Origin of the sequence: Desulfuribacillus alkaliarsenatis (assembly GCF_001730225.1) — a bacterium.
Classification (GTDB): domain Bacteria; phylum Bacillota; class Bacilli; order Desulfuribacillales; family Desulfuribacillaceae; genus Desulfuribacillus; species Desulfuribacillus alkaliarsenatis.
Genome location: NZ_MIJE01000022.1, coordinates 173,014 through 230,684 on the forward strand (window position 1 = coordinate 173,014; position 57,671 = coordinate 230,684).

Annotated in this window: 37 protein-coding genes and 1 CRISPR repeat array (2 of these 38 only partly in view); of the genes, 35 read left to right on the plus strand and 2 right to left on the minus strand. The window is 37.9% G+C overall.

Going from position 1 to position 57,671, the window contains the following annotated elements; translation table 11 throughout:
• From BHF68_RS08150 to BHF68_RS08225, 17 genes are all read left to right on the plus strand, one after another.
• Nucleotides 1-4,785, plus strand: the 3' portion of a protein-coding gene (locus BHF68_RS08150; protein ID WP_069643153.1) for a hypothetical protein. The gene continues 678 nt to the left of window position 1, outside the view; only the last 4,785 of its 5,463 coding nucleotides appear in the window; its start codon lies off the left edge, out of view; it ends in the stop codon at nt 4,783-4,785.
• A 2-nt stretch (nt 4,786-4,787) separates the two neighbouring features.
• Nucleotides 4,788-5,231, plus strand: a complete 444-nt coding sequence (locus BHF68_RS08155) for a YbjN domain-containing protein (protein WP_069643154.1) — start codon at nt 4,788-4,790, stop codon at nt 5,229-5,231.
• Between the two features lie 108 nt (nt 5,232-5,339).
• Nucleotides 5,340-6,260: a hypothetical protein gene (locus BHF68_RS08160; RefSeq protein WP_069643155.1), complete on the plus strand. Its 921-nt coding sequence runs from the start codon at nt 5,340-5,342 to the stop codon at nt 6,258-6,260.
• Nucleotides 6,261-6,296: 36 nt separating this feature from the next.
• Nucleotides 6,297-8,018 carry a phage tail sheath family protein gene (locus BHF68_RS08165; protein ID WP_069643156.1) on the plus strand — a complete coding sequence of 574 codons (1,722 nt, stop codon included), beginning with the start codon at nt 6,297-6,299 and terminating at the stop codon, nt 8,016-8,018.
• 34 nt (nt 8,019-8,052) lie between these two features.
• Nucleotides 8,053-8,490: a phage tail protein gene (locus BHF68_RS08170; protein WP_069643157.1), complete on the plus strand. Its 438-nt coding sequence runs from the start codon at nt 8,053-8,055 to the stop codon at nt 8,488-8,490.
• A gap of 121 nt (nt 8,491-8,611) precedes the next feature.
• Nucleotides 8,612-8,977, plus strand: coding sequence for a hypothetical protein (locus BHF68_RS08175; RefSeq protein WP_069643158.1), 366 nt, complete (start codon nt 8,612-8,614; stop codon nt 8,975-8,977).
• Nucleotides 8,974-9,159: a DUF6760 family protein gene (locus BHF68_RS15835; protein ID WP_084019300.1), complete on the plus strand. Its 186-nt coding sequence runs from the start codon at nt 8,974-8,976 to the stop codon at nt 9,157-9,159. The genes BHF68_RS08175 and BHF68_RS15835 overlap by 4 nt, the downstream gene beginning before the upstream one ends.
• A 12-nt stretch (nt 9,160-9,171) precedes the next feature.
• A complete protein-coding gene (locus BHF68_RS08180; protein ID WP_069643159.1) occupies nt 9,172-9,654 on the plus strand; it encodes a phage tail protein in 483 nt (160 codons plus the stop codon).
• Nucleotides 9,651-12,926, plus strand: coding sequence for a hypothetical protein (locus BHF68_RS08185; RefSeq protein ID WP_069643160.1), 3,276 nt, complete (start codon nt 9,651-9,653; stop codon nt 12,924-12,926). The genes BHF68_RS08180 and BHF68_RS08185 overlap by 4 nt, the downstream gene beginning before the upstream one ends.
• A 12-nt stretch (nt 12,927-12,938) precedes the next feature.
• On the plus strand, nt 12,939-13,394 hold the full coding sequence (locus tag BHF68_RS08190) for a CIS tube protein (protein WP_069643161.1): 456 nt from the start codon (nt 12,939-12,941) through the stop codon (nt 13,392-13,394).
• Between the two features lie 18 nt (nt 13,395-13,412).
• Nucleotides 13,413-14,528, plus strand: a complete 1,116-nt coding sequence (locus BHF68_RS08195; RefSeq protein ID WP_069643162.1) for a phage late control D family protein — start codon at nt 13,413-13,415, stop codon at nt 14,526-14,528.
• A complete protein-coding gene (locus BHF68_RS08200; protein ID WP_084019301.1) occupies nt 14,525-15,283 on the plus strand; it encodes a phage baseplate assembly protein V in 759 nt (252 codons plus the stop codon). The genes BHF68_RS08195 and BHF68_RS08200 overlap by 4 nt, the downstream gene beginning before the upstream one ends.
• A 13-nt stretch (nt 15,284-15,296) precedes the next feature.
• Nucleotides 15,297-15,686 carry a GPW/gp25 family protein gene (locus tag BHF68_RS08205; RefSeq protein WP_069643163.1) on the plus strand — a complete coding sequence of 130 codons (390 nt, stop codon included), beginning with the start codon at nt 15,297-15,299 and terminating at the stop codon, nt 15,684-15,686.
• Between the two features lie 15 nt (nt 15,687-15,701).
• The gene (locus BHF68_RS08210) at nt 15,702-18,707 is read left to right on the plus strand and encodes a baseplate J/gp47 family protein (RefSeq protein ID WP_069643164.1); all 3,006 of its coding nucleotides are present in this window, start codon (nt 15,702-15,704) and stop codon (nt 18,705-18,707) included.
• Nucleotides 18,708-18,711: 4 nt separating this feature from the next.
• Nucleotides 18,712-20,904 (plus strand): baseplate J/gp47 family protein, encoded by a 2,193-nt coding sequence (locus BHF68_RS08215; protein ID WP_069643165.1) that lies wholly within the window; start codon nt 18,712-18,714, stop codon nt 20,902-20,904.
• A gap of 11 nt (nt 20,905-20,915) precedes the next feature.
• Nucleotides 20,916-21,947, plus strand: coding sequence for a phage tail protein (locus tag BHF68_RS08220; RefSeq protein ID WP_069643166.1), 1,032 nt, complete (start codon nt 20,916-20,918; stop codon nt 21,945-21,947).
• On the plus strand, nt 21,944-23,731 hold the full coding sequence (locus tag BHF68_RS08225; protein ID WP_069643167.1) for a hypothetical protein: 1,788 nt from the start codon (nt 21,944-21,946) through the stop codon (nt 23,729-23,731). Before BHF68_RS08220 ends, BHF68_RS08225 begins: the two co-directional genes overlap by 4 nt.
• Here BHF68_RS08225 and BHF68_RS08230 read toward each other — a convergent pair.
• The gene (locus BHF68_RS08230) at nt 23,728-24,657 is read right to left on the minus strand and encodes a hypothetical protein (protein WP_069643168.1); all 930 of its coding nucleotides are present in this window, start codon (nt 24,655-24,657) and stop codon (nt 23,728-23,730) included. The genes BHF68_RS08225 and BHF68_RS08230 overlap by 4 nt on opposite strands.
• Nucleotides 24,658-24,748: 91 nt before the next feature.
• Here BHF68_RS08230 and BHF68_RS08235 point away from each other — a divergent pair, with 91 nt between their 5' ends.
• Genes BHF68_RS08235 through BHF68_RS08285 form a run of 11 tightly spaced genes read left to right on the plus strand, consistent with a single transcriptional unit; the run spans nt 24,749 to nt 41,841 of the window.
• Entirely contained in the window at nt 24,749-27,520 is a 2,772-nt protein-coding gene (locus BHF68_RS08235) for an adenylate/guanylate cyclase domain-containing protein (RefSeq protein ID WP_069643169.1), read from the plus strand.
• Nucleotides 27,521-27,533: 13 nt separating this feature from the next.
• A complete protein-coding gene (locus BHF68_RS08240; protein ID WP_069643170.1) occupies nt 27,534-28,955 on the plus strand; it encodes an MORN repeat-containing protein in 1,422 nt (473 codons plus the stop codon).
• Nucleotides 28,956-31,046, plus strand: a complete 2,091-nt coding sequence (locus BHF68_RS08245; RefSeq protein WP_069643171.1) for a TolC family protein — start codon at nt 28,956-28,958, stop codon at nt 31,044-31,046.
• A gap of 16 nt (nt 31,047-31,062) precedes the next feature.
• Entirely contained in the window at nt 31,063-33,570 is a 2,508-nt protein-coding gene (locus BHF68_RS08250) for a stalk domain-containing protein (RefSeq protein ID WP_069643172.1), read from the plus strand.
• A 33-nt stretch (nt 33,571-33,603) separates the two neighbouring features.
• Complete coding sequence (locus BHF68_RS08255; RefSeq protein ID WP_069643173.1) at nt 33,604-34,146, plus strand: Pvc16 family protein; 543 nt, start codon at nt 33,604-33,606, stop codon at nt 34,144-34,146.
• Between the two features lie 41 nt (nt 34,147-34,187).
• A complete protein-coding gene (locus tag BHF68_RS08260) occupies nt 34,188-34,985 on the plus strand; it encodes a carboxypeptidase-like regulatory domain-containing protein (protein WP_069643174.1) in 798 nt (265 codons plus the stop codon).
• 2 nt (nt 34,986-34,987) lie between these two features.
• Entirely contained in the window at nt 34,988-35,374 is a 387-nt protein-coding gene (locus tag BHF68_RS08265) for a DUF4280 domain-containing protein (protein ID WP_069643175.1), read from the plus strand.
• Nucleotides 35,375-35,384: 10 nt separating this feature from the next.
• Entirely contained in the window at nt 35,385-37,604 is a 2,220-nt protein-coding gene (locus tag BHF68_RS08270) for an ATP-binding protein (RefSeq protein ID WP_084019303.1), read from the plus strand.
• The gene (locus tag BHF68_RS08275; protein ID WP_069643176.1) at nt 37,567-39,843 is read left to right on the plus strand and encodes an MFS transporter; all 2,277 of its coding nucleotides are present in this window, start codon (nt 37,567-37,569) and stop codon (nt 39,841-39,843) included. Before BHF68_RS08270 ends, BHF68_RS08275 begins: the two co-directional genes overlap by 38 nt.
• Nucleotides 39,815-40,576, plus strand: coding sequence for a GNAT family N-acetyltransferase (locus tag BHF68_RS08280; RefSeq protein ID WP_069643177.1), 762 nt, complete (start codon nt 39,815-39,817; stop codon nt 40,574-40,576). The genes BHF68_RS08275 and BHF68_RS08280 overlap by 29 nt, the downstream gene beginning before the upstream one ends.
• 14 nt (nt 40,577-40,590) lie before the next feature.
• The gene (locus tag BHF68_RS08285; RefSeq protein WP_069643178.1) at nt 40,591-41,841 is read left to right on the plus strand and encodes an ABC transporter substrate binding protein; all 1,251 of its coding nucleotides are present in this window, start codon (nt 40,591-40,593) and stop codon (nt 41,839-41,841) included.
• Between the two features lie 68 nt (nt 41,842-41,909).
• Here the strand turns inward: BHF68_RS08285 and BHF68_RS08290 are convergent, their stop codons facing one another.
• Nucleotides 41,910-44,492, minus strand: coding sequence for a winged helix-turn-helix domain-containing protein (locus tag BHF68_RS08290; RefSeq protein ID WP_069643179.1), 2,583 nt, complete (start codon nt 44,490-44,492; stop codon nt 41,910-41,912).
• Between the two features lie 216 nt (nt 44,493-44,708).
• Here BHF68_RS08290 and BHF68_RS08295 point away from each other — a divergent pair, with 216 nt between their 5' ends.
• The 7 genes from BHF68_RS08295 to BHF68_RS08325 all read left to right on the plus strand — a co-directional run.
• Complete coding sequence (locus tag BHF68_RS08295; protein WP_069643180.1) at nt 44,709-44,939, plus strand: DUF8691 family protein; 231 nt, start codon at nt 44,709-44,711, stop codon at nt 44,937-44,939.
• A gap of 2 nt (nt 44,940-44,941) precedes the next feature.
• Nucleotides 44,942-47,566: a PEP/pyruvate-binding domain-containing protein gene (locus BHF68_RS08300; protein ID WP_069643181.1), complete on the plus strand. Its 2,625-nt coding sequence runs from the start codon at nt 44,942-44,944 to the stop codon at nt 47,564-47,566.
• Nucleotides 47,563-48,702, plus strand: a complete 1,140-nt coding sequence (locus BHF68_RS08305) for an MFS transporter (protein ID WP_069643182.1) — start codon at nt 47,563-47,565, stop codon at nt 48,700-48,702. The genes BHF68_RS08300 and BHF68_RS08305 overlap by 4 nt, the downstream gene beginning before the upstream one ends.
• A 252-nt stretch (nt 48,703-48,954) precedes the next feature.
• A CRISPR array of direct repeats spans nt 48,955-52,987; the repeat unit is 37 nt; unit sequence GTAGTAAGAAACTAATTTCCGTTAAGGGAATTGAAAC.
• 347 nt (nt 52,988-53,334) lie between these two features.
• Complete coding sequence (locus BHF68_RS08310) at nt 53,335-54,273, plus strand: DUF6602 domain-containing protein (RefSeq protein WP_069643183.1); 939 nt, start codon at nt 53,335-53,337, stop codon at nt 54,271-54,273.
• 71 nt (nt 54,274-54,344) lie between these two features.
• Nucleotides 54,345-54,659 carry a hypothetical protein gene (locus tag BHF68_RS08315; protein ID WP_069643184.1) on the plus strand — a complete coding sequence of 105 codons (315 nt, stop codon included), beginning with the start codon at nt 54,345-54,347 and terminating at the stop codon, nt 54,657-54,659.
• A gap of 2 nt (nt 54,660-54,661) precedes the next feature.
• Nucleotides 54,662-56,332, plus strand: a complete 1,671-nt coding sequence (locus tag BHF68_RS08320; protein WP_141706252.1) for a hypothetical protein — start codon at nt 54,662-54,664, stop codon at nt 56,330-56,332.
• 181 nt (nt 56,333-56,513) lie between these two features.
• Nucleotides 56,514-57,671 carry the 5' portion of a Cas10/Cmr2 second palm domain-containing protein gene (locus BHF68_RS08325; RefSeq protein WP_069643186.1) on the plus strand. It continues 483 nt past the right edge of the window, so only the first 1,158 of its 1,641 coding nucleotides appear in the window; the start codon lies at nt 56,514-56,516; its stop codon lies beyond the right edge, outside the window.

Here is a 57,671-nt window from a genome sequence, read left to right on the forward strand (position 1 = left end):
GATATGGATCAGTCTGTGCCAGCAATTGATGAAGATTTAATCACAAATGCCAGACAGGACTTTCTTTCAAAAACCCCTGTTCGCAAGAAAATATCTAACTTTTTTGGTGTAGGTACAACAATCCTCGACGGCTTAGCCAGAACTACAAAGAAAAAACTGAAGAAAGAAAAAAAGGCAACAACAGCAATTGGTGATTTTATATATAAAGATTTCTTACATATTTCTAATTCGACGGTATCTATAAATGACGACAACACAGATAAAAATATGGAGATTAGCTCTAAGAATATAACAATTCTAGGGCAAGCTGGTGCTAACAACAATGTTGATCGAGTAAAGCTGAAAACTGGACTCATTAATATTAAATATGATGCTATGAAGGACAGTTTTAGTGCTGCGCTTAGTGGAGGGACGATAGAAAAGGCTCCTCTCAGCTTTTTAACAATAACAGCACAAGGTCTTGAGTTGGTAAATGAAGGTAATAACATTACTGCAGATAAGTTCACTATTATGATGAATGATACGAAAATTGAGACTACAAATCCACTTGAAGTTAAAGGAGTTAAAACGACGCTAAAAAACCTAGATATATCAAATGCAGGTGTTAGTTGGAATTCAGAAACAATTTCTGCAACGGGGCAACTAATAGATACAACTACTGCGATTACTGGAGACATAATAATAGCAGAAAAAGAAAAAGCTCAATCTGCAGCAGCAAACTTACAAATTAAAACAATAAAGATAAATTTCAGCGATATTAGTACTATTTTTGAGATTCCTAGCTCTGCTGCAATGTTTCAAAAAACAATAACTGGCTGGGGATTAAAAGATAAATCAATAATAACTAATACTAAAGAATTGAAGTTATATAATTTTCTCAATGTAAAGGAAGTTGGCTACTCTTTAAGCACTGATTATTCACAAGAAATAACTGCAAAAATCGATGAGGAAAAAAACAACAGAGCTAATGACAATGTGCAAATTACTAAACTTGAGGGTGCGCTAAATTATAATTATGAAGGCGCTATATGGAATGCTACGATAAACAAAGGTAAATTACAGTTTGGCTGCACAGGCATATTTGATGGTAATGCAGAAAATCTGAAAGTTTCGGATAATAACAGCATAACGGCGGATAAATTCACTGCTACGATACATGAGACGAAAATTGACACGACAAATCCATTAGAAATGAGTGAGATGAAACCGACGCTTAAAAATTTAAATGTATCCAATGAAGGTGTTAGTTGGAATTCAGAAACAATTTCTGCAACTGGGGAACTAACAGATAAATCTAGTATATTTAGGGGCAAATTAATAATAGCTGAAAAACAAAAAAACCAATCTGCAGCAGCAAACTTACAAATTCAAATGATAAATTTAAAAGATATGATAGTTTTCTTTAGAATGTCCGGATCTGTAAGCATGTTCCAAAAAACAGAAACAGGTTGGAGTTTAAATAATGAGTCGTTAACAAGTAATGCTAAAGTGTTGAAGTTGTTTAATTATCTTGAATTAAAGGATGCAGTGTACACTTTAGATGCTGATTGCACACAAAAAATAACAGCAGCTATTGATGACGCTAAATATACAGGGAAAAGTATTGATCATCTGAATGTTACAAAGTTTCAGGGTGGACTAAATTTGCATAAAGAGGGTACCGACTGGAGCACAACGATTGACTCTGGTGAATATAAGTTTGAATGCCCTGAATTTTTCACTGGGACAGCTAAAGATATTAATTTTGACACTAGGAACAGACTAGTAGTTACCGATTCAACTGTAACCCTAGAAGATAAAGATGTTAAAACCCCAGCACCACTAAAGATAGAAAATTTACAAATGGATGGGTCTGGGATTAACTGGAGCGCTAACTCTAAAAAAGTACTCTTGCCTCAATTTAGAGACCTTATTTTATTTGAGATAGCAGACTTGAAAATAAATAAGAATGTTGGAGAAAAAGTAACGGGCACTATTGATTACACCAATGTAATACCTAATATTGGCATACTTGACAGAATAACAATAAGTTCAAAAGGTCAGATTGAACGTCATGACAAGGGTTGGGATACAAGTTCTCTTGCTGGTAGCTCTGAAAAAAAGATATCCTTAAATTTTTTTAGTGGAAAAACAACAATTTCTGGATTGGGTTTTTCCTTAGGGGAAAAAAATGTAATAATTCAAGGAACAGGTAATCTCGAGTCAGGAACGACAACAGAAAAAAACATTGGTTCAGCTACTGTGTTGCTAGAAAAAGATGAAAAAGGAGTAACTAATGAATTTCAAGATGTAAATCTTGTCTTAGGAAATTTAGCTTTAAAGCTAGGCAAGGGATCATACAAAGAAAGTGAAGGCTACGTTTTTGAAAATGTAACTGCGGGTTTATTAAGTAGAAGTTCAGCAAACTATGACCCTCGAATAGGAGAAATAGCTAATGATGATTTAGGACAACGTTTATCAGATTTTAACCTGCATGGATTTGGAATACAGGTTTCGAAGTTTAGTATTAGTAGCAAAGGACCTAAGATTGAAAAATATAAGTTTGTTACTGAAAAATTGGAGTTTAAATACGGCAAAAAACTAAAAGTATTATACGATCTAAAAACGAAAACAGGGTACTGCGATTTCAAGGACCGTGTTAATAAGACATATGTGGATGCGTCCATTCCGCTTATAGGTTTTCCGCCTGGACTTGCTAGTATTGATTTAGGATTTAGCATAATGGGTAATTTGAATTATGGAGGTAGAATTGATGTTTGGAAAAACCCTGGGGAGGATAAAATCTTACAAGCGAAGCTTAGCACACAAGTAACTGTTTCGCCCTCCTTGCAAATTTACTTGGGCTTACATTTGGGGCCTAAAGGAGTTGCTGAGCTTGCACTACAAGGATATGGCAGGGAGCAACTAAATTTAGATGCTAGCTCCGAAATTGAGAAAGGATTTAATATAGGGGAAAAAGAGTTTACATCACTAAATGATAACAATTTCAAGGCGAAGCTCCATATGGGAGCGGGAGTAAGTTTTGTCATAGGGGCCAGAGCACTCGTAAAGTCATTATTAATAAACAAATGCTTATATGATTATGAGTTTAAACGATGGAATTTTGGAGAAATGGGTTTTGACTGTACCTATTCAGGTGGAAGAATCAGTTTTTCGCCATATGTCGGAGAACAAGGCAATACAAAAAAGGTAAAAAAAGACGGGGGCGGCCTCACGGAATTTTTAAAAAACGCCAAAGATTTATATCAAATGTTCCTTGATATAAAAGAAGAGAAGAACCAAAGTAAAATAAAAGAGCATATGCTAGATTCTAATCAATGGATTATTAATAGTAGTGGAGAATTTGACGAGCAAGGAAATAAAGTCAAACAAGACGACAAAGATACGTTCCCTACCCGTAAGAAAATAATTAAAGAAGCGTCCTCCAGAAAGAAGTCACTATCATCGGATAAAAAGGTTTTAAATAGTATGTTAAAAAGTAATACAAAAACGATTTCTGCAGAGATAATCAAGAAAAGACCACTAGTTATGGGGCGTATCATTAAGCATACGTTACGAACTGAGAATGCCTTTCATTTACTGCAAGCCACTAATGAGCAGGCTAGTGCAACGACTACACAAGTTGACAATCATAGTCAGAAAGGATTAAGTATTGTAGGGGAAAATACACTAAGTCTAGATCAAATAGCTGTAAAGTTTGGTACAAACATTAGTGAAAAGGACATTAAGAAACTTGAAAAGAAAAAAGCTGGAATTGCTAAAGAGATGAGAAGTAATCAAGGTAAAAATATTACGGGAGTAAGCGAAGGTAAAAAAGCAAAGATAGAACGGGATTCAGCTAGACTTATTAGGGAGTATGTATCACATGATGATGCAATTATCAACATAGGTAGACGAAAAACGGCATTCGAAGCACTGAAAAGTGCAGATCACTCTCTTAAAACCAGCGGTGCTTTGGATGTCCATCGTCCTGATATACTAGAGAATATCGACAGTGTTTTAACTGCAACCCAGAATCTTGATGTTGCAAATGTCGCAAACGAGGGCGCTATATATTCGTTGGTAGAACAGGACACAACAACTTTAGATAGGCTTGTGGAATACCGAAGAAACATGGAGAATGTGTTTGCTAACGAAGATGCAGCGACACTATTAGAAGGCTTAGCAGGAAATGATCTGGAGGAACTCTACTCTAAAAAGTCAAAAAAGGCAGGAGAAAGTCGAACAAAACAAGCAGACCAGAAAGAATATTACCTAGCTAAAATAAGCTCTAATGCAGCTGACGGACGTGGTGGGTTTAGAGAAGTAAATAAGTATGACTTTGAAAGAACGCAGTATTATATGGAAAAATTGCAACTCAGTAACAGAGTTGTTATCCGTAAGACTAATAAGATTACTGAAAATGAAAAGATGGTAACGGACATAGATCAGCTCATTGCGCAATATGAAGGGTTTATAACTAACACTAAAGCGTTAGATAAAGGTATGCCTGCGAACGTTGAAACAGATAAGAATAAAGAGCTTAAACTCCTACAAGAAAAAGACCAACAAATAGCCGAAGAAACAATTGTAAAAGACAAAACGACTGAGTTGCTCAATCATTTAGAAGACATGGCAAATGACAAAACTGATGAGATGAAAGACTTCCCGGAAGTTGATGAATACACAAAGGAGATAGAATCCCAGCAAGAAATTATTCAGAAAGAGGAAGAGGAAGGGGAACCAAAATCAGATGAGCCGTTGCCAGATGGTATTGATTGGAACGAGCTGCCAAGGGGGTACTAGAATTGACTACTGAAATAAAAGATGCACTATTCGCAGTAATTGAAAAAAACAACTGGAATGGCACTGAACGAGAAGACATAATTAAAATCGACGTAGATGGTCAAAATGGCAATTGGCCAACCTTTGCTAGATGCTTAGAAGATAGCCGTCAGTTTTTATTTTACTCTGTTTTAACTAGCAAGGTTAAAGAAGATCGGCTCGATGCTATTGTGCACTTAATTACCCGTATCAACTACGGATTGAAAATTGGAAACTTCGAACTAGATTATGATACGGGAGAACTACATTTCAAGACAGCTGTGCAACTTTCAGAGCAAGCTGTTGATCAAGGAATAATAGAGGGACAAATTATCATAAACATACTAACAATGGATGAGTATTTACCTATTATCATGAAAACTATTTACTCAGATGACCCGTTGGAAAAATTACTAGAGTCAACTTAAAGATTTCTTTAGCTTTTCTTTAACTAATCTTAAGTCCCAATATATAAATATTAATGTAAAAATAGATTTATAGAGTTTGATTATTTTGATTATGAGGTGGTGATGCCATTGCGCGAACGTGGTGACTTCCAAAAAACGTTGGGGAAAATGCCCCAGAATAATTCGCGCTATGAACTAGATAATGCCAGTTATAAAGATGCAGATGAATTAGGTATCCTGACCATGCAAAGAGTAATTGGTAATAGAGTTACAGAATTATTACTAGCTGAGCAAGAAGAGGATAATCAGGTAAGTGAGTTAGCAACACCTATTAAAGATAAGCAAGGAAATTTGGATGAAAATTCATCACACACACTTTCAGTTACCACAGGACAGATTCAAGTATCCATTGATAAGGATGAAGAACTACTTGAATTAACGACTATGGAGAGGCGAGAAGATAATAAGTCTGAGCCATTACATGGTTATCAAAAGCAAGTTAATAAAAACAAGCCAGAGAAGAAAAGTCTCGGTACAATGAGTGTACATTCCCAAAATTGGCAGAAGGGCGCAGTTACTATTGTAAACCCTATCAACAAAGCTGGAAAGAAAACTACTAATATGGTCAAAAGCTTTATCAAAGATGATGAATCTGGCAATTTACCAAAAGTACTGCCTTTTCTTAATCAACAAAAGACGGAACAAGAAAAAAAATCATGGGAAGCAGTAAAAAAACAAACAAATTACCTTAGGCAAGCTGGCCCAAGTGAGTCGGTAGATTTAATACATAACAAAGCAGACAAGCAAGTACATAACAAGGGCCAAATCATAGAGCAAAAGAAGAACAAAGAAAGTGAATTTAGCAAAAAAATTGATCAAGGTTTGCAAAACATTCAGAACAAAGAGGTAGCCCTTACAAGGGAAGATTTTTTCGATGTAATTATGAGCGTAAGAAGGAAAAGAAGACAGGATGAAAAAGGGGTGGGATCAGAAGAAATCATTACTGTTACGGAACCAGTTAAAGAAGACGAAGAAAAGGAGCTAGAATAATATTACTTTTTCTTAAGAAAGAAAGGAGAGGAAATAATGGCAGAGTATCTTTCACCAGGAGTTTATGTAGAAGAATTTGACAGTGCATCAGTGCCAATGGAAGGTGTTAGCACGAGCACAACGGGTTTTATAGGTTTAGCAGAAAGAGGACCAGTAGGTGGTCTACCAATATTAGTTACAAACTTTAGTGAGTTTACTAGAAAGTTCGGCGGTTTCTTATCTGAGAGTCAATTTGGTGAGAATCGTTTTCTAGGCTATGCGGTGTACCATTACTTTATGAACGGAGGCTCTAGGTGCTACATTTCTAGGGTAGCTCCTGAGAACGCTAAAGTCGCTACTTATAGTCAATCAGATAGTCTCCAGCTGACAGTAACAACGAAAAACCCTGGCGCATGGGGCAATAAGGTTAATATGACGTTTGCACCAGCTAGTAAAGCTAAAACACAAATTCTAGAAGTAATTAGTGTTGAAGGCGGAGGTAATAAATATAAGGTAAAGAACAGTGCTGGGTTTAATGTTGGAGATGTAGTGGCATTTTCAGATGGTAGCGATATTTCTTATAATGTTGTGTCTGTAGTTGAAGAAGGGTTGTTACAGTTCACCGAAGACTTTACCGTTGATGTTGTTGACACCCAATTGCTTCCAAGTAAAGTTATCACTACTTGCGAGTTAAACGTTGAAGTGAAATATTTAGATATTATAGAAGCTTACGACACAGTATCTTTTAATGTTACAGCCCCTAATTTTATTAGTAACGTAATGTCTAAATCAGAGTTAGTTGACGTACAAGTTAGTGTTGAAGAAAATATCCTACCACCATTCCAATTGTTGGCAGGAAAAGATTCAGGGACCCATTCGATTACCTTAAGTGGAGGTAGTGATGGAACAATCGATCAAGTGGATAGCAGTGTGTTTGTAGGCTCTGACAAAGGACCAGGCAAACGCACAGGGCTACAAGCCTTTATAGATAATACTGAAGTAAGTATTATGGCTATTCCAGGTATCACGGATCCAAATGTACAGCTGAGCCTTGTAGCGCATTGTGAGAACTTGGGAAGTCGCTTTGCAATCCTTGATGTGCCTCAAGATAAGAAAACAACTACTGATGTGTTAACACATAAAGATATGATTGATACGCAGTATGCAGCATTGTACCATCCATGGATTGTATCTTATGACTCGTTAGCGAAGAAAAACGCTGCGATGCCACCTTCGGGAGCAATGGCTGGTGTTTATGCACGAAGTGATCAGGCGCGTGGAGTTCACAAAGCCCCAGCGAACGAGACGGTGCGTGGTTGTGTAGGTCTAGATTGTCAGTATAACGCTGCGGAGCAAGGAATCCTTAATCCTAAAGGTGTTAACTTAATTCGCTCATTCCAAGGGCAAGGCATTCGCGTATGGGGAGCACGCACATGCTCGTCTAACAAGCTATGGAAGTACATAAACGTACGCAGATTATTCATATTCTTAGAAGAATCGATTAAGGCTAATACAAACTGGGTAGTATTTGAACCGAATCATCAAATCTTATGGGCACGCGTAAAGCGCACGATAGAGAATTTCCTGACAAATGCATGGAGAAATGGCGCATTAGCAGGTTCATCTCCAGATGAAGCATTCTTTGTAGATATTGGTCCTAATACGATGACTCAGGATGACCTTGATAACGGTAGGTTGATTTGTGTGATTGGTGTAGCTGCCGTGAATCCTGCTGAATTTGTCATCTTCCGCATTACTCAAAAGACGAATGAACAATAATTAACGGAACTAATGAAAGGAGTGCTTATAGATTATGGCAGAACCAACCCTACGTTTAGTACAAACATATCGGTTTGCAGTTACTATTGATGGTATGGATGTAGCTCATGTTTCCGATGTGACTGGAATCGATGTATCAGTAGAAGTGCACGAATATAGAGAAGGTACATTTCCAGAGAACCACGTAAGAAAAATCCCAGGCCTTCGTAAGTTTGGCAATATTACATTAAAAGGTGGAGTAGTTGCAGACAACTACGAGTTCTTTGAATGGATTAAACAGGATCCACCTGAACATAAGAATGTTACCATCGAAGCACGCGATGCCGACATGGCTACGGTACTTGCCGCATGGCGAGTTGAAGGTGCATTTCCTGTGAAATATACAGGACCAGAATTCAGTGGTACTAAATCAGAGATTACTTTTGAATCTTTAGAGCTAGCTATTGAAAAAATAGCTCGCGAACAAGTGTAAGTTTAAACTAGCACTGTAAAAAGTAGCAGGGTTCTGCTACTTTTTACAGCCACTATTAAGCAAGTTTAAGTAGTTAAACAAGCAAGAAAACTAAAGATACTAACAAGTTGGAGGAAAAGATATGTCACTACAAACGGAATATCCATTTGTACTACCAAAAGGTTATGTTGATCGCGATGGTAACGTTCACAAAAAAGGAACTATGCGTTTGGCAACTGCAGCAGACGAAATATTGCCTATGAAAGATGTACGAGTACAGCAAAACCAAAGCTACTTAAGCATTATGATTTTATCTAGGGTTATTACTGAGCTTGGCGAATTGAAAAATATTGATGCTCGTGTAATAGAAAACCTATTTACTCCGGATTTAGCATATTTGCAGGATTTCTATCAAAAAATTAACCAAGTTGAGCCTCCTAATTATAAATTTAACTGTTCAAAATGTGGACATACAAATGAGGTATCACTGGATTTTTTAGCACAATAACATGTTATCCAGCGGATAACATGTATGAAGAGCTATCATTTATTGCGTATTATTTCCATTGGTCATACCAAGAGATTATGAATCTCGATCATCATACTCGGCGCAAATGGTGTGATGAAATTACTAGAATCAATAGAAAGCTAAACAACGAAACAGAACAGAAATCTATTTTTGATATATAGCGGGTGCTTACAATGGATATGAAAGGTCTATTAAAGAACTTATTTAATACAAACCCCAAAACGGGTGATCGTTTTTTCTTTGAGATGACTGGAACTTTTACAGGTAGTTTTTCTAGTATTAAGCGTATCGAACGCAAAATTGCTAGAGAGACCTATGCTGAAGGAGGAAGGAACTACCAACCGGTCATTCTGGCTAAACAGCAGACAGAATTACATCAACTCGTTCTAGAGAAGGGGTTTGTTAAAATTAATCCATTATTAACAACGATGCAAGCAGAATTGCTTACTAGTAGCCATATATTTTTGCCAGGAGTTCTAATGGTATTAGATAAGAATAAAATGCCAACACGTATGTTTGTGTTTGAAAATGGGATAGTAAGTGATTGGAGCATGTCAGATTTAGAGGCAAAAAGCCCAACCATTATGCTAGATAGTATCACAGTACAGCATACGGGATTAGTTGAAGTCCCACTAGCTGGGTTGCTTAGCACATGAAGACTGTCTTAAAAGATTTGACATCGCACCGTAAACATATCCCTTTAGTAAGCAACAAAATCATGGCAAGAGGGCTAGAAATACAAACAGCCCAACTACCATTCACCACATATCCAGAGCTAGTGTATCGAATCGAGCAAGAACTAGAACGTGAGTACATACTGCAACTAATATTTAACCTGATGCTACAAATCCGTGCAATTCAAGAAAACAGTATGTTACAAAATAGCTCCTTAATAAGAGTCAGGGATCAATTAATATATCAACTACAAAGCTACCTGGTAAGCCATAAAGAGTTACTTGAAGAGCATTCCCATACACTGCAAATTAGTAACGAAATTACTACTATCTACGAGAACATCAATCAATTACAACAGCTGTTTGAATCAGGTCAAGCTCAAACCATTATTGAAAAAATAACAGTAGCGAAAGAAGCATATTCGCCTCCAACAATAGAGAAAGCAACCTATAATCAGTATGCTAGCAGCCTATCAGTAGGACAATTTTCAAATTATTCTGCAAGTACTATTCATAACATTAAAGAAAATAGTGTAACCTTTAATAATTTGGCAATTACCTCGTTAACTGCGCAAAGTAGCCGATTTGCAAAAAACATTATCGTTAATCAAGCTGGCAATGCCATAACCTTAAATCATTATCGCGCCCAAGAGCTAGCATTACGCCAAGAGGTTGTTACAGTTGTTGAGCGAGCCTTGGTAGAAGCATTACCTTTGGATACACCAGCATTAATTATCGAAGAAACATCTAAAATAATAAATAACATAGTTTCAAATGAGATAATGCCAACTGTTAGGCCGACAATTATTCAAAATCTGAAGCTAGCAGAAAAACTAGAGAAGCAAGAAAAAGTGGCGAAACTAGAAAAACCAGAGACACTAGGGTCACTAGAGAAAATAGATAGACTAGAAAGAATAGAACAACTTCAAAGAACAGACGAATTACAGCAAACGGAAGAATTACTGAGAACCGACCAGCTACTAAGAACAGAAGTATTAAAGAGAATAGAAGAATTACAGTCAACAAAAGAAATACAAAGAACGGAAGAGCTTGAGAGAATAGAAAAAGAAATAGAAAGACTAGAAAGACTAGAAAGGCTAGAAAGAATAGAAAGAATAGAAGAAATAGTCACTAGGTATTTCAGTCAGCCTTATGTTGAGGAAAAGTTGACTAAAGTTCTAGAGCTAACAACTAAATCTGATAATGAGATAATTCAACCATCCGTTGAGATAGTAAACCTTTTAATAGAAACAAGCCGCACGGCATTGGTAGAAGCATTAAATACAACACCTACAGAGAGACTACCAAAAGAATTCATTGTACCTGAAGAATTCATAGTACCTAAAGCATTCATTGAACCTAATACATTTAATACTGTGGTAGACAATAGAAGATTTTCGAATGTAATCAGTCGCATATCAGACATTCAGTCCTTATCAGTAATAAAAAATATCAGTATGCACCAACCATTAATAAGCAGTATTACATGGGCAACTCAAACAGCAGATCACTATTATACACAAGAGCTAGCCTTACGCCAAGAGGTCGTTACAATAGTTGAACGAGCCTTAGTAGAAGCATTACCATTAGATACATCAGTATTGCTTATCGAGGAAGCATCTAAATTAATAAATAACATAGTTTCAAATGAGATAATGCCAGCATCACAAGCATTATTAGTTAAAGAAATAACACATCCAAGCAATAAGAATAATCAGAATGTATTAGAAAAACTAGAAAGAATAGAATCAATAATCAATCGTTCTGTCAACCAGTCTTATATTGAAAACCATTTGATTAAGGTTATTGAGTTAAGTACAAAGACAACTTCAAATAATCGTCAAAGTAGTTCTCTACCTACTTCTGAGGTAATAAATTTATTAATAGAAACGAGCCGTAATGCGTTAGTAGAAGCATTTAATACGATAATTATAGATAGAGAGTCTAACAAATTTATTACAACTGCAAATAATAGGAAAATTTCAACAAAGAACATAAGTGTACTAATACCATTTACTAGCAGTATTACAACGGCACATGATGCAACAAACTACTCCTATGCCCAAGAGCTAGCGTTGCGCCAAGAGTTTAGCCCTCTCGTTGAGCAAGCTCTAGTAGGAGCATTACCAACAGGAGCACCTGAGCTTATTGTAAAGTCAATGGCTAATTCAATAACTAGGTCGATTACTAAATCAATAACTCAAACACTAACAAAGTCAATAACACATACAACTAATCAGACATTAACCAAGGCTAAAACTGAAGTTATTACAGATAGGCCTTTACTAGGTGTGATGAATTATAACCGAATTATGTCGCAACAGTTTTTAGAATTGGCGAGGCAGTCTGTTAGTAACGTTATCAATAAAATAACTAAAGATATAACTAAAGAGAATATTGGATTACATTTAAACCTATCGACTAAAGAACTTACTTTTGAATCTTCTAAAAAAATTGTTCAAACCATAAACCTGGATATAATGAATACGCTGACGCAAGTGAAGAATGAGCTTGATCAGCAGATTTATACAGAAACACAAAAACTTAGTCAAACAATGACTAAAGCTGTAATGAAAGAACTTTCAACATTTACTAAAGAGAATGAAAACATATTAACGCGAAGCAATATAGTGGCGCAAAAAAGCTTATTATTACAGCACGATACTATATCTTCGAGAAGCGTATTACTTTCAAAGCGCAATTCGACATCAATACAAAATACTACTTTAAAAAGCAACATGATAATACGGTCTGATGCAACATTAAGTAGTATTGAGTCTACTGATAAGGTAACAAATAAGGTAACAAATAAGGTAACTAATAAGATTGCTAATAAAGTAGCTGATAAGGAAGCTAATATTTTACTTGCAGATCAGCAGGCAGTTACGGGAAGCAACCTAACCCATCGCCAGCAACAAGCACTAGCTAGTCAAGAGTCCGCACAAGGAAGGCAGAGTCAGGCTAGTCAAAAGGCTGAGCAGGTGTTTGAACATAAACCGGAACCTAAATCTGAGAAACGTAGTGGTGCAAGTGTAGACCATATTATTAAGCTAGATACAACTACAGAAGGTAGTGAAACGCATCACGTAATGACTGCGGGGCAGGAAGAATATAATTTACAGAAGCAACGTGAAAAACTACTAGAAGGAATTGACTTTGAATCTATCATACCAGTATCTTCGTTGGTAGATAAAGTATACGACCAAATAGAAAGAAGGTTAGCAAGCGAGCGTAGAAGAAGGGGCTTGCTATAGGGGGGGAATATAATGCTACTTGATATTGGTAAACCAGAAAAAGCAAAAATTAAGTTCTCAGGCCAAGAACTTACTGTGCAGTTCAACCCCAACAAACTGTCGATTACAGATGGTGTCAATTATAGCGAAACAGTCACGATGGGCTGGAAAAGCCCCAGAAAAATCCCAAGCAGTCAATATCGAAACCACAATGCCCGTGAGCTAAAAGTGGAACTTCTCTTCGATACTTACACTAGCATGTATATCGAATCGCTGAAAAAAGATGTCAAAAAGGAGTATATCGATAAATTCATCAAGCTGATTGAAGGAACTGATAAGCCACCAGTTATCACGTTTTCCTGGGGATCTATTCAATTTAAAGGTTTAATAACAGCTATGTCATATACGTATACAATGTTTACCAAAGACGGGAAACCAGTAAGAGCTACAATGAGTCTATCAATTAAAGAGTATGGAAACTTATTATAATGGGCAGGTGACAAAGGCATGTCTTACGACTACGACACACTATATCAAGACTATCAAGGATTCTTCATGCCTAGCTTTCAGGTTGTAGTTAACAAGAGCGATAAACTTATGAAAGATGATAACGTGGTAATTACCGCGATTCAAGTTGATTTGACATCAAGTAATGAAGCAAGTGCATGCACCTTTCAGTTACAAGAAGCCCATACTTTTAATAAGAATAATAACAGCTTTGAAATCAGCAAGACTATAAATGATTTAATTACCCTAGGTCAGCCAGTCGAAGTATCCCTAGGCTATGGGGAAACAACTCAGCTTGTCTTCAAAGGCGTAATTACTAACGTTTCCATGTCCTATGATTCGGGGGCAGGGGTGCAAATAAGTGTTGAGTGTATGGATGTCAAACTGTTAATGATGAATAATTATGGCTCTGGAAAAATAAGTAACGAAATTACAAAGCCTAGCGAGGCAATTAAGAAAATTGTAGAAAAATATGCAAAATTTATTGGCAAACCAAGGATTAGTGAGACACCAGAATATAAGGTTGATTTAGAGAAGAATCAGCAAAGTGATTATGATTTTATTTCCAAGCTGGCCGATGAGCTGTTTTACTCGTTCTACATAGTGAAAGGTGAGCTTATCTTTGAACCTTTTGGCAATGATACGGAGCCAATTATAGAGCTCCATGCAGACAAACTACATTCCTTTAGTCGTGATATATCCTTAACAAAACAGCTAGCGGAGGTTACGGTCCGCTCTAACGACGAAACGGATCATAATAAGCCTTTTGAATACACGGTAAAAACAATCACACCTATTGGTCAAGGCAAAAAGTCTGCCGCTGAAATTGCGAGCATGTTGAAGAATACAGCAAAAAAAACAATTATCGATCCTAAGGTGAAATCAGTTGATGAAGCAAAGGTTAGGGCAACTGCTGAATTTGCTAAACACGCAATGAAGCTATGCCAAGGAAGATTTGAAACCATTGGGATACCAGAAATAATCCCAGGAAAAATGATGAAAATCAAAGGTTTTGGTAAGGAATATGACAACGACTACTATATTAAAAAGGTAACACATCAGTTAAACAGTTCTGGATATCTCACAAAAGGTGAATTAGGAGTGAATAAAATTTGAGTATCATCGATGTTCTTTATAGCTCCATTGATAATGAGGAAAAAAGTACTAACATAGCAGGAGTGACAGTTGGTATTGTAACCGATATTAATGATCCAGCTAAGCTCGGAAGGGTTAAGGTTAAACTGATTAATCGAGATCAATCTGACTGGGAAACAGATTATATACGTGTTATGACCCCGATGACAGGTAAGGAGTGGGGCAGCTTCTTCTTCCCTGAAGTGGGAGACGAAGTGCTAGTTGCATTTAGCCATGGAGAGATTATGAAGCCCTATGTCCTTGGTTCACTCTGGAACAAGCATTATAAGCCACCCCATAAAATTGAAGACCAAAAGAATGATATCCGTAAAATTAAAACCCGTTGTGGTCATGAAATCATCTTTAACGATGAGAAAAGCAAAGAAAGTATTGAAATAAAGACACCTAAGCAACTTTCTATCATGTTAGATGATGAAAAAGAAGTAATCACGATTCAAGATAAAAATGGTAAAAACATTATGACTATAGATTCAAAAAATGGTCAAATTCAAGTAAAAGCGGACAAGAAGATTACGCTGCAATCAGGTAAATCTAATGTCATTTTAGATGCCCAAAAAGACAGCTTACATATAGAAAGTGGCTCTTCAATTCATATGAAATCGCAACAAATTAGTATAAGCGCAAAATCTACTCTCGACATTAAGGCGGGGAGTTCATTAACAGTCAAGTCAGATGGCCCTGCCACTATTAAAGGCGCTACTGTAAAAATCAATTAAGGGGCAGATAGCTATGGTTAGAGGATGGAAATTTCCAATTGAAATCGATGCCCAAACAGGGATGTTTAAGACCGTCGCTGGAGACGATGATATCCGTGAAGCAATACGTATCATTCTCACTACTAAAGTTGGTGAACGGATTGGTGCTCGTCAGTTTGGCAGTAACTTATTTGAATTTATGTTTGAAAGTATTAATTACACAGAGCTTAAAGAGCTGGAATATGAGATTGTGCGAGCACTAAATCGTTGGGAGCCTCGTATCTACGATTTAGAAGTAGAGGCTAACACTAACTCTAGAAGCAAAGGTAAAGTCTATGTGGTTATTAAATATCGCACTGATAAGTCTATGACTCCAGAAGAAATGGCATTTCACTTTGAGGTAAACGAAGGAATTAATTTCTAATAGGGATGATATAACATGGAATACCCATTACTAGATATTAGGGACAAAAACTTAATCAAAGAGCAAATACGTCGTCTTGCATCCTTCTACGTACCAGAGTGGAATAACAGTAATGACGAAACTGACGTTGGAGATGCGCTAGCTGATTTATTTGCTACGATTTTTTCTGATACAATTCAGCACCATGTTAATCTCTTGCCTTTGATAAACTATGTGCATTTCTTAAACTGTATCCGTGTGGGCTTATTGCCTGGCACATCAGCAGAAGGGCATGTTACTGTAAGGCTCAATGAAGGCGCTGAGCAGGGTGTATATGTTAAAAGGGGTACTAAGCTATTTGTAGATAAAGGTGAAGAAATAGGCCATGTTTTATATGAAACGGAACATGATTGCTTTGCCATAGACAATCAGGTTACCCATGTTTTTTGCGCCAATGGTTGGCGGAACATTATCACTAATCCTTGGCACTGGCAGCAATCAAGTACAATGAACGTTCGTCTATTTGACGAGTATAAATATAAGAATTTACAAAACCACGCAGTATATTTTTCAAACCAAGATATTTTAAACATACGGCAGGGATCAACAGTAGCTATCGAATTACAACACAGAATTCGTCGCTTACAAGGACCAGATATGGCAGCTAACTTAGCAGATAAAACCTACTTTCACTGGATGATGCTAACAGAAAAAGGCTGGGAAACAATTGAAAATGTAAGTTCGTCTGGTAGTAGGATATTACTGACTATAAATAAAGAATTACCAACTAGCACTTATAACGATATTGAAGGACGTTGGTTGCTCTGTCAACGTATCCCTAACCTAGAGTTTCCAGAAATTATTGTAGAGAATGTAAGAATGTCTGCAAAGGCAGAATACTTACAGCCAGAAATTATGATTTACAATGACCTTGAACTAGATAACCATGGCCTATTGCCATTTGGTGAGAATTTTGCAATTTATGACGATTTTTATATTGGGAGTGAAGAGGTTCTTACAAAACGTGGTTCATACGTAGAGCTGCTCTTTCAAATGGCCTTTAAGCGCTTCCAACCTCCTAATATCATTGACGAAGAAAGTCTCAATTGGAAATTGATAATGCGTGAGGAAAACTTTCAGAAGCAAAAACCACAAGATGTAGTTATCGAAGAAGTAGTCTGGGAGTACTGGAATGGTGATGGCTGGGCACGTCTTATGTTTGATGTAGCAGCTGAAGAAATATTTAGTTTAGGCAATGAGGAAGTGCAAAAAATTAAATTAGCCTTTATTTGCCCAGAGGACACTGCGCCAGGATATATTAATGCTCACCAAAACTACTGGATTCGCGCCCGTATCCGCAAGGTACGAAATGCATATAAGCAAAACGTGCTGTATCTGTGTCCAGTAATTGAAAAGCTGCAGATATCCTATCAATACCGTGCAGAGACGCGAGCAATTGAACACTTACTTGTGGAACGAGATTTATCAGTGACACAGCTTAGCTTTGATGATAATACTGAAAAAGCACTGTTCCAAAAACAAAATCCTGCCAATATGGCCGCATACTTTTGCTTGAAAAACCCGATTCAAGGTGGGCCATTGACAATATATTTCTCAGTTAAGGAGCAGTGGGAGATACCAAAATTACCACTTAGGTGGGAGTATTTAGCGGATGAAGTTGGAGGACAGCAATGGGTAGAGCTAAAGGTGTCTGACGAAACGAAGATGTTGAGCAGAAGTGGGCTTGTGACTATGACAGGCAAGTCAAATGCCGCCAAAGCAGTTTGTTTCGCGCAAGAGGGATATTGGATTCGTGTCCTTTGTTATGCCGACACAATCGCAGCTAACGTTGTAAAAGATGTGCCAGAAATAACAGGATGCTACCTTAACACAATTAAAGTAAGCCAGCAGGAAACATACCCTACAGAATACTTTTCTGTAGAACCACATCAGCCTAATAAAGTTTGTGAGCTAACAGGAGACAACTTAATCTGGCAGAGTGTGTGGGTAGATGAGCATGAACAGCTAACGGATAGTGAGTGGAACAAACTGATAGAAGCAGGAAATTATTTAACTGAACTTGAGCGTGATGATACAGGAATTATCGTTCGCCGTTGGGTGCAATGGAAACCAGTTCAGGATGTATTCTTAGCTGATGCTAACGATCGATGTTATATGGTTGATCCTTATCACGGTAGTGTTATTTTTGGTAATGGCGCTAACGGTCGCATTCCCACATCAGGGCAAGGAGAAACTATTCGCATTCAGTATAAAGCTGGCAAGGGTGAGTATGGGAATCTAGCAGAAAGGGAAATGACTTCCTTCTCTGACGCAGTACCTTTTGTAAATGAAGCATATAACGCTGAGCCAATTATTGGTGGAACGAGCAAAGAGACGATGGAGCTAGCCTTAGATAGGGGACCGTCAATATTAAGTAGTCGGGGCGCAGCTGTAACCCTAGAAGACTATATCAATATTGTAAAGCAAGCTGACAGAAACATAGTACGTGTACGTTGTCTCCGACATCAGAACGCACAAGGTCGTAAGGATTTAGGGGCAATTACATTAGCGATATTGCCAATATTCTATAATAAGCATGCGATGTATTTTAATATGATAAAAAACAACGTACTAAAAGCATTAAAAGATGTAGCGCCTAGTATGATTGTCGAAGGTGACAAGCTCCATATTGTAGAAACTAAATATTTAGAATTAAACCTAGAAATTAAGCTAGTAATAGCTGATTATAACGACTATCAAACAGTATTACAGCGAGTGGAGAAAAGGCTTAAGGACTTTATTGAGCCTATCCACGGCAACTATGACGGTAAGGGCTGGAAGATTGGTGAATATCCAAACCGTGAGAAGCTCTATCATATAATCAAGCAAGAAGAAAAGATTAGAAGAATAGATAGTATGACAATCACAGCTAATTTGGTTTCACAATCCATTAAGCAAGCCGTTAACCTTGAAGATAGACATTTATTCTTACTAAGTGTACCTATTAGTGGAGAGGTTATTATAGATATAGAAGTGGGGTGAGGAAATGTTAGATATACCTGGAAAAGTTATTAAAGACAGGGGTCGGTTGATGTCAGATGCCAAGAAGCAATTGACAAATCAATACCCAATATGGACAGATCATGCTCCCCATGATCCAGGTATAACGCTACTAGAGTTGCTAGCAGAACTACAAGTTAGACAGCAAGAGTCCATAAGATTAGGTAGTGAGCAAAACCGACAAAAATATCTAGCAATGCTCCAGTTCTATCAAAAGCCTGCGCAGAGCGCACAGACAGAAGTAATGTTTGCATCTGACTCGCGAAAGGAATATCTACCAAAAGGTAGTAGATTGATGGCACAAGACCTAACCTTCGAGACTTGTGAGCGTTTAGTAGTAGTAGACAACCAGCTACAGGCAATCCAGCTAGAGATACAAGAAAAGCGAGTTTTAATAGATAGAAGTTCTTCTGTAGATTGGAGTCGTGACTGGTATGCATTTGGTGAAATGCCTAAGCCTGGAGATAGCTTGTACTTAGGCTTTGACAAACCATTTCCGGCTAACACAACAATTCATACAAAATGGAATCTAGCAGATGGGCAAATTAGCAGAAACGCGGTTAATAGCAATGACTTTTTTCAAGCCTTAGTGAAGCTAAGCTGGGAATATTATGGGATTGAGAAAGGTGTGGAAGGTTGGCACCCGCTACAGGTCGTATCGGACACTACCAGGGACCTACTTTATAGTGGCTTTCTACAACTAAAGCTCTTTGGAAAACAAATTTTGTATCCAGGTGATAACAATAGTGAATTCGGTTATTACGCCTTTCGTTGTCGATTAGTTGAAGGTGCATATGACGTTGCTCCTCGAATTAGACAAATTCACACTAATTGTATCATCGTTAAACAACGCAGAAGCTTATGCCAGAGTTGGACTTTTAAAAATCATGACATTATAAATCGAGAAGTATTAATTGATTCCTGGCTAGCGTATTACGGAATTCTGCAGGTGTTTATACGTAAATACGATGGCTGGGTAGAATTAAAGGAAACTAGTCAGTATAGAGTCCATCATGATACGCGCAAAAAACGTTGTCGCATTCAAATACTAAGTGAATTAACAAGAGTACTAACTGAAGTAGACGGTGCGACGGACGATGCGATTGTAAAGGTAATAGCCTGGGAAAATGCAGTTTGGCAAAAGAAAGCATTGGCAAGCAGTACAGGGTGGATTCATCAACAGATAGAATTAGAGTTAAAGCATGTATTGGAACAGGAATTCAAGCTGATGGTAGCAGAACATTCAAATGGAGAAATTATCTGGCGCGATTGGTATCCGATTGAAACCCTAGAGCATGGACACGATAATCAATTATGCTTTCAACTTGATCCAACCCTTGGATTAATTAGATTTGGAGATAATCGCAAGGGAAGGGCTCCAGATCCTGGTGTTAACAGCATTATGATAACCGATTGTGCCATAACAAGGGCAAACCAAGGAAACATATTGAGTGCCAAAATTGATAGTATTGTTGTGCCAGACGAGCAGCTTAAGGATCTTACTGTACAACAGTTAGAGCCTGCAACAGGTGGGCAAACTAAGGAAACAATTCAGCAATTAGAGAGAAGATTAATTCAAGATTTAAACACAGAATACCGGGCAATATCCACCAATGATTATCAGCGCATCGTAGAAAATACGCCAGGTCTAGTTATCAAGAATGTCAAAGTATTACCTTTATATAAACCTGGATTATCTGACTACCCTAACAAAAAGGCCGACAATTGTGTCACGATAGTAGTCGAACCATATAACAAAAGTGGTCAAGGTCAATTAACAGAAGTTTATAAGAAAAACATCATAGCAAACTTAGACCGTTATCGTTTAATTACCACGCAGACTTTCATTATTGAACCTACATATGTAGGACTAGAATTTTATGGAGAAATAATAATAAAAGCAAATTATATGAACGCAGAACAAGATATTAAGTTGGCAATCAATCAGTATATTAAAAAGATAGAGCAAAGGCAGATTGGCCGTGTGGTATTGAATTATGGGGAGCTATATGGAATTGTCGATTTGCTAGAGTGTGTATCCCATATTCGCTATTTAGGAATTGAGCCCGTTGGCTATCGTATCACAAAATCTAAGAATGGGGATATTACAATCCCAGCCTATAGTAGATTTTACATTTCTAAAGCAGAGCTGATTTTGATACACAGTGAACAGGGCTAAGGAGTGTTAAGATGTTGCAACGTAAATCCTTCGTATTAAAGATAAACCGACATTTTTCCAAAACAACATATAATGGTTCAAAAACCGGAGTTCTAAAAGAAGCATTCCAAAGTTACGCCCTTGATAGCATGGCGGACGATACGGTTTGGCATCGGTGCAAGTTAAACGCTAATATTCCAAAGGATACTAATGTTTATATTGCTTATTACGCCAGCAATTCAAAAGAATTCACGGAAAGTTGGCAGGAGATTATTAATAATGGCACAGACTTTTTGTTACATAAAGCTAAGGGTAGGTATTTATGGCTGAAGATTGAATATATTGGCTATGGACAGGAAGTCCCACAAATTCAAGATGTACAGATAGACTTTCCAATCGAGCCACTCACCTGGCATCTTCCAGAAATCTATCAGCAAGAGCCTGCAGCGACGGATCTTTTAAACCGCTATCTAGGGATATTTCAATCTTTAATGAGTGATTTAGATCAAGATTTAGAAGAGTATAGCCGCTACCTAGATATCGACAAGGCAGACAATGAGTTTTTGCCCTGGCTATGTCGTTGGCTTGCTATTAGTGATCACTATCTGTGGCCACAGGAAAAACTACGAATGTTTATGAAGAATGCCTATGCTTTATATCAAGTAAAAGGAACAAAGCAAGCTATAGAGAAAGTGACAGAAATCTATACTGACGAACGTCCGTGGATTATTGAGCAATATGAGCTCACAAATGAAAACTCACGGGAGAAGGATAGATTATATAGTAAGTTATATGGAGACAACTGCTACACATTTACGGTTATGGTTAAAGAACATGCTGTACCTACACAGCAACACTATTTAGAACTTAAACGTATTATAGAAAGTTTTACCCCAGCCCATGGAATTTTACAACTAGTTGTATTAAAGTCATATCTTTTCTTAGATAGTTATACATATTTGGGTGTTAACTCAATACTAACAGGAAGCAATAGCTTAATCCTTGATGGGAAATCTAGTATTCCTTTTGCAAACATGACCGATGAATGGAGGAGCACGGAATGAAGAACAAAAATTACTACCCCTTTGACCGAAATCATTACTTTTATGGCAAGCTACTAACAGTAAGAGACTTTGAAGTAGAGCAAAGGTATAACAACAATAAGAGAAGACTATTAAACAAGCTGTTACAAGGTACGGGTGTTGTTGCAGGGCTTGATGTTGTCCAAGTAGACGACCAAAGCATTTCCATAGAATCTGGAATGGCTTTAGATGATTATGGTAGAGAGATTGTCGTTCAAGAGCCTGTGTTAAAAAGACTTAGACTTATCGATGGGTTCGAACAGGTGAAAGACTCCTCTAACATCTATTTATGCATGGAGTACGATGAAACACTTACAGAACCAGTGCATTCAATTGTTTCTACTCCTACCGATGATTCAGGGGGGAATCAATATAATCGCATTACTGAGTCATACCGATTTTATCTAACTGATCAGCCGTTAGCTCCTGATGCTTTACTAAAATACAAATTGGAGAAAGAACGTAAAGTAATTTTTCAGAACCAAATGCTAACAATTGAGCAGATAGTTCCAAGATACGTAGAACAAGGAAAAAAATTAGATATAACTATTAATATATCGAAAAAAGGCACAATTGAACCAGTTGAGGTTCAGTATATGATGGAAGCAGGTCATCTAAAAGACGAGCTTGGCAATCCTAATCTAGAGGTATTGTTCCAAGAAAAGGAAAACAAAAAAGAGTGGGGAATTGAGAAGAAATACGTTTTATCGGCTGAACAGGTTAAGAAAACATTAGATAGAATACGTATTCCAAGTGCTAGCTTCTCAGTCAAAATTGGCGATGAAACGTTTACAATTGATGAAGATGTATTATTCAATGTGCAGGTTATCGATCGTCCGATTGGTGTACAGTTATGTGAAGATTTCTACAGTCAAGACTTCAGCGACATGGTCTCTGGTAATAGTCAAACAGCACTCTATCTAGCGAAGTTGCACATTATTACATCTGGCGATATGTATATTATAGAGACACTTGAAAAAATGCCCTTTGGGCAATATGTTATCAATAATAACCTGTTACAAATGATGCTAGAAGCGTCAGCAACTACAAGCAACCAAGTAGACAACAATGAGTATGAGTTTCGTAAGGATACATTGTGGCAGGAGCTGCGAAACAAGGAAGATGACCCTAAGTCTTGGTTTGCAACTGGTGTTGAAGACATAGATTTAGGTTTCGACAAAACTAAAAACAAACGATTCTTTTCCCATGAAATTGCCCATGGGCTAGGTAATGGACCAGTTGCCATAGTCTTAGCCGTTGAAGAAACTAAACAATATGTTGAGAATTCTGGAGAAAGGGTACTAATTTTTGGGGAGAATAGTATTTTTAAATCTAGTCAGTTCGACTCTGACACTCCTGAGTACCGTATGGGCGCCCTTGCCTACCCTGACAAGGGAACATTCCGGATCGGTTTACACTTACTAGAGCAAGGGAAACAAGCAACAATGAAAGTACGTTGGTGGGCTTACAAGGATGCTGGGGAGGAGCAAAAAGATGAAGGACTGTGGGCACTGAAGAACATTAAAATATCTATCACACCTAACACGGTTACTGTAGCTCCTAGGGAAAAAGTACATCTAATCGCCAATATAGAAGGAACCAAGAACAAAGAATGTAGATGGCAAGTAAAAGAAAATAACGGAGGAACTATCGACTATAATGGGGTTTATGAAGCGCCAAACGCAGAGGGTATATATGAAATCATAGCCCAAAGCGTTAAATACCCACAGAAGAAAGCCTCCGCATATGTTGTTGTAAAAGCTTAATTTCCGACGTCAACGTGAATCAAAGCTGGTTCAGTCGCTTGTTCTTCAAGTGCTTCTGTCTCCTGCTCAGGACTGCCGTTAGAAACTGGTAGTTCACCTACCTGCTGTACAGGCACGGGCGCTTGTACAGGGGTAGTGTTGTCAGGGACTATGAAACGCGTATAAAGGATAAAAGAGAAGAATAATAGCAAAGCAACTAAAGAAATATTTTTAAGTAATTGCACCTGGGATTTTCGTTCTTGGAACCAGTTTTTTAGTTTTTCTGTAAAGGTAGAAGTATCTATACGCTCTACATCTTTAACGATTTCAGGAATAGATTGATAGACAGCCCGTTCACACTTCTTTAGTACCATTTGTAGCTGCTTATTGCTACGGCTGTCAGTTTCCTTGGGAAACAGCAGTAATACTAAGTTGGCAATCTTTAAATAGAGAGTATTGATAGTGCTCGACGATTGTAACTGTTCTGGATGGAAAGCAAATGAAAAATAGATAGTTTCATCTGGATGGACATGGATGTTGTCAGTATCAACAAGATGTATCAGCACAGGCAACGGTGCTTGAGAGTATGTAGAGAGCTTAAATAAAATGTTTTTTAATAGATTGACACGGTTGCCAAAGGAGAGCCTATGACGAGCAACGTAATCTTTGAGAAGATAGGGCTGAGAGTAAGTGAAAACAGTATAGAGACAAGCGCCTGATGTGAAAACATCGACAAACTCAGCTACTGTCGCATCCTTTTGTAAAGATAACATATCTTCAATACAATTGCGGATTAATTCAGGATTGCGGAACTCATTGATTAAGTATTGTTTCTGGGTCGCTTGATTAGATACACTTGCTTCATTTGCCAAATATACCTGCAAGTCTTTGTATGAACGTAGTGTCTGATAAATAGAATATACGCGCTGATTCGATTGTAACAACACGATAAGTCCTCCTAACGGGAAGCTAGTATTTATTAATAATTATAACTGATGCTGCCTAATATGTCAGCAATTGCGAACGGGGTGAATCATCTTGAAAAAGAAAAGCATAATAGCAGCTGTAATAATGAGTGTATTATTGAGTTTTTCTCTATCTTGGTTTATTAAAGATCAAATTGATATTCAGCTATCAGGTAAACAGGGTCTTGTAATAACTGATTTACAAGCAATAAATCATGTTATTGACTTCTATGTAGATAGTCGTGGTAATTATTACTACCTGGATTACAATCAAAAAAACACATATTTGTATAAGGTATCGAACACAGGTGAGCAGCTATTCAAAAAGAAACTCCCAACGCAATTTGATGGTAAGCAGCAGTTTTACACGAAAATTGTAGTAGATGAAAAAGACCAAATTTATCTAACGGTAGTAGTAGCAGGTAAAAAAGACCGTATTATTGAACGGGAGTGGATAAGGAAATTTGATGCAGATGGTAGTAACCCTAGGGAGATTTTTGAAATAGTTCATACAGAAGAAAAGAAAATGGATAACCCGTTCTCTGCTAGTAGTGGGCGACTAATCCAATTACAATATTTTAATAACAAGCTATATGTATTTGACCAAGAAAATTTTAATGAAATTGCACTATATAGCTTGGACTTAGGAACAAATAATTTAAGGGTAGAAAAGGAAAAGATTCTTCGCTTAGACAGTAATTTACTACGTGAAATTATCATTACAGCTAGGGAAGAAATATATCTATTAAATAGACATGCAGACATATATCGGATTAGTAGTGCTGATTATAGTGTTGAGAAGGTGAATACATCCTATAATGGCAACGAGCGCGTAATTCCACACACTATATCTAGCGATGAAGAAGGATTTGTCTATTTCACAGATGTCTATAACGAATATATTGTAAAAATCAATCCCCACACCCTAACAGCTGGGCCAGTATTTCAACTGTCGGAAAAAATTGATGGAACTGGTAGTGTGGAATTAGGAGATTTAAGAAATATTAAGAAATTTTCTAGTGGTCAATTATCAGGCCATACCCATTTCGGATTGGATGGTAATGCACTGGCGACCTATTACCCTAATCAGACAGGTACAATGATAGATAGGGTGCAGATAAGTGCTATAAATGCTTTCTTTACTTATGGTGTTTGGTTTTTAGGAATCATTATTGCTAGTTTTTTAATTGTAATTTCGGTCAACATATTCAGAGGTAAGCTTGGATTAGTAGCTAAACAAATTATGATTTTTGTACCTATTTTTCTTATTGTCATGTTTGCGCTAATTCTATATTTAACAAATGAAGCTAAGCAAGCCACAATTGATGCTGAATATGAAAAGCTAACAACAGTAGTAGAGAAAACAGCTAAACTTATGGATGGTGACCTATTTACAAGTATCAACATGCCAGCAGAAGATTTTGGCGAAGATTTTATGGAAATTGTACGACAGGTTAACGTCGGCGACGGTGTTATCTACTACATTACCTATTTGATAGAGAACGGGCAAATTTATGTGGCGGTATCAAATAGCTTCCAAAGCTATACGCCAATTGAATATATCTTTGATGCTAAAACGGCGCAATCTTACTATGATACTTTAGCGCACGATAAAACAACGCCAGAAACTACTATGGATAGTTTAGGTGAGTGGATGTTTGCAATGACAACAATTAAAGATAGTAAGGGCAATATTGTTGGAATATTAGAGCATGGAATGGATGCAGGGCAAATTGATGAAGATATCAATGCTGCTGCAAGACAATTAACCTTATTGATGGTAGGGATTGCCTTGACAATCGCTTTAGCATACCTAATTATGCTGAAGTACTCATTAAGGGCCTTATCGATTTTGAAAACAAGTGTAGCAGAAGTTGCTTCTGGTCAATGGGATACTAAGGTAGATATCAGGACAAAGGATGAATTTAGAGACATTGGGCAAGCCTTTAACCGTATGTCCGACCATATCCAAGACCATATCAAAGAAATCACCCAGCTAAACAAAGCTTATGTGAAATTTGTTCCAGAAGAAATATTCAAACTCTTAGGGAAGAAGAGCATCTTAGATGTCAAGCTTGGGGAACAAGTAACGGCAGATATGACTATGATGTTTGTTAATCTCCGTAATATCGAAGAACAGACTAAGCTTATGGATAAGCAGGAGAACTACCAATTCGTAAATCAAGTACTAGAAATTATTGTTAAAACAGTGAGCGAGAATAATGGAGTAGTAGAACGCTTTGAAGGAGCGGGAGCAATTTCTTTGTTTAAGAATAAAGCTGAAGATGCTTTACTTGCAGGATTACGGATAATGGAAGAAATCAATTTATACAATGAACAGCATAAACAACATATCCAAGTAGGAATCTCAATCAATACAGGGCCTGTGCTCTTAGGTATAGTAGGCCATGAGGAGCGAATGGCGACTACAGTTATATCCGATGAACTAACCAATACCTATGCTTTAGAAACAATAAGTGCAAAAACTGGAGCAAACCTATTAGTAGCGGCATCAACATTTACATTACTAGACAAAAGTGAAACGTATAGTTATCGCTATATAGGCAAAGTCCAGGATAAGAACAGTTCAAAAAGCATCGAATTGTATGAGTTCCTAGATAGCTATGCTCCAGATGTTAGAAATAGCAAACGAATGACTAGGGATATGCTAGAACTGGGAGTACGTCTATACCAGGCAGGAGACTTTATCGAGGCTCGGAAGCAGTTTATCCGTGTAATTCGTGCCGACCGTAACGATCAGCTAGCGAAGACTTATCTATTCCTATGTGAGAAATATAATCAGCAATCCGCAGATAACCATGAAGGCATATTGGAATACTTCTAGAAGGTGATGAAACATGCTAAACCTATTTGAGAAAAGTATCGGCGGCTATATCAGAAAACATGTAAATTTAGTGAGAGCCAAATTTAAAAACGTAACCAATGTTGATAAAATGGGAAAAAAGCTTTTCCGGGATGTCATGGGAAAAGTAAGATCAATGTTTTCCCTACGTCCACAGGCGAAAGCAGACTATGTAAAAGCTGGGCGGACATACATTGCGAAGAAAGTTATATTAATGGCCCTCGTCGGAGTATTAGCTTTTCTCTTTGTATTCCATAGATTTCTTTATCCATGGGCGGAGGGACGGTTTTGGGTGCCAGAATTGACTATTAATACAGAGCGGTTTTATGTCTACTCTGGCAAGGCTAAAGTACTAGACACATATGCAAATCTATTATACGTAGGAGACTTAGATGATGGTAGAATCAATGGTAAGGGGAGTCTCTATCATCCAGATGGACATCTAGTGTATCGAGGTGACTTTGTTAATGAGCTATATGAAGGCAAAGGAGAGCGTTTTGCTGCAGATGGCTCAGTAATTTACCGTGGAGACTTTAAAGCAAATGCCTACCATGGCGAAGGGCAGTTGTTCGAAAATGGTAATTTACTGTACGAAGGTCAGTTTCAAGATGGTTTGTTCCATGGCGAAGGACAGTTGTATCATGATAACGGCAATGTGCGGCTTACAGGAAATTTCCGTGCTGGGCACTTAGAGGGGGAAGGCAAGGAATACACAGCAGATGGTTCACTGCTCTACCACGGTTTTTTCCTAGATGGACTATATAATGGCACGGGAACTATCTATAATCCAGAGCTTAAAACAGTCAGCTACGAAGGGCAATTTCGTAAGGGACGTCATGAGGGCTTTGGTCGACTATACGACCAAGAATCTGGTCGTATAGTATATGAAGGTGAGTTTAGTGAAGGTCGTTACCATGGTGAAGGCAAGCTCTATAACTGGAAAGGGCAGGACGTCTATGTCGGTCATTTCTATCAGGGTGAGATTGATTACTTCCGCTATATTGATGCTCCAATAGACATCGTCAGAGAAGAGTTTGGTAATGAAAGCCGTGTGCAATTTTTTGATTTCCACTACTTGCTAGAGTATCACGACCTTACAATGATGTTTGCCTTTGAGAACCCAATAGATAGAGATCCTGAGGTCCATAAAATTTTATTCCTTGGCGGACAGGACTTTTTAGGTGGACCTATAGGAATGTCAATTGAAAGATTAAAGGATTATTATGGCGAAAATGAATTTGAATTTTACTACCTTATAGATGATGAGAAAAGGGTCGTGTTAGAGCGGCTTCGCTTACCAGTCAATCTTGAATCGTTATATAGTGTGAAATATATATTACACAGTGATATTTTTGTTCGCTACTATGCATTGAATCCTCAAGGAGATATTCTCTATTTTGAAATGGGAGGGCTTTAAATGATTGGTAATAGCCATAAAACTAAAAAGACACTCATCATAACTTTAAAATGGCTAATTATATTAAGCTTAGTTATAAGCTTAGTTAGTCCTACCATTGTCATGGCCAATCGTACTACTCACCAGCTATCTATGGAGGAGACAATACACCATACTACCAGAAATAATAGCGGTTTAAGGGATACTAGAATTAATCGAATTAAGAAAACTATTGAGCGTCGGGAAGCAATTGAAGCAGTTAGGATAGCACAAAGACGAGAGCGCTTTCCGTGGTTTACCCTACTGATGAGTATAAACCTTCCGCAAAAGAATACATTACCGCGGGCAATCGAGTTACTTATGAAATTACCTGAGATTAACTCGGAGCTACACATGCTTAGGCACAAAGAACAATATGAAACAATCGTATCAAAGCATGACGCCCAACTAGCATATTATGATGTGCTGTTAGCACAGTATACAGTTAATCGTACCTGGGATTATATATATGAAACACAGGAGGCATTAGAGCGACTACGGAGGCAACAACGCATAGGCTTGGCAGATATCAGAGATGTGGAGTATCTTGAGGGAGCATTAGAAGGACATCAAACTACACTGAAAAAAGCTATTCAAGATTTAGAGAAAAGCATTGATAAAATAAATAAGCTTACACAACTAAGAACTACCGTTAATACGACCTTTCCTGACTATGTACCGTCAGTAAATCTAGATAGAAGCCAGTTAGATGATATCATTGACCATGCAATTAAGTATGATTACAGCTTACTTGAGGCTACTCAAGAGCGGAAAATTGCCCAGGCAAGAGTTGTTGAACTGATAGATTTATATAATAACCGTTGGGGTAGCACAGTAAGGCCGATGACCCAATATGTGCAAAGTCAGATTGGTAGGCAGGCAGAGCGGTTAGACAGGCGCATTAACTACGATGTGTTTATCAATTCCTACTATGAGCCTGCACTTAATCGAATTGAGGCACCCTGGAGTGGTTCATTTAGGTTTCGGATTTTGTTTATTACAATTAGGATTCCTAAGGAATGGTTCAAGCTAGGGACTGTTGCCGAACGTTATTTTGACGATGAGAAGTACGCTTTATTTAATGCCCTTGTCGAAAGGGACCAAGCAATTGATATGGAAAACGATATTCGTGAGAATTTAATCCAACAGGTTAAAGACACCTATTTCACACTTAAGCAGATGGAAGCTGTCAATGAGGACGCAATACGCAACTTAGCACGTGCGGAGCGCAACTATGAAATAAGTCTTCGAGATAATAAGTTAGGTTTAGTGACATTCCAAGAACTGCATTCAGAGAAGATGAATTTCTACGAACAACAGGATGGAAGCTATGAAGCGCTCTTAGAATATGGCAAGACAATTGCAATGTTTAATATGTTTTCCAGTGGTTACTTAGATGTTTTAAGTGGTGATTTCCAGGCAACATCATTAGCAGATGGTGATTCTTGGATAAGCGAAAGTGGAGAGATAGCTAGTTGGTACATTGAGACATTGTTAACAGACTACAAGTTTACCTTTGGGGTACAAGTTCCTGATACATTAGGTGTTACTGACTATGAATTATACACTGCCAACCACGTCCAAATCGGAGACAGAACAGTAGTTAGTGAAACCATTAGTCACTTACCGTTAAGCCTAGAAGAGAGCAGTATGTTATACGTGAAATTCTATAAGGATGATGAGCTACGTTATATAGCACAATTAGATGGCTTTGGTGTAACGGGACCATTGCTGCTTCAAGAAGCGACAGAGGATACATTACCAGAAGCAATAGATATAGCTATTGGCACTTGGCAGGTTTCAATGGAGAATCAATATAGAGCCATCTTTGAAATGGGCATCCATCAGGATATAGTATGGGATGAATATTCATTACATTATGGAGACCGTGATGGAATCCAAATTGGTAGTGAACGCACTAATGCAGGTGCCCCTATTGGCCACTTACCTAGTACGTTCTCAGAGCCTGAGAAATTGAAGGTTCGTTTATATTCTAATGGCAGCTTTGTAACAGAGCTAGGCTTACAAGTGGTAGAGAATAATGCAGGTATATTAGTAGAGTTATCAGAGTAATGGGAGGATGGAGACCATGAGGCGTTCACGAAAAAAAGAGTCAAAATACAAACTGTTTATGTGGTTAGCAATCGTAGTGCTTATTGTAGGCTTAGGTTATAGCCAAACACTACGTGTTGACGCAAGTGCACGTCCATCTGCCAGTGAGATTCCCGACGGGACATTAATAATTGGCACCCATCTGATTGCTTTACAAGCCCTTAATCAAGAAATATTAGAAATCGCCATAAAAAGCGCAGATGATATGAAGACAAGGGAAGATGGTGTAGTTCAGGATAGAGTATACTATAAATCAGACCTGAATCAAGGTGTATGGTACGACATAACTAATGCAGAAAGTGTTACGGATATTAGTATATCCACAAGTAAAGCCGTAAGCAATGAATTGATAGACTCACTTATCTTAACCCATTGGACGAAGAGTGACGGAATTACGATAGAGCTAGCGACTGGGAGAGCTGTTAGTGTTCAAGACATAGAATCGATGGAAGACCCTAAGAATCTGCCTGAACTAGCAATGCTAAAAATTGAAAAAGAGGTACAAGAGGGTAAACTACAAGCATTAGAAGAAACAGCTGCCGATAGTGATGATGAGGATAGGGATTTACAACGCCAAATTGAACAGACTAAAGAGAAAATTGATAGTATAGATAGAGTATTTGCGCCAATCGAAGATACTGAGATAGATGCGCTTAGACAAATATTAGACCATTTTGATGGCTTTATACAATATTTAATAAATGATAAGCAGGCGCCAGACCGTCTATTAAATATTGCTGCTGAAGAAAAAAAGATTACAAGGGCTATTAGAGATACAAAGATATATGAGGCTATGCTAGAAAGACTATATGATGAGCTAGAGATAGCAATTATGCTTGAGGATGGTGAATTGATTAGTCGCTATGGCTCCACAATTGACGAACTGCGGCAGTCTTTTAGTGAGGCAGAGATAGATGCTGACCGCGGTGAACCAACCACAGCATTAGAAAAAATTTATCAACAATTAGCTGAACAACTAGCTACACAAGTTCAAGCTGGGGATTACCCTGGTGGCTATGATACTCTTTTGAAAATGCAAGGTATAGACAGCATACTTAATAATAGAATCCTAGACAGGAAATTGGAACTAGAGTTAATTGAGCAAGCTATGGATATGGTAGGTGCTACATTAGAGTTATTAACTACAGATGCAGGGGACGAGTATAAGGCAGCTAAGGATAATGGGGAATCGGAAGCAGTATTGAATCGACTCCGCAATCAACGGGCTTCAGATTTGCAAAGAAAATTACAGGAAATTGATGATTTGCTAGAGTATAAAAAATTTCGTACAGACCCAGGTTTACATGCTGGACTTATAGAAGATATGCTTAAACACCTGCGTAACCTTGAAGATGAGCTAGCGTCCATACCGACTGGGACTGCGGGGATTGACGATGATATGAAAGCGGGCTTAACTTCGACAATCCAGGAAAGTACCCAAAGTCTAGCACAGGATCTAGCAAAAGCTAAGGCAGCAAATTCGCCAGAAATCGCTAAGCAAACTGCTGAATTAGAGCGACTCCAAAAACTAGAAGATGATATACAGGAGCAGTATTATAGAGCTGCAGAAATAGGTGATTTAGAAGCATTAGAAAAGATTAAAGCCCAGCTAGATTCTCTGAAAGCATTAGTGGAAGCTGAACAAAATCAAGCTGCAGCAAATTATAAAAATCTATTAGATCAAAAAAGTAATCTAGAAGAGCAATTACAGTCTGCTACAACAGATATAGATAAAAGCCGTCTGCGTTCAGAATTAGACGGTGTCTTACTACAAATGGCAGGACTAGAGAACCAAATAGACGGCAAAGCGTTACAAAGTTTACAGCAGCTAGATGATTTGAAAAGTGATTTGAAAGATGCACTACAAAATGACGAAATGCGCATGGCAGGAATAGTTGCTGCTGATCTCGTTGACTTGTTAGCTATTATACCTGAGGAAATTATGAGCGAGCAGCAAAAGGATAAGGAACTAGCAGCGGTGCTAAAGCAATTACAGGATAAAGCAGACCAATATGAGAAGCTTGGCAACTCAGGAGCAGCAGACGCCTTATTAACTACTGCTGACAGGATAGAGGAACGGGCCGCCGATAAAGGCTTAGGAGAGAGTAGACCTACTATTACTCTACCACCTGTCAGTCCGTATTCCATTGTATTTACAGATTTTAATATAAACGTGCGTGAGCCATTAATATACCGTAACGATACAGTATATATAGCTAGCAGACAAATTTTAGAATTACTAGGTGCAAAAGTCACTTGGCAAGCCGAACAACAACGAATTATTGCACAAGATCCACGATATTCAATGCTTATAGAGTACTCCCTCAATCAGGATGTGATATACGTTAATAATCGACGTGTACGTTTGCAGCATCCTATGGAAAGTAAAAATGGGCAAACCTATATACCGTTGCAAGTACTCTTAGATGCATACAGGATGACTTCTGAAACAAGAGATGGTGTCATCTATGCACGGATGAGGTAACATTTAGATATTGAGAGTAGGTGGAGCATTATCATGGATAGTTACGAAGTAATAGCGGATGTAAGCCGCTCTTTAGTAGAATTGTTAAGGAAGAATTTAACACCGGAGCCTGTAGCTAAGGAAGAGCTTATTGGACTATGCCCTCCTTATGAAGCTGGCAACTATATTTTAGGACTACACATGTATAACATCGAAGAAAAGAAAAATATGGGAACACAACGTATGCTTAACATCAGCCCAGGGGTACAGAAGGATCCACCAATTCCATTAATGCTCTATTACATGCTAACCGTATATTCAAAAACTGAGTTAGCTAACCGTGCCATCGATGAACAAAGGATTTTGGGGCGGGCTATGCAGGTTTTTCATGACTTTAGTAAACTTAAGGGAAACCCACATATTGAAATTTCAGCAATACAAATGAGTATGGACGACAAAGCGAAAATATGGTCCATCTTTAATCAACCATATCAATTGTCTTTGTACTACTCTGTAGGACCTGTATATCTAGAGTCTGATATAATTCGCGATACTAAACCAGTAGTCGACTTTAAAGTTGATATACAGAGTAAGTAAGTGAAAGAGAACTTAAAAACATTACAAGACAAGGTGATTTTATGTCCATTAACGCCCAGGTTCAACGCTGTCAGGTTTCTCATAAAGCTTCAGTTGTGTTCTATATACTAGATAGCTATACTGGTTATCCAGTAACACACGCGTCTATACAAATAGCAGATATACCATTAAGACCTTACGTTAACAAAAAAGATGGTTACTATGTGTTTACTAATCTCGAGTCGACAGACTATACATTTGTTATTGAAGCGGATTCTTATATGAAAGTAACAAGAAAAGTAAATGTAGGAGAACAGGCACCCCCTGTCCTCCCTATTCATTTGCAGCACAGATCAGATAGTAAACTAATTCAAGATACAACACGTATCGAGCTAAAGCTTAGAGACCAACAACACAAACCGATTGAAGTAGGTAAAGAGATTTTAGTAGCTTTGCTTAGCCATAGTGTATGTGCACGTGCTATAGAGGATACTGCAGCAGATGAAACACACCTACCTATATATAGTAACCAAGGGCATGCCCTTGTGGGCAAACAATGGTTAATCCATAGGGGCGATAATCAAATAGAGGTAGTAAAAATTATCGATTACGTTTCAAAGGAAGGACGTTATACAATAGAGAAACCGTTAGCGTCACCTTTAGAAATTGGTACCTTGTTGTACCCTGCTTGGTCATTATTGACTGATGAACAAGGTGTAGTTTTACTACCTTTACCAAAGACTTTTATCCAAGAGGAAGTAGAGCTTTATATATATATAGATGAATCATATCAAAAACAACAAGTTAAACTCCAGCCAGGACGTAAATCAGAAATAATAATTACAGCGGAAGGTGAGTAGTTTTGGCGATAATTGTATGTGGCGGAGCCATGTGTCAGTGTTCATTTGGTACAGCGCCAGCATCATTGCAAGTACCACCCATTAGTAAAGTCATGACGACACAACCGATAGCTAATATTATGGATAATAAACCGATGGTAAATATCCTACCCTTTGGCATGTGCACATCGATGGCTAATCCACAGGTAGCGGCAGCCACAGCAGCTGCGCTAGGTGTATTAACTCCGCAGCCCTGTATACCAGTGATAAGTGCACCCTGGGCACCAGGCTCACCAACGGTATTAGTAGGGAACAAGCCTGCGCTAAATCATAACTCTAAGCTCATGTGTAATTGGGCAGGGGTTATTCAAATTAACCAGCCAGGCCAGCAGAAAATCATGGTACCTTAGGAGAAGAGATATGGGAAAGATTATAGCAAAAATAGTAGACAGGCGATTGCACGAACAACTCTATAATAATAACCTAGCATATATTGAGGATTGGGTTCATTACGCTGATTACCTTATTTCTTTCTATATGGAAAAGGTTATGGATATCCAGCATATGAGTTCAAACAAGCTAGATAAATACAAAGGCTTGGTTGTAGGGCGGGAAGAAATGCTGCAAATTCTTGATGAATTTAATACCCCATTAGAAGCCTCAACAGTAGACAAACAGTCTTTAATGGAATTTCATAAAACCCAGGAATTAATAGAGGCTTATTTAGCATATAGGGCTAGAAAGACTATTAAAGAGGGGGTTTTTTTGCCACTTTTGTACATGAGCCACATGTTAAAGCTTAATGAGTTTGAGCAATTTTGCGTTGTGCTTAGCTTACTTCCCCATATAGACAAGAAATACGAGAAAATATTTGCTTACCTACAAGATGATATTACACGTAGAAATCCTACTGCTGATTTAGCAATAAAAATTTATTATCCAAACAATCATAACATTGATAAAGTGAAGCTTTTGCATACCATGGAGCGAACTTTATATCGGTACATATACATAGAACAACAACAAAATCACAATATCTTAAATTGTACAATGCAGCTTGATCAGCGTCTGCGTGAATTTATCATGGATATTAACGATATATCTACAAACAAAGAATATGATTGGCAACTATATTATCCAGGAGATGCCATACCAGATTTGCTAACTCAACAAGATAAACAACATCAGCTACTACGGATTCTGGAACACCAGCAACAACCTACGGTTTGTTTTATATTTGGACCTACTGGTAGCGGTAAACAGCTGCAGGTTAAAACAATGGCTAAACAAATGCATAAGTCGGTCGTTTTTACTAAGACTAGCATGTTTCTTCAAGACAATGGTAAGCTTAACAGCATTCAAATAAAAAAGGTAACACGGGAAACCTTATTGCATGATGCATTATTATGTTTGACAGACTTTGACGAAGTAAGAACTGAGCTTGAGCTTAAAACAACTTCCTTCATTACAGAATTGCTTAAAGAATTTAAGTTAGATGTAGAAACTTTGATTATATTATCAGAAAGCAAATGGCACGATAAACCTTATAATAGTAGTTACTATTGGATTGATTTTGAGCTCGATATTCCAGACAGAAAGGAACGCAGCATACTGTGGCAATCATTTTCAGAGGCTGATAATCTGGCTGTAGAGATTACAATTAATGAGCTAGCAAATAAATTCCAACTTACCCCTGGACAAATTATTAACGCTTTGAACGATGCAAGGGCAACAGCCCGTTGGCAAGGGGATACTTATATCACTAGAGACACACTGTATAAATCATGTTATAAACAAATTAATCACAAGCTAGCAACACTAGCATCATTAGTATTGGCGAAATATGAAATGGAAGATTTGATTCTTCCAACTGATCAAAAAAGAACACTAACGAACGCATGCAACCATGTTAAGTACAGACATGTAGTGCTTGATGAGTGGGGATACGAAGAAAAACTGCCCTACGGCAAAGGGTTAAGTATGTTATTTGCTGGTCCACCAGGCACAGGTAAAACTATGGCAGCCCAGGTAATAGCCCAAGAACTAGGCTTAGAAATGTATAAGATAGACTTATCCCAAATCATATCTAAGTATATCGGAGAAACAGAGAAGAACCTCCAAGAGGTCTTTAATGAAGCGCAGAAGAGTAACGCCATTCTGTTTTTTGATGAATGTGATGCTATCCTAGGTAAAAGAACAGAAGTTAAAGACTCCCATGACCGCTATGCAAACATTGAAACTTCCTATCTGTTACAAAAGATCGAGGAATTTGCAGGAGTTAGTGTACTGGCAACGAATTATATTACAAACATTGATAATGCTTTTTTACGTAGAATACAGTATGTTCTGCATTTCCCGTTTCCTGATGAGAAATCCCGCGAACTGATTTGGCGCGGAATTTTCCCTGGCAAGACACCAGTGGCTCATGATGTAGATTTTTCGTTCCTAGCAAAGCAATTTGAGCTTGCGGGAGGTAACATTAAAAACATTGCAGTTAATGCCGCATTTCTTGCTGCCGCTGAAGGTAGAGAAGTGTCAATGAAACATATAATTCTAGCAACTAAAGACGAGGTAACGAAGCAAGGGAAAGTGGTGGTCAGCAGTGACTTCGGAGAATATGGATTCTATTTACGCACGTAGTAAAGCTCTATTTCTTGTAGTATGCGTATTGATAGTGGTAATGTCTTTTGCTGGCTTTGCCAATTACATGACTTTTACAGATAATTATAATAATGCATTAGCTAATACGTATGCAGTGCCTGGACAAGAATTCGTACGTAGTATTGAATATGCCCTTGTTTATGGTAAGCCAATTGATAATTACTATGGCATGAACGATACACTGAGGGCATTGCAAGAGATTGTTCCAGAGGCTGAGGAAGTATATATTGTTTCACCCCAGGGCAGGATTCTTTATGACAAAAATGGGTTTGTAAGAGATGGAATTATAGCAGCCGACCTAACAAAAACAGCAACTTTTCAGGAAAGTTCAATTGGAGAAAATCGTAGTTTTATATTTTATCAGGAACAAGCATATTTATTTGTTGGCATCAATGACCACACACAACAACTGGCAGCCAGTTTGCTAATGATTTTTCCAAGGGAACAATTCGTTCAGTGGGACAGTGAGGTTAGCATGCAACTGGGGCTTATTCTTGTTGTGATTGTAAGTGTGATTATGCTTATCCTAACAGTGATTTTCTTTCGTACAAACTGGATTAGCGGTGCAGAAAAGCTCAATAAAAAACGCATGCTATTAGTCTTTCTTACATTACTTGGTGTTGCCTTAATAACATACAGTGGGGCAAACTATAAATTGTTCCAGGAAGCCTATGAAGATATGGCACAAACAAGTAGTGATTTTGTCCAGTATATTGCAACGAATAACTTAGAGAATATTCTCGATAAAGGGCTTACGTTGGAGGATATTACAGGATTCGATAACTATCTAGCTACTATTCGAGATAGCCTTCCACAGATAGAAACTGTAGAAGAGGTTCGTGGAGCAGTTAATGTAACAATTTCAGGAAGCTACATCAAGCAGCAGTTAAACAGAATTCTACTTGATATGGGAACGGTTACAGTTATTTCAGTATTTTTCATGGTAGAGATGACTTTGCTAGTGATAGTTTTACTAGCAAGAGAAAAAATTAAGGACAAAGCTGTAACCACAGAAATAAGCCATGGAATGTCAAGGTCGTTAGCGTTTTTTATCAACTTTAGTGCATTTCTACCGTTTACTTTTATACCAATATACATGCGCCATATATACGAACCAATTGCAGGTTTACCTAAGGATGTAACGCTGGGATTACCATTATCTGCAGAGATGCTTGGCGGAATGCTAGCAATTATCCTATCTAGCTGGCTTATTAGTCGTAATGGCTGGAGAAGTGTATTTTACTTAGGTGTGTTGTTTTTAATCATCGGGAATTTCCTGTCTGCTAACAGTACGAGTGCAATAATTTTTATTATTTCCCGAGCAATAGCGGGACTTGGTTTAGGATATATATTAATGACTACCCGTAGTTTAGTAGTCTCTATGCCTAACACTAATTCTGCAATTGCCGCATATGCAGCAGGAGCAATAGCTGGACTAAACTGTGGCCTTGTCATTGGTGGGATGTTAGCTGACCGTATTGGGTACGAAATGGTATTTACAATAGCGGCACTAGCAGCTGCAATTCCGTTCGTGTTTGTTCAGCTCTTTATGAGAAGTTTTGAAATTAAACAACAAGATCCAGCAACTGAATCGGTCTTCAAAAAAATGCGGGATTTTGTTACAGATAAAAAAGCTGTATTGTTCTTAGCCTGTTTATTTATACCTTTCTTTATAGGTGGGGCATTCTTAGATTATTACTTCCCGTTGTTTGCCTCTGCTAATGAACTATCACAAAGTGACATTAGTCGTGGTTTTCTATTAAACGGTTTGATGATTATATACTTAGGGCCATTACTAACTCGTTATGTGAATAATAAATTTGGCAATGTTAATGGAATTATTGCGTCAATGGTTATAGTATTGATAGCATTAACCGTCTATGTACTATGGGGAACAATTGCAGCGGCCTTTGTGACAGTTGCCTTACTAGGTATTGCAGAAAGCTTTGGTCTGTCGATGAAGACGACGTACTTCCTACAGTCTAAAGGAATACGCGATATGCAAATAAATCAAAGTGTAGCTTGGTTTAGCTTTATGGTAAACACAAGTAGAATGGCAGGCCCGATTATTTTTGGTGCTGCAGTTTCCATTGGAATGCGAACGGGTATTGGTATCATAGCTATTACAATGCTTGCTTTAATATTAGTTTTCGTTTGGAACGAAAACAAAAAAACTACTGGAGGATCCCATGAATCAACGGTCGCACCACCACAATAACAATGAAGATACTACTGAACTATTGGAACAGGGAATAATCAAGCTAGAGGGAACAGATGAGAAGGCATATTGCATTCGCTTATTAAATACTAGTGACGTTACAGCATTACTAGATTTACAGGAAGAAATTTTGAGTAATTTAGAAATAGCAGAACTTAGTGTTCCGTTTACTAAAGAAGAATTGCTATTTATACTTTCGGGGCATGGCGAATGCGTTGGTTTCCTAGTCGATAATCAATTACTAGCAGCATGTGCTTTACAATTTGATTTAGAAGACTTTAATATGTCTAAGGAAGTCGGCTTTGATAAGAAGCAACAACAGCAGGTCGAGCAGCTTGAGATGTCTTTAGTTCATGAACGTACACGGGGACATAAATTGCAACGGAGGTTAGCGGGGATTTTAGTAGAAAGAGCCATAAAGCGTGGAAACAAGAGATATCTATTCTCTACAGTCTCGCCCTGGAACTATCCCAGCGTACAAACAGTCACATCCCTTGGGCTAAATATTGTTAAAGTAACGAAAATGTATAATGATTGGACGCGCTATGTAGTATGTCGGGATATGCATGAACCTACCATATTGAACATGTCAACGGTTAGAAAAGTTGCAATTGAAGACTTCGAAGTTCAAAGTATGCTATTAGAACAAAGCTATCTTGGGTTTTCACAAGAACGAACGCCAGAAGGGGTACGGATTTTATTTGCTCAGCCTATTACTAAGCCTAAAGAATAACTGGGGTGTAGTGTATGAATAATAATGTAATAGAAGGAACTACGATTAAACGTAAATATATAAACAAGCTGACAATGCTAGCCAAGATTATTGTTGTTGGTGTATTTATATATGGGCTGGCTCTCTTAGCTAGTAGTCTCCCTTCAATACTAGCAAATGAGTTAACGGCAACTAATATTGGAAACGAAATACATCTAGTTACAACTGACGACGATAGATGGCGATTAGGCTATGTTGAGAGTGAAACTTTTTCTGCCTACCCAGAAACTTTAGTAGCTATTATTCGCGGTCTTAATGAACAGGGGTGGCTTGATTTATTATCGACTGAGGGTTTAGATGAAGGGTTAGCCAGGGTATTAGCCACTAATAACAGTAGTGAAATATGGAAGTGGCTATCAAGCAATGATGTCAGCACTAAGCTGAGCTTTGTTGATACAGCCTTCTATAATCTCCGGGAGAATGATTCCGATAGAGAGAATATAATTGAACGTGTGCAAAATACACGGGATTTAGACTTACTAATTACTATGGGTGCAGCTGCTGGACATCTATTAAGTACGACTGAACATAACACGAATACCCTTGTGTTTGCAGCGTCAAATGCTGTACGCTCTGGGATTATTGACTCAGTGGAAGACTCAGGACAGGATTATTTGTGGGCTCATATGGATGAGCACCGCTTTGAACGACAAGTAAAGGCGTTCTACGATATTTTTGAATTTGAAACCTTGGGCATAGTATATGAAGATTCTCCAGCTGCTAGGGTTTATTCGGCAATTGACGAACTAGAGGCACTTGCAGAGGAAAAAGGCTTTAATATTATAAGTAAGCATGTAACAGAGCCACTACAGGCAGATGAGTTCCCAACATATTACGAGCAGGTAAGTAAGGCTTATGAAGAGCTAGCAGGTAAGGTTGATGCATTTTACCTAAGTATTGCATCGATTGAAAGCGACAGACTTCCAGTGCTATTACATCCCTTCTATGAATATAAGGTACCGGTGTTCTCGCAAATGGGTAGCATTGAAGTAGAGCACGGAGCTCTTATTACTGTATCAGTAATGGACTACACCAATATTGGTAGATTTGGCGCTGATACTATTATCAAGTGCCTTGAAGGTGAGCTGCCTCGGAATTTAGAGCAAACATACCAAAGTGCACCCCAAATCAACTTAAATGTAGAGGTAGCAAAAATGATAGATTACAAGCTGCCATTTGAACTAGTTATTGTTGTCGATCGGGCGTATCAGTATATTAAAAGATAAAAACGATTGCCTCGATGAAAGTTATATGAGGCAATCGTTTGTTAGACGTACGATGCTTTAACGAAAAGTTAACGTATAAGCTTTAATTTACGAGCTGCGGCCACTGCGTGCGTCCGACCCCTGACTCCCAGCTTCCCATAGATATTACTAGTGTGCCATTTGACAGTGCCTAAGGAAATAAATAGTTTATTAGCAATATCTTGATTTGACAGTCCTTGGCTTATCAGTTCTACTATTTCTAGCTCGCGGGGGCTAAGGTCTTCTATCAAGCTTGGATAGGATGTCTTATTCTCGCTATGTGGTTTGTTCTCAGCAGATGGGTTAAACTTAGCCGTCCCAATATTCTTAGCATTCTGTATTAAGTTATCGGCAGATGCTAAGTTTCCTGCCTTTTTCTCCAATGAAGCTTTTAAAATAAGCGTTTCTATTAAAATCTGCCTTTGTTCCCCTGAATTGGCTAACCGCTGGATATCATCTAATATTGTACGCACTAACCCTAAGTCTTTATTATCCTCGGCTAATAGAAGCCGTACAAGTACAAGATAAACCTGCTCCTGACCGCCCTTGACTGGGACATCTTCTTTAACGCCAAGCTCAGATAATAGGTTACGTGCTTGTGTAATGTCAGCACGCTCAATTAGTATTCGAGCTTTCCAGGCGGTTGCGACAGTTATGATAAATGTAGGCAATTGAAATTCGTTATTTAAAGCTTCAATCTGTCGAATCGCCGCCATTGCTTGGTTGTTTTTGCCCTGTGAATAAGCTAAGGCAATACGGTAGAGTAAGTTCCAGCTAAGATACGGCTTGCTTACCCTGCTTAAATACAGACCACGCTCTATACAGCGTTCAGCCTCTACATAATCCCCTTTTTCACGGAGAATATCCCCGAGTAAAGCCCAAAGTATACCGACCTTACCTAAATTCCCTAAGCCCTTTTCCTTTACAAACATTAGCAAGCTTTGAATAAATGCCTCTGACTCAGCAAGCTCACCTAAATACTGGAGATTAATGGCCAGCTTTATACCTGAAGATATTAGGAAGTAGTGCTGATTGCACCTTTGGTTATTCTGGTGTGCCTCTAGATAGAACGGATAGGCTTCATTGGGCCTTCCAGAAAACAGCATAGCATCACCTGATATAATAGTTACACTGTTCCGCCAAAAGTGGTTGCCAGGAGGTAAATAGCGCAGAGCTTCTTCGGCATATTTTTTTGTATTTAAGATATTTTGCGTATTAATACTGTGGAAAGCATTGATAACTGCCTGGATTCCAAGATACTCCTGTTGTTTTGCAGCGTCTTTATAGGACAGAGTACGTGCGATAGCTAGGTATTTTTCAGCTTCTTGACTACCTTCCCGTGCTATATGATAAAAAGCCTTGTAGGCTATAAGACGTTGGTATTTCTGCAGTAAATTTAGCGGAAGGCTATTAAGATAACGAATCAGAAGGGTAGTACCCTCCTCCTGCAGTATGGTTGTATCATAATCATGTAGTATTTCTGCAACTTTGTCTTTGTTGTCACTGGCAAAAGCGTGGTGCAGAGCCTCGCGATAAGCGCCAGCTGCTACGTACCAGTTACAAGCCATGGTATGCAATTGCTTGATTGTATCAGTTGAAATTGCCTTCAAGCGATGTGACAACAGATCGCTAAATAGATGGTGATAACGATACCAGTACCCTTGATTGTCTAATGCAATAATAAAAAGGTTATTGCGTTCTAAGTCAGCGAGTATCTCCGAACTATCATTTCGGCCTGTTACAGCATCACATAGTGGTGCACATAAACGGTTTAAAATCGAAGTCTTAAGTAAGAAATCCTGAATTACTGGCGCTTGCCCAGATAGCACCTCTTCACTTAAAAAGTGTAAAACAAACCGGTCGCTACCAGCGAAGTCGTTGATGAATTTATTGGTATCTGAGCTACTAGCAATCGAGAGAGCAGCAAGCTGTATGCCTGTAACCCAGCCCTCTGTTTTATTATAAAGGGTTTCCAACTGATTTTCTGGTAGCTCAAAGCTATTTATTTGAAAAAGTAATTGCTTCATTTCATCTTTGCTAAACTTTAAATCCTCAAGGCGCAGTTCATTCATCATGCCCTTAGCCCGTAGCTTTGACAGCGGCCAAGGGGGATCAGATCTAGTCGTAACTATAACATGCAGTGCAGGCCCTGCATTTTCTATGAAAAATATCAAATCATCATGGATTTGACGATTGTTAATCAAGTGATAATCGTCTAGCACTAAAAAAAACGGTGTTTCTAAAGAAAACAGGTCGTTTAAAACAGGCGTTAGTAGTGATGATGGAGCTTCAGAGGAAATATCCATGGAGCGTAGCATTTCCATCGTAGCTGCTCCGACAGATTTATTAATAGTCTGGATTGCGGATAATAGGTACAACCAAAACTGCTCTCGAGCATTATCAGCATCATCAATAGCATACCATGCAGTCTGTTGCTCACGACCAGCTATCCAGCTTCGAACTACGGTTGTCTTTCCAAAACCAGCAGGGGCAGATACGAGCGTCAGCTTACGCGTAAAGCCTTGCGAATCTGCTACATCCTGTTCTAATTGTGCAAAGATTTTTGTGCGCACTAGAATCTGCTTACCTAGAGGTGGGATATGAATTTTCACTTTAAGAATATCATTAGCCATTATTCTCCGCCTCCTATGTGATACGTATTCGACATTGTTGGGTATATTCCTTTTGCAAACCAACCCAAACTATCCCAAACCAACCAAAACCCTAACTTTCGTCAGGTCAAAATCTATCGAATTATAGATAAGCTAGAAACAAACATCATAGATAAAGTGCAAGAGCGTAGACAAAGTGAGAAAGCAAAGACAAATGTGAAAGTTAGGAGGATGGATATGATAGCTAGGAAATATACTTGGCAGGTATTAGTGCATACGGAATCTCGACTTGATCAATGGAGTACAGACTATTTTGCTGGATTATCGCTAAGGAACGATAAAGGAATCACTATATTAAGTGGTGAGTTACCTGACATTTCTGCAGTTTATGGGTTAATATTACAATTAAGGGATATCGGAATCGGCTTAATTACTTTGCAAGTTCAGAAAAAAGAAAGGGGACGGTAACTATGGCTAACTATACATGTAACTATGTATGTAATTTAAAGCAAATTCGTAAAGAGGATGTAGCAATAGCTGGAGGTAAGGCAGCAAACCTAGGAGAAATGATTGGTTCAGGTCTACCTGTGCCTGGGGGTTTTGTAGTACTAACGAACGCCTATAAACGATTTGTAGAGGCGAACCAATTGCAAAAAGAGATTGTACGCTTGTTCTCGAATATTGATGGAACGAATACGGAGGAACTAAACGAAGCTACTAACGAGATTAAACAATTATTTGAGCAGGGAGAAATCCCAGAAGATATCAAAGCGGAAATAGATCGAATATATGAACAGCAGGGGAATCCAACAGTTGCTATCCGATCATCAGCTACAGCAGAAGATATGCCAGGGATGTCATTTGCTGGACAATATAGCACCTATCTTAATGTCAAAGGCAAAGAAGAAGTCTATATATATATTAAAAAATGCTGGGCATCATTATGGAACGAGCGGGCTGTTGCCTATCGAATTAAGCAGAATATTGGTAATAACAATCTTGCCCATGGAGTCGTCGTACAGAAGCTAGTCAATGCAGAAAAATCGGGAATCATGTTCACAGCAAACCCTGTCAATGGCGTGCGAGATGAAGTCCTAATCAACTCGTCCTGGGGCTTGGGGGAAGCAATCGTTGCCGGAGAAGTTAATCCAGACCAATGGATCATCAGTAAAAAGACTGGAAGCGTCGTACAGGAAGAGGTAGCGACAAAAAAAGTACAAACGATTCGCAAAGCGAAAGGAATCGAACTAATAGAGGTAGACAGCGAGCAACAAAAAGTTGCTACATTAAATGATACAGAAAAACAAGTGCTACTCGAATTAGCAATCCAAGTCGAAAACTACTATAACTTTCCCCAGGATCTCGAATGGGCCTGTGAGGACGGGGAGTTTTATTTAGTTCAGACTAGACCTATAACTACCCTGTATCCGATTCCTGATAACGCAGATGCAGATGACTTCCGCGTCTACCTGAACCTGTATATGTATTCCCAGTCTATGAAAGAGCCTTTTACCCCAATGGGCTTTGAGATTGCTAGATTTGGATTTCAGGGCATGATGACGAAATTTGGCAAGAAGCACTATAAAGGTAATCGGCTGTGGTGGCTACACAACCTTGGTGGTCGAGTCTATGCCGATATAACAAGTATTATGAAAAGTGAAAAGATGCAAGCCAACCTAAGAGACAGTAAGCGAAACGACAAAGACCCATTAACAACAAAAGCGCTACTACAGGTGCTAGAGAACAATAAGCAAGCGCTTGTTAACAGTAAAATCGACGCTTTTTCGATGATGAGCATAATTAATATGGGTCTGTTAAAAATAGCTGTCGATGGAGTGTTTAAGTCAATATATGGAACAATCAATCCAGCAGAAGCACGAGCACGAGCGAAGCAGACTGCTGACCAGACAATGGAACGAATAAGAATGCAGATGAAGAGCTGCAAGACCGTCGAGCAGAAGCTAAAGCTAATTGAAGAAATCAGTGATGCAGGAGTCATGGGAAGCCTAGAAATATTGCTTTACGGTGGCAAATCCCTCACGTATTTAAGCAAAGCTGAGGGAATCATGACGAAATATCTTGACGATATATCAGATCTGCAGCATGTTGAGAAAGCCGTTCCTTATAACATTACAACAGAGATGGGGATGGAATTACTATACATTGCAAAAGAGTTAGATGGGCATGGTCGTAGAGCAACGGCGAAGGAACCGAGAATTATTAATTTCCTAGATAAGTATGGGGACAAGAACTCCTTCATTGAGCTAGAGGTTGCAAGCACAACATGGAGAGAAGATCCGCAGTTTGTAATAGACACAATCAACTCCTATATTGACCTACAAAATTACAATCAGGAAATCGATCGTTTCTATAAAGGACAGGAGGAAGCGGAACAAGCGATAATAAGAATAAAAGCAAAATTAGAGCAAAAGGCTGGCAAACGCGTAGCACGGAAAGTAGAAAAAATTCTAAGGAATTATCGGGAAATGTTTGGTCTAAGGGAGCTGCCTAAATACTATATGTCAATGGGTCTTAGCATGATTAGCGCTGTGTTGATTGAAATTGGCGAGCACTTAGAGAAGGCTGGTAGAATCAAAGATCGTATGGACGTATTTTATGTAACAGTGGAAGATATTAAATCTAAGAAAAAGCTGTTAGATATTGTGGAGAAGAACAAAGAGGAATATCAAAGGGAGCTGGCAAGGCCGATGCCACCGAGGCTTCTAATCAGTACAGGGGAAAGTGTTTACTCTGCTGTAGAAACAGCTGGCGATAACGCCTACGTTGGCGTTCCAGTATCGCCTGGAGTTTATGAGGGTAGGGTTAAGGTGCTAAAGAATCCGCTAGAAGGGAACAAGCTAGAGAAGGGTGATATCTTAGTGACGTCAGCTACAAACCCTGCTTGGACACCACTTTTCCTGAAAATTGGCGCGCTAATAATGGAAACAGGTGGTCCAATTTCCCACGGCTCAGTGGTCGCTAGGGAATATGGAATCCCTGCAGTGGTCGGTGTTGTTGCAGCCACTTCCGAGCTAAAAGACGGGCAGATTGTTCGTGTCAATGGGGAAACAGGAAGTGTGGAAAAAATAATATGAGAATCCTGTTCTTCAGCTTAGTCATTGTGATGATGGGCTATGGCATTGCCATGCCCGTCCTGCCCTTCTACATTGAAAGCATGGGCGGCAAAGGGATTCACTATGGACTTCTTATTACTAGCTACGGAGTAATGCAACTACTATTCGCTCCTGTATGGGGAAGCTTGTCCGATCGCTACGGGCGCAAGCCAATCCTGTTGATAGGCATGATTGGCCTGGGAATGGCTATGCTATTACTAGCAGTATCAACAAAGCTGTGGATGCTCTACATTGCGCAGCTACTATCTGGAGGCCTTTCTTCTGCTGCCATTCCCGCGGCTCAAGCTTACGCTAGCGATAGCACAGACGAAGAAGAGCGGGGAGGTGCTATGGGTAAGATTGGAGGAGCTATAGGCGTAGGAATGGTACTAGGTCCAGGAGTGGGCGGCTTATTAGCATCAACATCTCTAGCAACTCCTTTCTACATAGCTGCTGGATTTTGTGTCCTGACATTCTTTATTATACTGATTTGGCTACCAGAATCCTTAGGGAAGGAGCATAGGTGTCAAGCTACAGAAATAAAATTCATGCAGGTGAAAGGGCTTTGGCAAGCCCTCAGAACACCGATGAAGTTCGGTCTGATTGTAGTCTTTGTGGGAATCTTTGGACAGACAATTTTCTCAAGCATATTTGGACTGTATGCAATAGAACGATTTAACTATGGGCCTGAACAAGTAGGGGCAATTCTGATGGCAATGGCTGTGATGTACGCGCTAGCGCAAGGGTTATTAGTAGGGCCTATGACGAAGAAGTTTGGCGAACGCAAGACAATTCAGTTCGCATTGTTAGGAGGCGCAATTGGCTTTGGATTAATATTGCTAGCGAATACACTCGTAACGGTGTTACTCGCCATGGGCACATTCATACTATTAGTAGCCCTATTGAAGCCGTCGTCCTTATCTTACATCTCCAAGCATACAACGATGAGCAAAGGCAAAGCGATGGGCATTGCCGAGTCGTATATGAGCTTAGGAAGAATCATCGGACCACTATGGGCTGGAATGCTTTTAGACTTCAACGTGTTCTTACCGTTTATTAGCGGAGCACTGTTTTTCTTAGTGGTATTTATGGTAGTGATGGTTAAATCCAGAAATTGATATTTTTTGAAGGAGATTAAGATAGTATTATAGAATAAATAGATATAGGTTAGATGTTAGATATATAGAACTAAAAATCGAGAGCCTCAGGTGGCGGAAAATCCCACGAGCCTCTCGAACGTTATTTTCCTTTTGCTAGCAAGGGAATACATTGTTGTTGCGCATATTAAAATCATTAATATTCGCAATTCTCATAACCGCTCGATTTACCGCTAATAAAATGGCGTCCATCAAAGGGGGAAATAGTAAGCGGTAGTAAGAAACTAATTTCCGTTAAGGGAATTGAAACGTAGATATATTAAATAAGCGTGTACCTTCGATAATTTCGTAGTAAGAAACTAATTTCCGTTAAGGGAATTGAAACCCATATTTAGATTTTTAATTAAATCGTTTGAGTCTGTTGTAGTAAGAAACTAATTTCCGTTAAGGGAATTGAAACAAGGCATGGTTATATGGGCTGATGATATGCAACCAAACAAGTAGTAAGAAACTAATTTCCGTTAAGGGAATTGAAACGCTTCCGGCAACACATGCTGCTGTGGTCGGTGTTCGTAGTAAGAAACTAATTTCCGTTAAGGGAATTGAAACTATTAAATTCTTTTTCTATCAACTCTTTCTTAAAACGTAGTAAGAAACTAATTTCCGTTAAGGGAATTGAAACAATTTAGGGTCTTTTGTTGCGCCACTCAGTATTTTATTGTAGTAAGAAACTAATTTCCGTTAAGGGAATTGAAACTAATCCGATAATGAGTCTCTCTGAGGATGTGCCATTTCGTAGTAAGAAACTAATTTCCGTTAAGGGAATTGAAACTCAAATACCGTGTATATTGTATCCAAGGTATCCATGTAGGTAGTAAGAAACTAATTTCCGTTAAGGGAATTGAAACGAATTTCTCTCATCTTTATAAAAATATCTATCATTGTAGTAAGAAACTAATTTCCGTTAAGGGAATTGAAACTAAACCTACTGCTTCTTTAGTAACTTCGATATTTTGTAGTAGTAAGAAACTAATTTCCGTTAAGGGAATTGAAACATGGAACCCAAGTCCTTTCCAAAGCGGTTACCGCAAACTAAGTAGTAAGAAACTAATTTCCGTTAAGGGAATTGAAACCGTATCTGTCTATACGTTGGATATCTCGCTCAATACCCACGTAGTAAGAAACTAATTTCCGTTAAGGGAATTGAAACTGCGTAGCCTGTTCCGCTTACTTCTGTGCCTGTCGTAGTAAGAAACTAATTTCCGTTAAGGGAATTGAAACCATTGCAAGCATCTACCGTTTCTATCAACTGTTCCTGTGTAGTAAGAAACTAATTTCCGTTAAGGGAATTGAAACGTAATATTTATATTGCTAGTGTCATTTCTTTTTCGGTGTAGTAAGAAACTAATTTCCGTTAAGGGAATTGAAACTGAACACACCAAAATCAAGAACATGGGAAAACGCAGTAGTAAGAAACTAATTTCCGTTAAGGGAATTGAAACACTCTAAAGCTTCGCTACGACTCGCGACAAAATTTCGTAGTAAGAAACTAATTTCCGTTAAGGGAATTGAAACTACCAAGCAGATAAACCTTAAATCCCATCGGACCAAAGTAGTAAGAAACTAATTTCCGTTAAGGGAATTGAAACTGTAAATGCTGACTTATACGTGATTTAAAAGAGTCTAGGTAGTAAGAAACTAATTTTCGTTAAGGGAATTGAAACCTTAATACTTTTCGCCATTCAGTAAGTTCTTCTCGTAGTAAGAAACTAATTTCCGTTAAGGGAATTGAAACCATAAGCAAATTATTCAAAATGGGGAAATGTTATGGTGTAGTAAGAAACTAATTTCCGTTAAGGGAATTGAAACAGGATACCTTGACACCTAGTTCGCCCTTTGTTTTGCTCTGTAGTAAGAAACTAATTTCCGTTAAGGGAATTGAAACGACATTGATGCGTGCTGCGTTATTTAGTCCGCTGCGTAGTAAGAAACTAATTTCCGTTAAGGGAATTGAAACAAAAAAACTTATGGGGGAAAACGAAGATAAGTTATTGCGTAGTAAGAAACTAATTTCCGTTAAGGGAATTGAAACATTTTAAAAATCTAATTAAATCATCAATACTAGCGTCGTAGTAAGAAACTAATTTCCGTTAAGGGAATTGAAACTGCTCCCACTCCTTTGCTACTGCTTATAATCATACTCGTAGTAAGAAACTAATTTCCGTTAAGGGAATTGAAACAAATATTTAGCAGGGATATCTTTGTATTTAATATGTAGTAAGAAACTAATTTCCGTTAAGGGAATTGAAACTCACACTATGCACTATAGCACTATATACGATTGCCTAGTAGTAAGAAACTAATTTCCGTTAAGGGAATTGAAACACACTTAGCCAGTTCTTATTGAATATTCTTTTTGTCGTAGTAAGAAACTAATTTCCGTTAAGGGAATTGAAACTTTTTGAATGGTACCTGGTATTGTTTTAGTTCTTCGTAGTAAGAAACTAATTTCCGTTAAGGGAATTGAAACATCTGCTGTAGAGCGCATGACATTCCAGTATGGTGTAGTAAGAAACTAATTTCCGTTAAGGGAATTGAAACCCTTTGTCCATCAAATCCCTGATATTAATGAATGTGTAGTAAGAAACTAATTTCCGTTAAGGGAATTGAAACTCCTGTTAGCACCATGGCTGCCATATCCCTGGTTTAATATGTAGTAAGAAACTAATTTCCGTTAAGGGAATTGAAACTACCAAGCAGATAAACCTTAAATCCCATCGGACCAAAGTAGTAAGAAACTAATTTCCGTTAAGGGAATTGAAACTCCCTCACAACCACAACTAAAAGTTCCGTAGTACGTAGTAAGAAACTAATTTCCGTTAAGGGAATTGAAACGCATTCAAGTAGATTCTAATGGTAACGTAGTAGGTGTAGTAAGAAACTAATTTCCGTTAAGGGAATTGAAACCGCTCCAAAGTGTCACATTTTTGAACGCTCCACGGGTCGTAGTAAGAAACTAATTTCCGTTAAGGGAATTGAAACTGTAAATGCTGACTTATACGTGATTTAAAAGAGTCTAGGTAGTAAGAAACTAATTTCCGTTAAGGGAATTGAAACTATTTTTTCGGCTGCCATCCTGTAAGCTCTGTCTTGTAGTAAGAAACTAATTTCCGTTAAGGGAATTGAAACATATTTCCGCTATGTTCTAATGATGTATCTTTGAAAGTAGTAAGAAACTAATTTCCGTTAAGGGAATTGAAACCAGGCGATTGGGAAAGTCCTTCGCAGTCAGTTGAAAGCACGTAGTAAGAAACTAATTTCCGTTAAGGGAATTGAAACCAATATACAGTGACTGTTTCGTTGCCGTTTTCGGGTAGTAAGAAACTAATTTCCGTTAAGGGAATTGAAACACCACAACTAAACCTTTTATGCTTGACGCTTTTTTCCCTTGTAGTAAGAAACTAATTTCCGTTAAGGGAATTGAAACCCAGCAGTTTGCATATGATACCCTCCCGTGGTATGTTTTGTAGTAAGAAACTAATTTCCGTTAAGGGAATTGAAACTATATATCACCTCCGTTTTGTCTCTTATACTGCACCCGTAGTAAGAAACTAATTTCCGTTAAGGGAATTGAAACAATTCTGATTTACCTTGTTTTTTTGCTATTTCTAAATAGTAATAAGCTAATTTCCGTTAAGCGAATTGAAACTAATGGTTTCTGTTGCTTCCTTATCATTTTGCGGCAGATATATTAATAAGCTAATTTCCGTGAAGGGAATTGAAACTAACCTAAGTTGCTTCTGACGTTGTTTGAGCTTGTCCAGTAGTAAGAAACTAATTTCCGTTAAGGGAATTGAAATTTAGCGAATAGTCATCGTTAAAGATTTCCATTAGGCAGAAATAAACTAATTTCCGTGAAGGGAATTGAAACGCTGATATAATTCCTTCAGCCACTTCACTGCCTGCTTGGTAGTAAGAAGCTAATTTCCGTGAAGGGAATTGAAACTGTGCCGCCATATTCCAATGCTAGTTTAATAGTGTTTTCTAGTAGTAAGAAGCTAATTTCCATTAAGGGAATTGAAACAACATTTTAACTTCGTGCATTCGAGCAATTTTGCTATGTAGTAAAAAGCTAATTTCCGTGAAGGGAATTGAAACACTTCTGATAAAGAAAGGTTATTCGCAGGTTGGTTTAGTAGTAAAAAGCTAATTCCCGTGAAGGGAGTTGAAACCTAACTACGTATGTTGGTATTTGCAACTTGTCAATTTGTAGTAAGAAACTAATTTCTTTTAATGGAATTGAAACGACAACATCTGTAGCCTTCACATTCAATAGGAGTTGTAGTAAGAAGCTAATTGCTGTGGAAGGGAATGGAAACATCTTGCTGCGTAAAGAATAGTTTTATCGCTTTAGTATTAAAAAATCAAGTTATCAAGTATTGAAATTTAAAATCAAAACAACCTGTGTGTATGTTTAAGCGTACATGAAGGTTGTTTTTTGTAATATTAAGTAAAAAATTACTATATCGACAAATTACGACAAAATTCGAACGAGGAGATAGGTGAGTTTTGTAGAAGGTAGTCACAATAAGGTTTTATGAGGTATCACCACAAATCACCGTATTGATAAAATTATAAAAGGATAGTGATAACATGGACGAAGACAAAAACAATGCTTTTGAAAAAATCTATAAGAATTACAAGTATCTTAACAATATGATGGTTGAGGAAATGGAAATAGCTTCACTACATGGTGGGGTTACAGGGAATTATAGGGAAGAAATGTGGATTGAATTATTTCGAAGTATGATTCCTAAGAAATTTTCTATGGCACAAGGAGTAATGATTATCGATTCAATGGGTAAAGTATCCAAAGAAGTAGATATTGCTGTGTATGATGAACAGTATACTCCGTATGTCTTTAATTATAATACTTTGAAATTTATTCCGATTGAAGCGGTTGCTATAGTTATTGAGTGTAAGAGTACAAGCTATGATACTGAAAATCTAAAGGGATGGGCCAAGGTTATAGATGATTTAACACCTAATCCAACGGGTATAGCTAGATTTGCCACTGGTTTTTCATGTGGCATAACAAATGGAACACAGTCAAGGACTAGACCAATAAAGATTTTTACAGCAATAAAGGGACTAGAGAAAGAAAAGACTTTTGAAGACTTAGAAAAAGACTTATCAGATTCGTTCGACTTTATAGTTATGCAGAAAAAGCAAGCAGGGCAATCTAACTTTTTTAAGCTTCTTACTCCGAATGAGAATAAATCTCTGGGATGGTGGGGGAGATATTTGAATAAGGGTAACTGCGACGGAGACAAAGAAACTCCTCTAGTTATTAATGGTAGAGTAAGGGGTAGTGAAAAATACGAATATCTTAAATTTTGTTCATGTGAAACAAGCATTCTTAATAAGTTAAAAGTTTTAAAAGTAAAAAATAACCCGTTGTTAACATTAAACTTACAACTTAACCAATTATTAATGCTTATAAACAACCCAATGCTTTTTCCGCACATAGCTTATGCAAATAAATTTAACGAAATTGCTAAAAAAATTACTAAATCTGAAAATCAGGAGTGAAATAATATTAGCTTGTGTAAAGATGTTTAATAACAATTTAGAGCAAGTTAAAATCAAGGGAGATGGAGCAAGTGAAAACAATAGCGAAAATTACAAGTTGGGGTAAAGGAGAAAATAAATCGAAGGTTACACTATTTAGTAACGCAGATTATAGTTTTAAGATGCCGTCTGAAAAAGAGTATACTTACAACCTATTTTTTGAAAAAGATGTAAATAAGGAGCTTGAAATCAGACCTGTATCTAAGTCAGAAGAATTTGACGTAGACGAGAAGTTTGAGAGTCTAATTTTGTACTTATTTAAAAATAGCATGATTGCCGAATTCACTGCTGAATTCAATGAAAATGGGAAATATAAAATTACTTCAATTACTATAGAGTCAAAATGAAGATGCTAGAGTATAAGCCTATATGGCCTGAAACAGCAGTTTTTTGGGGTGCTGGAGCAACAGCGGCGATTGGGGTTAGAACAACCCCGACTATCGGAGTATCAATTTATAGGCTAGTTATACCTGGAGTAAGTTTGCGTGAACGTGTAAAGCAAGCGATTCAATATGATAATTCAACATGGATAAATGCTGTAAAAGATCTTCTGATAATATTGGGTGATCCAGAAGATAGTGAAGATGTATCGAATTGCATGCGACGTCAATATCCAAATCTATCAGATGTTGAACGTCAGACTAGGCTAAAACAACTACGAGACAGTTATGATTGGGGTAATCTATATAATATTATTCGCATCTGTCCGGGACAAAGCGAAGAAGATTTTGAGCTTTCAGATCTATTCAATATTTTAGATATGCATATCCAGAATAATCAAGGTTTTTACGCTTATAATCATGCAGGTGACGAACCATTTATACCATCAGGAAAGTTAATCCAAGTACGTAATACATTGAAGATGCTGACAGTTTTGCTTCATACCCTTGATTTCCAAAATGCAATCTTAAATAACAGAAGTATATTGAATCAATATGAAAGTTTTGTAGAAGTATTATATAAGCTAATGGTTGATGAGGCACACGATTTATACCCTGGCATGAATAAGAAGCTGACTCAACGAGAATTTTATTTATTTAGCTACTCAATAATATCTATGAATTGGGATCCTATTTTATTATGGCTGCTTTTCAATGTACATAAAAAGAATAATGACTTGAAGCGTACACATATAGGGATTCCACCTATGCCACTTAAGCTCTTTCACGATATGGGTGGTCATTTCATGGGGGTTCGCCAAATTGATGGTCAAACACCACAGGTTTGGTATCCATTTAACGAGACAGTTGTACAGAGGATAAATGATCCAGAACATGTAACAGGAAGAAGGGTTCGAGTAGGAAAATTCTATTTTCCGCATGGATGCTCTGGTTGGCGCGAATGCCCGAATTGTGGAAAATTAACAATGTATATGGGTAGTGATTGGGGTTTAAATACAGCATCGTTATTCCCGCCACTTCCTTTGCCAGTCTTTCAATTTGGTTTTCAAGCGAGATCTGCTGAGGAGTTTAGAGCACAAAATATGGGCAAGATAGATGCTATACAATGCTCTTTTTGTGGTACATTGACAGAAACTTTTGATGCACCACTTATAATGCAAAGTAATTTTAAAGGGTTCCACCCATCATTTATTGAAGAAGTCCAACGCGATATGAGGGTATCTCTTGAAGGAACTAAACACGTGGTGTTGATGGGATATTCACTTCCTTTAGATGATGTGATTTATCGTAGTGTTCTTTCTGCCAGAAAAAATAGAGGGGAAAGCAAACTCTTCTGCTCAATAGTTGGTAAAAGTTCAATTCTAACTAATGGCTGGATTTATGGAACAGGAATTGAACAGTATATGAAAAGGATTAAAGAGGAAGAGCCAGAAAGTTCACTTATTAAAACAATTAAATCAGCTCAAGAGTTGTTTGGAATTGAGAATATACGTGTATGTAGCGATGGTATTCCTAATGTGTTTTTGAATGGAGAAAAAGCATCAGTTGATAAGGTTAAAGATTTGTTGTACCCAACGAATGTTTTCCAAGGTAATCGTGTAGAGAGAAAAAGTATGTAACAAATATTATAGAAATGCAACCTTCACTTATGATTAAACATGAGAGGAGGTTGTTTTTTGTTAAAAAGACTACAAAAATTGCCAGTTCGACAATATACGACAAGATTCGAACGAGGAGATAATTAAGTTTTGTCGAAGTGTGTGAGTAAACACAAAATCATAAAAACAAAGGAGTGAAATCATGGCAGCCTATGTCTATCTTGATGTATCCCAAAAACAAGAGTATATCTATAAAAACAATAAGTTGAAAGACAACCTGTTGAGATCATTTGTTATTAAAGCTGTAACAGAAAGACTGTCTAGTGAAAGCTACGACATTAGTGATATTCAATCAAATCTAGGAGAGCTATTGTCACTAGAAAGCTATTTGAATACTGAATTTAAAGAACAGTTTCATTTCGAATACTCTGGTGGAGGGAATAGTATTATTCGTTTTAGCGGTGCAGAGATAGCTAAAAGCTTTATAAAGAATTATTCGTTTCATGTACTAGAAGAGTACCCAGATTTAGAACTATATATAAGTATGGTTGATGAAGAGGCTGATAAGGATACACTACTAAACTTAGAGACAGAGAACGCTAATAAAATAAGAGAGTTACTAATGAAAAGAGCTGACAAAATAAAGGACGAGCGTCGTGCTCAGTTTAAGCGTTGGAGTTATGGTATAGAGGAAATCGACAAAACTGGAAGAGCAAAAATCTATGAAGAAAAAAGTTATGAAAAAGATTCTTGTCATAAAGACAGCATACGAGAATTGATTCTGCGAGACATAAAAGCAGAAGTTGAGGATAAGAACGTACGAGTGACGTCAGAGTTGAATCACTATAAAAAAGAAAACGGAAAAAGTTATATCGGAGTCATATCAATCGATGGGAACGGAATGGGAGATATAGTTAAGAATGTGGTTGACTTTGAAGGGTTAAGAGAAGTAAGTGAGTATATTAACAATGTATATTTTACTGCAATAAAAAATGCACTAATTGAACATGCTGAACAAAAACAGGAAATGCAGAAACAATTTGATATGGTAGGTAATAAACTTTTAGTCACACCAATTCTACAGGCTGGTGATGATATATGTATAATTGTTGAAGCAAATCATGCAGTTGGAATAGCTGCAAGTATTCTAAAACAAATTATTTCGCTTTCTCAAGATGATACTTATAAAAATGTTACAGAAAAATACCTTGGAACTAAATACTTAACGGCTTGTGCTGGTGTTGCAATCATCAAGCATGCATACCCGTATTTTGAAGCAATAAAAGTAGCGGAAAAACTATGCTATGAAGCTAAAAATTTCTTACACAAGACACAATCAAGTTCAAGCAATTATCAGAGA

Bases quoted from the DNA above. Each gene is read 5' to 3' on its own strand.
- BHF68_RS08205 (WP_069643163.1), top strand. From the start codon at position 15,297: ATGGTTAGAGGATGGAAATTTCCAATTGAAATCGATGCCCAAACAGGG.
- BHF68_RS08210 (WP_069643164.1), top strand. From the start codon at position 15,702: ATGGAATACCCATTACTAGATATTAGGGACAAAAACTTAATCAAAGAG.
- BHF68_RS08185 (WP_069643160.1), top strand. From the start codon at position 9,651: ATGAAGACTGTCTTAAAAGATTTGACATCGCACCGTAAACATATCCCT.
- BHF68_RS08250 (WP_069643172.1), top strand. From the start codon at position 31,063: ATGAGGCGTTCACGAAAAAAAGAGTCAAAATACAAACTGTTTATGTGG.
- BHF68_RS08245 (WP_069643171.1), top strand. From the start codon at position 28,956: ATGATTGGTAATAGCCATAAAACTAAAAAGACACTCATCATAACTTTA.
- BHF68_RS08175 (WP_069643158.1), top strand. From the start codon at position 8,612: ATGTCACTACAAACGGAATATCCATTTGTACTACCAAAAGGTTATGTT.
- BHF68_RS08305 (WP_069643182.1), top strand. From the start codon at position 47,563: ATGAGAATCCTGTTCTTCAGCTTAGTCATTGTGATGATGGGCTATGGC.
- BHF68_RS08290 (WP_069643179.1), bottom strand. From the start codon at position 44,492: ATGGCTAATGATATTCTTAAAGTGAAAATTCATATCCCACCTCTAGGT.
- BHF68_RS08285 (WP_069643178.1), top strand. From the start codon at position 40,591: ATGAATAATAATGTAATAGAAGGAACTACGATTAAACGTAAATATATA.
- BHF68_RS08300 (WP_069643181.1), top strand. From the start codon at position 44,942: ATGGCTAACTATACATGTAACTATGTATGTAATTTAAAGCAAATTCGT.
- BHF68_RS08270 (WP_084019303.1), top strand. From the start codon at position 35,385: ATGGGAAAGATTATAGCAAAAATAGTAGACAGGCGATTGCACGAACAA.
- BHF68_RS08255 (WP_069643173.1), top strand. From the start codon at position 33,604: ATGGATAGTTACGAAGTAATAGCGGATGTAAGCCGCTCTTTAGTAGAA.
- BHF68_RS08240 (WP_069643170.1), top strand. From the start codon at position 27,534: ATGCTAAACCTATTTGAGAAAAGTATCGGCGGCTATATCAGAAAACAT.
- BHF68_RS08260 (WP_069643174.1), top strand. From the start codon at position 34,188: ATGTCCATTAACGCCCAGGTTCAACGCTGTCAGGTTTCTCATAAAGCT.
- BHF68_RS08295 (WP_069643180.1), top strand. From the start codon at position 44,709: ATGATAGCTAGGAAATATACTTGGCAGGTATTAGTGCATACGGAATCT.
- BHF68_RS08215 (WP_069643165.1), top strand. From the start codon at position 18,712: ATGTTAGATATACCTGGAAAAGTTATTAAAGACAGGGGTCGGTTGATG.
- BHF68_RS08220 (WP_069643166.1), top strand. From the start codon at position 20,916: ATGTTGCAACGTAAATCCTTCGTATTAAAGATAAACCGACATTTTTCC.
- BHF68_RS08165 (WP_069643156.1), top strand. From the start codon at position 6,297: ATGGCAGAGTATCTTTCACCAGGAGTTTATGTAGAAGAATTTGACAGT.
- BHF68_RS08225 (WP_069643167.1), top strand. From the start codon at position 21,944: ATGAAGAACAAAAATTACTACCCCTTTGACCGAAATCATTACTTTTAT.
- BHF68_RS08190 (WP_069643161.1), top strand. From the start codon at position 12,939: ATGCTACTTGATATTGGTAAACCAGAAAAAGCAAAAATTAAGTTCTCA.
- BHF68_RS08170 (WP_069643157.1), top strand. From the start codon at position 8,053: ATGGCAGAACCAACCCTACGTTTAGTACAAACATATCGGTTTGCAGTT.
- BHF68_RS08320 (WP_141706252.1), top strand. From the start codon at position 54,662: ATGCTAGAGTATAAGCCTATATGGCCTGAAACAGCAGTTTTTTGGGGT.
- BHF68_RS08310 (WP_069643183.1), top strand. From the start codon at position 53,335: ATGGACGAAGACAAAAACAATGCTTTTGAAAAAATCTATAAGAATTAC.
- BHF68_RS08180 (WP_069643159.1), top strand. From the start codon at position 9,172: ATGGATATGAAAGGTCTATTAAAGAACTTATTTAATACAAACCCCAAA.
- BHF68_RS08280 (WP_069643177.1), top strand. From the start codon at position 39,815: ATGAATCAACGGTCGCACCACCACAATAACAATGAAGATACTACTGAA.
- BHF68_RS08195 (WP_069643162.1), top strand. From the start codon at position 13,413: ATGTCTTACGACTACGACACACTATATCAAGACTATCAAGGATTCTTC.